49 protein-coding genes (2 of these 49 only partly in view) are annotated in these 57043 nt (G+C 66.4%); 22 read left to right on the forward strand and 27 right to left on the reverse strand.

All coding sequences use genetic code 11. The features are described from left to right. Positions 1 to 740, reverse strand: the 5' portion of a protein-coding gene (locus I4484_RS04245) for a M48 family metalloprotease (protein ID WP_197449775.1). It extends 715 nt beyond the left edge of the window; 740 of the gene's 1455 nt are visible here — the first part of the coding sequence; its start codon is at positions 738 to 740; its stop codon lies beyond the left edge, outside the window. Between the two features lie 147 nt (positions 741 to 887). Here I4484_RS04245 and I4484_RS04250 point away from each other — a divergent pair, with 147 nt between their 5' ends. Next, a complete protein-coding gene (locus I4484_RS04250) occupies positions 888 to 1136 on the forward strand; it encodes a sulfurtransferase TusA family protein (protein WP_197449776.1) in 249 nt (82 codons plus the stop codon). After that, positions 1133 to 2242 (forward strand): AI-2E family transporter, encoded by a 1110-nt coding sequence (locus I4484_RS04255; RefSeq protein ID WP_197449777.1) that lies wholly within the window; start codon positions 1133 to 1135, stop codon positions 2240 to 2242. Before I4484_RS04250 ends, I4484_RS04255 begins: the two co-directional genes overlap by 4 nt. Positions 2243 to 2290: 48 nt before the next feature. Here the strand turns inward: I4484_RS04255 and I4484_RS04260 are convergent, their stop codons facing one another. Next, on the reverse strand, positions 2291 to 2767 hold the full coding sequence (locus I4484_RS04260) for a peroxiredoxin (RefSeq protein WP_197449778.1): 477 nt from the start codon (positions 2765 to 2767) through the stop codon (positions 2291 to 2293). A gap of 196 nt (positions 2768 to 2963) precedes the next feature. Here I4484_RS04260 and dapA point away from each other — a divergent pair, with 196 nt between their 5' ends. From dapA to purC, 4 genes are read left to right on the forward strand one after another with little or no spacing between them, the layout of a single operon-like run. Beyond that, positions 2964 to 3848: a 4-hydroxy-tetrahydrodipicolinate synthase gene (gene dapA, locus I4484_RS04265; protein WP_197449779.1), complete on the forward strand. Its 885-nt coding sequence runs from the start codon at positions 2964 to 2966 to the stop codon at positions 3846 to 3848. 52 nt (positions 3849 to 3900) lie between these two features. Continuing rightward, the gene (locus I4484_RS04270) at positions 3901 to 4872 is read left to right on the forward strand and encodes a lipoprotein, NlpB (protein WP_234283593.1); all 972 of its coding nucleotides are present in this window, start codon (positions 3901 to 3903) and stop codon (positions 4870 to 4872) included. Next, positions 4872 to 5678 (forward strand): MBL fold metallo-hydrolase, encoded by an 807-nt coding sequence (locus I4484_RS04275; RefSeq protein WP_197449780.1) that lies wholly within the window; start codon positions 4872 to 4874, stop codon positions 5676 to 5678. The genes I4484_RS04270 and I4484_RS04275 overlap by 1 nt, the downstream gene beginning before the upstream one ends. 45 nt (positions 5679 to 5723) lie before the next feature. Continuing rightward, positions 5724 to 6437 carry a phosphoribosylaminoimidazolesuccinocarboxamide synthase gene (purC, locus tag I4484_RS04280; RefSeq protein ID WP_197449781.1) on the forward strand — a complete coding sequence of 238 codons (714 nt, stop codon included), beginning with the start codon at positions 5724 to 5726 and terminating at the stop codon, positions 6435 to 6437. A gap of 61 nt (positions 6438 to 6498) precedes the next feature. Here the strand turns inward: purC and tsaA are convergent, their stop codons facing one another. Further along, positions 6499 to 7224, reverse strand: coding sequence for a tRNA (N6-threonylcarbamoyladenosine(37)-N6)-methyltransferase TrmO (gene tsaA / locus I4484_RS04285; RefSeq protein WP_234283591.1), 726 nt, complete (start codon positions 7222 to 7224; stop codon positions 6499 to 6501). 88 nt (positions 7225 to 7312) lie between these two features. Here tsaA and I4484_RS04290 point away from each other — a divergent pair, with 88 nt between their 5' ends. Then, positions 7313 to 7849 (forward strand): GNAT family N-acetyltransferase, encoded by a 537-nt coding sequence (locus I4484_RS04290; protein ID WP_197449782.1) that lies wholly within the window; start codon positions 7313 to 7315, stop codon positions 7847 to 7849. A gap of 9 nt (positions 7850 to 7858) precedes the next feature. Here I4484_RS04290 and nadC read toward each other — a convergent pair whose 3' ends face one another. Continuing rightward, positions 7859 to 8713: a carboxylating nicotinate-nucleotide diphosphorylase gene (gene nadC, locus I4484_RS04295; RefSeq protein ID WP_217626098.1), complete on the reverse strand. Its 855-nt coding sequence runs from the start codon at positions 8711 to 8713 to the stop codon at positions 7859 to 7861. Positions 8714 to 8790: 77 nt separating this feature from the next. Between nadC and ampD the strand changes: the two genes are divergently transcribed. From ampD to I4484_RS04325, 6 genes are all read left to right on the forward strand, one after another. After that, positions 8791 to 9360, forward strand: coding sequence for a 1,6-anhydro-N-acetylmuramyl-L-alanine amidase AmpD (gene ampD / locus I4484_RS04300; protein WP_197449783.1), 570 nt, complete (start codon positions 8791 to 8793; stop codon positions 9358 to 9360). A 322-nt stretch (positions 9361 to 9682) separates the two neighbouring features. Continuing rightward, on the forward strand, positions 9683 to 12355 hold the full coding sequence (gene aceE, locus I4484_RS04305) for a pyruvate dehydrogenase (acetyl-transferring), homodimeric type (protein ID WP_197449784.1): 2673 nt from the start codon (positions 9683 to 9685) through the stop codon (positions 12353 to 12355). Between the two features lie 61 nt (positions 12356 to 12416). Next, complete coding sequence (gene aceF, locus I4484_RS04310) at positions 12417 to 14420, forward strand: pyruvate dehydrogenase complex dihydrolipoyllysine-residue acetyltransferase (protein WP_197449785.1); 2004 nt, start codon at positions 12417 to 12419, stop codon at positions 14418 to 14420. Between the two features lie 239 nt (positions 14421 to 14659). Then, positions 14660 to 15316, forward strand: coding sequence for an adenylate kinase (adk, locus tag I4484_RS04315; protein WP_197449786.1), 657 nt, complete (start codon positions 14660 to 14662; stop codon positions 15314 to 15316). Between the two features lie 122 nt (positions 15317 to 15438). Further along, the gene (tsaB, locus tag I4484_RS04320; protein ID WP_197449787.1) at positions 15439 to 16143 is read left to right on the forward strand and encodes a tRNA (adenosine(37)-N6)-threonylcarbamoyltransferase complex dimerization subunit type 1 TsaB; all 705 of its coding nucleotides are present in this window, start codon (positions 15439 to 15441) and stop codon (positions 16141 to 16143) included. Further along, positions 16140 to 16874 (forward strand): class I SAM-dependent methyltransferase, encoded by a 735-nt coding sequence (locus I4484_RS04325; RefSeq protein ID WP_197449788.1) that lies wholly within the window; start codon positions 16140 to 16142, stop codon positions 16872 to 16874. Before tsaB ends, I4484_RS04325 begins: the two co-directional genes overlap by 4 nt. Here I4484_RS04325 and plsB read toward each other — a convergent pair. After that, positions 16861 to 19302, reverse strand: coding sequence for a glycerol-3-phosphate 1-O-acyltransferase PlsB (gene plsB, locus I4484_RS04330; protein ID WP_197449789.1), 2442 nt, complete (start codon positions 19300 to 19302; stop codon positions 16861 to 16863). The genes I4484_RS04325 and plsB overlap by 14 nt on opposite strands. 123 nt (positions 19303 to 19425) lie before the next feature. On the opposite strand from plsB, the gene I4484_RS04335 reads away from it, so the two are divergent. After that, positions 19426 to 20547, forward strand: coding sequence for a phosphatidylserine/phosphatidylglycerophosphate/cardiolipin synthase family protein (locus I4484_RS04335; RefSeq protein ID WP_197449790.1), 1122 nt, complete (start codon positions 19426 to 19428; stop codon positions 20545 to 20547). A gap of 217 nt (positions 20548 to 20764) precedes the next feature. Here the strand turns inward: I4484_RS04335 and I4484_RS04340 are convergent, their stop codons facing one another. Further along, the gene (locus tag I4484_RS04340; RefSeq protein ID WP_197449791.1) at positions 20765 to 21409 is read right to left on the reverse strand and encodes a YecA family protein; all 645 of its coding nucleotides are present in this window, start codon (positions 21407 to 21409) and stop codon (positions 20765 to 20767) included. Between the two features lie 84 nt (positions 21410 to 21493). Between I4484_RS04340 and I4484_RS04345 the strand changes: the two genes are divergently transcribed. Continuing rightward, positions 21494 to 22063: a SprT-like domain-containing protein gene (locus I4484_RS04345; RefSeq protein WP_197449792.1), complete on the forward strand. Its 570-nt coding sequence runs from the start codon at positions 21494 to 21496 to the stop codon at positions 22061 to 22063. A 151-nt stretch (positions 22064 to 22214) separates the two neighbouring features. After that, positions 22215 to 24161, forward strand: a complete 1947-nt coding sequence (gene acs / locus I4484_RS04350; protein ID WP_197449793.1) for an acetate--CoA ligase — start codon at positions 22215 to 22217, stop codon at positions 24159 to 24161. Positions 24162 to 24221: 60 nt separating this feature from the next. Here acs and I4484_RS04355 read toward each other — a convergent pair whose 3' ends face one another. The 4 genes from I4484_RS04355 to ligD are packed head-to-tail and all read right to left on the reverse strand — an operon-like array spanning position 24222 to position 28981. After that, positions 24222 to 25424, reverse strand: a complete 1203-nt coding sequence (locus tag I4484_RS04355; protein ID WP_197449794.1) for a Ku protein — start codon at positions 25422 to 25424, stop codon at positions 24222 to 24224. Next, positions 25417 to 26196 (reverse strand): Ku protein, encoded by a 780-nt coding sequence (locus tag I4484_RS04360; protein WP_234283588.1) that lies wholly within the window; start codon positions 26194 to 26196, stop codon positions 25417 to 25419. The genes I4484_RS04355 and I4484_RS04360 overlap by 8 nt, the downstream gene beginning before the upstream one ends. Beyond that, positions 26193 to 26396, reverse strand: a complete 204-nt coding sequence (locus tag I4484_RS04365; protein ID WP_197449795.1) for a hypothetical protein — start codon at positions 26394 to 26396, stop codon at positions 26193 to 26195. Before I4484_RS04365 ends, I4484_RS04360 begins: the two co-directional genes overlap by 4 nt. A 32-nt stretch (positions 26397 to 26428) precedes the next feature. After that, positions 26429 to 28981, reverse strand: a complete 2553-nt coding sequence (ligD, locus tag I4484_RS04370) for a DNA ligase D (RefSeq protein WP_197449796.1) — start codon at positions 28979 to 28981, stop codon at positions 26429 to 26431. 316 nt (positions 28982 to 29297) lie between these two features. Between ligD and I4484_RS04375 the strand changes: the two genes are divergently transcribed. Together I4484_RS04375 and I4484_RS04380 are read left to right on the forward strand one after the other, a co-directional pair. Beyond that, on the forward strand, positions 29298 to 30566 hold the full coding sequence (locus I4484_RS04375; RefSeq protein ID WP_234283586.1) for an ATP-grasp domain-containing protein: 1269 nt from the start codon (positions 29298 to 29300) through the stop codon (positions 30564 to 30566). A gap of 17 nt (positions 30567 to 30583) precedes the next feature. Beyond that, entirely contained in the window at positions 30584 to 32626 is a 2043-nt protein-coding gene (locus I4484_RS04380; RefSeq protein ID WP_197449798.1) for a CocE/NonD family hydrolase, read from the forward strand. 200 nt (positions 32627 to 32826) lie between these two features. Here the strand turns inward: I4484_RS04380 and I4484_RS04385 are convergent, their stop codons facing one another. After that, positions 32827 to 33345, reverse strand: coding sequence for a ferritin-like domain-containing protein (locus I4484_RS04385; protein ID WP_197449799.1), 519 nt, complete (start codon positions 33343 to 33345; stop codon positions 32827 to 32829). A 195-nt stretch (positions 33346 to 33540) separates the two neighbouring features. Beyond that, entirely contained in the window at positions 33541 to 33828 is a 288-nt protein-coding gene (locus I4484_RS21025; protein WP_197449800.1) for a general stress protein, read from the reverse strand. 322 nt (positions 33829 to 34150) lie between these two features. On the opposite strand from I4484_RS21025, the gene I4484_RS04395 reads away from it, so the two are divergent. Then, positions 34151 to 34813: a response regulator transcription factor gene (locus I4484_RS04395; RefSeq protein WP_197449801.1), complete on the forward strand. Its 663-nt coding sequence runs from the start codon at positions 34151 to 34153 to the stop codon at positions 34811 to 34813. Positions 34814 to 34925: 112 nt separating this feature from the next. Here the strand turns inward: I4484_RS04395 and I4484_RS04400 are convergent, their stop codons facing one another. From I4484_RS04400 to I4484_RS04415, 4 genes are all read right to left on the reverse strand, one after another. Further along, the gene (locus tag I4484_RS04400) at positions 34926 to 38873 is read right to left on the reverse strand and encodes a NahK/ErcS family hybrid sensor histidine kinase/response regulator (protein WP_197449802.1); all 3948 of its coding nucleotides are present in this window, start codon (positions 38871 to 38873) and stop codon (positions 34926 to 34928) included. Positions 38874 to 38965: 92 nt separating this feature from the next. Then, positions 38966 to 39481, reverse strand: a complete 516-nt coding sequence (locus I4484_RS04405; RefSeq protein ID WP_197449803.1) for a hypothetical protein — start codon at positions 39479 to 39481, stop codon at positions 38966 to 38968. A 94-nt stretch (positions 39482 to 39575) separates the two neighbouring features. Continuing rightward, positions 39576 to 41357, reverse strand: coding sequence for a sodium:solute symporter family protein (locus I4484_RS04410; protein ID WP_197449804.1), 1782 nt, complete (start codon positions 41355 to 41357; stop codon positions 39576 to 39578). A gap of 6 nt (positions 41358 to 41363) precedes the next feature. Continuing rightward, on the reverse strand, positions 41364 to 41624 hold the full coding sequence (locus I4484_RS04415) for a DUF4212 domain-containing protein (RefSeq protein ID WP_197449805.1): 261 nt from the start codon (positions 41622 to 41624) through the stop codon (positions 41364 to 41366). A 695-nt stretch (positions 41625 to 42319) separates the two neighbouring features. Here I4484_RS04415 and I4484_RS04420 point away from each other — a divergent pair. The 3 genes from I4484_RS04420 (at position 42320) to ttcA (ending at position 45828) form a co-directional block, all read left to right on the forward strand. Then, complete coding sequence (locus I4484_RS04420; protein ID WP_197449806.1) at positions 42320 to 44140, forward strand: putative nucleotidyltransferase substrate binding domain-containing protein; 1821 nt, start codon at positions 42320 to 42322, stop codon at positions 44138 to 44140. A gap of 41 nt (positions 44141 to 44181) precedes the next feature. Beyond that, positions 44182 to 44811, forward strand: a complete 630-nt coding sequence (locus I4484_RS04425; protein WP_197449807.1) for a 3'-5' exonuclease — start codon at positions 44182 to 44184, stop codon at positions 44809 to 44811. Positions 44812 to 44895: 84 nt separating this feature from the next. After that, positions 44896 to 45828 carry a tRNA 2-thiocytidine(32) synthetase TtcA gene (ttcA, locus tag I4484_RS04430; RefSeq protein ID WP_197449808.1) on the forward strand — a complete coding sequence of 311 codons (933 nt, stop codon included), beginning with the start codon at positions 44896 to 44898 and terminating at the stop codon, positions 45826 to 45828. A 91-nt stretch (positions 45829 to 45919) separates the two neighbouring features. Here the strand turns inward: ttcA and fnr are convergent, their stop codons facing one another. From fnr to ccoN, 11 genes are all read right to left on the reverse strand, one after another. Next, entirely contained in the window at positions 45920 to 46666 is a 747-nt protein-coding gene (fnr, locus tag I4484_RS04435; RefSeq protein ID WP_197449809.1) for a fumarate/nitrate reduction transcriptional regulator Fnr, read from the reverse strand. 119 nt (positions 46667 to 46785) lie between these two features. Continuing rightward, complete coding sequence (hemN, locus tag I4484_RS04440; protein WP_234283585.1) at positions 46786 to 48201, reverse strand: oxygen-independent coproporphyrinogen III oxidase; 1416 nt, start codon at positions 48199 to 48201, stop codon at positions 46786 to 46788. A gap of 103 nt (positions 48202 to 48304) precedes the next feature. Then, complete coding sequence (locus I4484_RS04445; protein WP_197449810.1) at positions 48305 to 49006, reverse strand: sulfite exporter TauE/SafE family protein; 702 nt, start codon at positions 49004 to 49006, stop codon at positions 48305 to 48307. Beyond that, positions 49006 to 49239, reverse strand: a complete 234-nt coding sequence (gene ccoS / locus I4484_RS04450; RefSeq protein ID WP_197449811.1) for a cbb3-type cytochrome oxidase assembly protein CcoS — start codon at positions 49237 to 49239, stop codon at positions 49006 to 49008. The genes I4484_RS04445 and ccoS overlap by 1 nt, the downstream gene beginning before the upstream one ends. Beyond that, on the reverse strand, positions 49236 to 51725 hold the full coding sequence (locus tag I4484_RS04455; protein WP_197449812.1) for a heavy metal translocating P-type ATPase: 2490 nt from the start codon (positions 51723 to 51725) through the stop codon (positions 49236 to 49238). Before I4484_RS04455 ends, ccoS begins: the two co-directional genes overlap by 4 nt. 20 nt (positions 51726 to 51745) lie before the next feature. Next, positions 51746 to 52264 carry a FixH family protein gene (locus I4484_RS04460; protein ID WP_197449813.1) on the reverse strand — a complete coding sequence of 173 codons (519 nt, stop codon included), beginning with the start codon at positions 52262 to 52264 and terminating at the stop codon, positions 51746 to 51748. After that, a complete protein-coding gene (gene ccoG, locus I4484_RS04465; protein WP_197449814.1) occupies positions 52261 to 53700 on the reverse strand; it encodes a cytochrome c oxidase accessory protein CcoG in 1440 nt (479 codons plus the stop codon). Before ccoG ends, I4484_RS04460 begins: the two co-directional genes overlap by 4 nt. A 129-nt stretch (positions 53701 to 53829) precedes the next feature. Next, positions 53830 to 54759: a cytochrome-c oxidase, cbb3-type subunit III gene (gene ccoP, locus I4484_RS04470; RefSeq protein ID WP_197449815.1), complete on the reverse strand. Its 930-nt coding sequence runs from the start codon at positions 54757 to 54759 to the stop codon at positions 53830 to 53832. Continuing rightward, positions 54756 to 54995 carry a cbb3-type cytochrome c oxidase subunit 3 gene (locus tag I4484_RS04475; protein ID WP_197449816.1) on the reverse strand — a complete coding sequence of 80 codons (240 nt, stop codon included), beginning with the start codon at positions 54993 to 54995 and terminating at the stop codon, positions 54756 to 54758. Before I4484_RS04475 ends, ccoP begins: the two co-directional genes overlap by 4 nt. A 2-nt stretch (positions 54996 to 54997) precedes the next feature. Then, positions 54998 to 55606 (reverse strand): cytochrome-c oxidase, cbb3-type subunit II, encoded by a 609-nt coding sequence (ccoO, locus tag I4484_RS04480; protein ID WP_197449817.1) that lies wholly within the window; start codon positions 55604 to 55606, stop codon positions 54998 to 55000. 22 nt (positions 55607 to 55628) lie between these two features. After that, a protein-coding gene (gene ccoN / locus I4484_RS04485; protein WP_197449818.1) for a cytochrome-c oxidase, cbb3-type subunit I crosses the window boundary here: on the reverse strand, positions 55629 to 57043 show its 3' portion. The gene runs 13 nt beyond the window's last position; only the last 1415 of its 1428 coding nucleotides appear in the window; its start codon lies beyond the right edge, outside the window — the gene reads right to left on this strand; it ends in the stop codon at positions 55629 to 55631.

Raw genomic sequence — 57043 nt, forward strand, 5'->3', positions numbered from 1 at the left:
TGGGTGAGCAGGAACTCCGGCGGGTTGCCGCCCTGCAGGCTCACCTGGCGCTGCATGGCGCGGAACATCCTGACCATGGCGTCGGGGTCGAAGCCCGCCTGGGCCATGGTCTGCAGGCCGAGGCGGTCGGCCTCCTGCTCGAAGCGCCGCGAATAGGCCAGTTGATCCTGGACGAAGGCGGCCTGGGAGCCCATGGCGGCGGCGATGCCGGCGTCGCCGCCGCCGCTGGCGGCGATCAGCATGCCTGCCAGCATCGCCGCCATGGCGGGCAGCTGGGTCTGCTCGGCGCGTGCCTGGCCGCGTGAATAGTGGCGCTGGGCGAGGTGGCCCAGCTCGTGGGCCAGTACCGAAGCGACGGCATCCTCCTCGCTGGCGAAAGCGAACAGGCCGGCATTGACGCCAATGACGCCGCCCGGCACGGCAAAGGCATTGAGGGCGCGGTTGTCCACCAGCGTCACCACGGTATTGGCGTCGGTAAGCCCGCTGTGGGGGAGCAGGCGGGACACCAGCGATTCGACGTAGTCTTGCGCAATCGGGTCCTGCCAGGCGGTGACCCGAGCGCGGAACTGGCGCAGCCAGGCCCGGCCCAGGCGGAACTCCTCGCCGGTGATGGCCTGGCTGCTGCCGGTCAGGCTGGGCAGCCCATAGTCTTGCGTGGCGTTCGCCGGCGCCGCTGAGCTCAGGCCCAGGGTCAGCGCGATGGCGCCGGTGGTCAGGCAGGTTCGGGTCTTGCGCAGCATGTGCCAGTCTCGTTCGAAGCGGCGGTCGGTTCTCTATCCGACATTGATTCGGCCCGCAAAGTGCCTTTAAATCTCAAGGGTTTTGCGCTTTGCTGCAAGGGTATGTGCCCGTGCTCGGGTGCGCTCGCTATTTTCCCGGGAGACGACATGGCTGTGCAACCAGATGATGTGCTCGATGCCTGCGGCCTGCCTTGCCCGCTGCCCCTGCTCAAGGCGAAGCAGGCGCTGGCGCGGCTCGCGCCCGGCCAGGTGCTCGAGATCCTGGCGACCGATGCCGGCTCCTGGCGCGACTTCGAGACCTTCGCCGAGCACAGCATCCACGAGCTGATTGCTCGCGAGGAGCGCGGCGAGGTCTACCACTACTGGCTGCGCAAGGGCGAGGAGCCAGCCACATGACCCTGCGTGAGGTCTTCAAGGGCTGGGTCGAGCACTATTTCTCCGACGAGGAAGCCGTCATCCTGCTGGTGCTGCTGGTGCTGGGCTTCGCCGCGGTGATCCTGTTCGGCCGCATGCTGGCGCCTTTCCTCACCGCCCTGGTGATTGCCTTTCTGCTGCAGGGCGGGGTCACGGCCCTGACCCGGCGCGGCGTGCCTCACCTGCTGGCCGTGATGGTGATCTTCCTCGCCTTCATTGGCGTGCTGCTGGCGCTGGCCTTCATCCTGATGCCGTTGATATGGAACCAGCTGGTGAGCCTGGTTCAGGAGACGCCACGCATCGTCGCCAGCGGCCAGCGCTGGCTGGACGACCTGCAGGCGCGCTACCCCAACTTCGTCACGCCGGACCAGGTGCAGGAGTGGATCGCCGTGGCCGGACGTGAACTGACCCAGTTCGGCCAGCGTGCGCTGACGCTCTCGCTGGCGTCGCTGGGCAACATGCTGGCGCTGATCATCTACCTGGTGCTGGTGCCGATCCTGGTCTTCTTCCTGCTCAAGGATCGCGAACAGCTGGTCGCGTTCACGCTGTCGTTGTTGCCCCAGCAGCGTTCCCTGATGACGCGCATCTGGCAGGAGATGGATGCCCAGATCGCCAACTACGTACGCGGCAAGTTCATCGAGATCATCATCGTCGGCACCGTCGCGTTCTTCACCTTCGCCTTCTTCGGCCTGCCCTATTCGGCGCTGCTGGCGGTGTTGGTGGGCTGTTCGGTGCTGGTGCCCTACATCGGGGCCGCCGTGGCGACCCTGCCGGTGGCCGCCGTGGCGGGCTTTCATTTCGGCATGAGCGATCAGTTCCTCTACGTGCTCGTCGCCTACGGCGTGATCCAGGCGCTGGACGGCAACGTGCTGGTGCCGATCCTGTTCTCCGAGGCGGTCAACCTGCATCCGGTGTCGATCATCCTGGCGGTACTGTTCTTCGGCGGGGTCTGGGGCTTCTGGGGGGTCTTCTTCGCCATCCCGCTGGCAACGCTGCTCAAGGCGTTGGTCTACGCCTGGCCAAGGGGCATCCGGCAGTACCATGACTCACGCCATCCCGCCGAGCTGGAACGGCAGGTCGAGGAGTGAGGGAATCGCCCGGCGGGTGTGCCGGGCAGTGCGTGGCTCCGTTGGGGCTCAGCGGCCGGCGTGCAGCGCCTGGGCGGCTTCGAGCACCTCCTGGGCGTGCCCCTTGACCTTGACGCCACGCCACTCTCGGGCAAGCTTGCCCTCGGCGTCGATCAGGAAGGTGCTGCGCTCGATGCCGAGATGCTCCTTGCCGTACAACTTCTTCAGCTTGATGACGTCGAACAGCCGGCAGACTTCTTCCTCCTTGTCGGAGATCAGCTCGAAGTTGAAGGCCTGCTTGGCCTTGAAGTTCTCCTGGGCACGCAGGCCGTCGCGGGAGACGCCGAGGATGACCGTGTTGGCCGCGTCGAAGGCGGCCTTGCGGTCGCGGAAATCGCCACCTTCGGTGGTGCAGCCGGGGGTGCTGGCCTTGGGGTAGAAGTAGACCACCACCTGGCGGCCCTTGAGGTCGGCGAGCGAGACGGTGGTATCGCCGGTGGCGGTGGCGCTGAAGTCGGGTACCGGTTGGCCGATGGCAAGGGTCATGCGAGGCTCCTTGGCTGGGTCGAAGGCGTATCATTACACGCAGGCCGGGGCGCGCTGTCAAAGCGGGCAGCAAGAGCGTGTCGGCCGTGCTGTACAGGCTTGTGCGGCCTGAGTACCATTTACCCTTTGCTCGCGGCCCTGTCGAGGTATGACGCCCGAGCGCGGCATGAGCGGATATGGCGTAGAGGACAAGAGGATGATCACTGGCAGTATCGTCGCCCTGGCGACGCCGATGAAGGCCAATGGCGATATCGACTGGGAGGCGTTGCGCCGCTTGGTGAACTTCCACCTGGAGAACGGCACCGACGGCATCGTGGCCGCCGGCACCACCGGCGAGCCGACCACCATGTCCTTCGCCGAGCACTTCGACGTGATTCGCGCGGTGGTGGAGGAGGTCGACGGGCGCATTCCGGTGATCGCCGGCACCGGGGCCAATGCCACCTCGGAGGCCGTGGAGCTGGCGCGCTACGCCAGCGAAGTGGGCGCCGACTACTGCCTGTCGGTATGCCCCTACTACAACAAGCCCACCCAGGAAGGGCTCTACCGCCACTTCAAGGCGGTAGCCGAGGGCAGCCGCCTGCCGGTGATCCTCTACAACGTGCCCGGCCGCACCTGCTCCGATCTCTACAACGAGACCGTGCTGCGCCTTGCCGAGGTCGACAACATCGTCGGGCTCAAGGATGCCACCGGCAACCTGGAGCGCGCCGAGGACCTCATCGCTCGGCTCGAGGGCAGCGGCTTCATGCTCTACTCCGGTGACGACGGCACCGCCTGCGAGTTCATGCTGATGGGCGGCAACGGCGACATCTCGGTCACCGCCAACGTGGCGCCCAAGGCCATGCACGAACTATGTGTCGCCGCGGTTGCCGGTGACGCCGACCGCGCGCACCAGATCAATACCCGGCTGATGCCGCTGCATACCAATCTGGGCATCGAATCCAACCCGATTCCGGTCAAGTGGGCGCTGCACCGCATGGGCATGATCGAGCAGGGCATTCGCCTGCCGCTCACCTGGCTGTCCAGCAAGTACCATGCGACGGTGGACGAGGCCCTGCAACTGGCCGGCGTAATCGACGATTGAGGCGGCGTGGAATGTTCCCGCCGCCCCGATACTCTGACTGCAAGGTGAATGCATGAACTCTGCGCTGAAATGGATGCCGCTGGTGGCTCTCGCCGCCCTGGCCACTGCTGGCTGCGCCCGCGAAGGCTTCTATGACGATCGCAACATCGATTACGTGAAGGCCCAGCGCAGCGCGCCCCTGGTGCTGCCGCAAGGGCGCAACGAGCAGCGCTATCGCGATGCCATGCCGGTGCCGGAGGCGCAGGGCCGCCTGCACACCGACGGCGAGCGTTTCCGCGCGCCGAGCCCGGAGCGCCTGCCGGCGAGCCGCGAAGTGGAGCGCGACTTCGTCGAACGGCGCGAGGTCGGCAGCGACCGCTGGCTGGTGGTCGGCGCCGACCCGGGCATGGTGTGGCCGCAACTGCAGGATTTCGCCCGGGCTCGCGGCCTGCAGGTGCAGGCCAGCGACGATGCCCGCGGCGTGCTGGAGACCGCCCAGGGCAGGCTGAGCGTGCGCCAGGGACTGCGCGCCGGCGACAGTGAGGTGCGCTGCGACCAGAATGGGCGTCCGGTGGCGGCCTGTCTCGATGCGCTGGAGCAGCACTTCAGCGCGCGCAGCGAGAGCGCCAGCGCCGCCTCATTGGCGGGGCAGCAGATCTCCCGCGAGGACCGCCTGCGCTTCGAGCAGCTTGCCAGCGGTGAATGGGTCGTGCGCATTCCGCTCGACATCGACCGCGTCTGGGCCGAGCTGAACCATCAGCTCGAGGCCGACTTCAGCGTGGAGAACCGGCGCGAACTGCTTGAGCAGAACCCCGAGCAGCACGACTTCCTGGTCAGCTACATGACCGCCTCCGAGCGTGGCCGTGGCATGCTGCAGATCATCCTCAGCCCCGACGTGCGCCAGATGCCCCAGGAGATCCGCCTGGTGCTCGAGTCCGACGGCCCCGAGCGCACCACGCTGCGTGCCGTCAACGAGAGCGAGCGGCGCTTCACCGAAGGAGACGCCCGCGAGCTGCTCGAGCGGGTGTCGAGCCTGCTGCGCTGATGCCGCTGGGGCCGGCCATCCAGCCGCTGCCGGACGCGGGCAAGCTTCGCTTTGCCTCGCTCGGCAGCGGCAGCAAGGGCAACGCCACCCTGGTCAGCGACGGCGAGACCACGGTGCTGGTCGATTGCGGCTTCGGCCTGCGCGAGACCGAGCGGCGGCTGGCGCGTCTTGGCCTGCACCCGCGCCAGCTCGACGCCGTGCTGGTCACCCACGAGCACGGCGATCACCTGAGCGGCGTGGGCCCCCTGGCGCGGCGCCACGCGGTGCCGGTCTATCTCACGCCGGGCACCTGGCTCTCCGGGCGCCTGGGCGAGGTCCCCCAACGCCATTGGATCACACCGCAGTCGCGCTTCGCGGTGAAGAGCCTCATGATCGATCCGTTCACGGTCCCCCACGACGCCCGCGAGCCGGTCCAGTTCCGCTTCGAATCCCGCGGCTGTCGGTTGGGGGTGCTGACCGACCTTGGCCACCCCACCGACCACATCGTCGAGGCGTTTCACGGCTGCGATGCGCTGATCCTCGAGTGCAACCATGATCGCCACATGCTCGAGGTCGGGCCCTACCCGCCACGGCTAAAGCGCCGGGTGGGCGGCAACTGGGGGCACCTTGCCAACGTTCAGGCGGCAGCGCTGCTCCAGCGCCTGGGCCTCGACCGGCTGCAACGCATCGTCTGCTCCCATCTTTCGGAACACAACAACCGCCCCGAGCTCGCCCTCGAGGCATTGGCGCCGCTGCTCGACGGGGACGCCTCGCGCCTGACCATCGCCGCCCAGGACAGCGGGCTGCAGTGGCAGGCGATCGTCTGAATTGCCATCCTCAGGTCATGCCTTCACCCCTCTCTGGAGACTCCCATGGAAAAGCGCCAAGAACTCTACGCCGGCAAGGCCAAGTCGGTCTACGCCACCGACGACCCCGATCTGCTCGTCCTGCATTTCCGTGACGACACCAGCGCCTTCGACGGCGAGCGCATGGAGTCGCTGGCGCGCAAGGGCATGGTCAACAACTGCTTCAACGCCTTCATCATGGAAAAGCTGACGGCGGCGGGCATTCCCACCCACTTCGAGCGGCGCCTCTCGGACACCGAGAGCCTGGTCAAGAAGCTCGAGATGATTCCGGTGGAGTGCGTGGTGCGCAACATCGCCGCCGGGGGGCTGGTCAAGCGCCTGGGCGTGGAGGAAGGGCGCGAACTCACGCCGCCCACCTTCGAGCTGTTCCTCAAGAACGACGCGCTGCACGACCCGATGATCAACGAGTCGCTGGCCGAGACCTTCGGCTGGGCCACGCCGGAACAGCTCGCCGAGATGAAGGCGCTGACCTTCCGCGTCAACGAGGTGCTCAAACAGTTGTTTGCTGATGGTGACCTGCTGCTGGTGGACTACAAGCTGGAGTTCGGCCTGTTCAAGGGGCGGATCGTGCTGGGCGATGAGTTCTCGCCGGACGGCTGCCGCCTGTGGGACGCCAAGACCCGCGACAAGATGGACAAGGACCGCTTCCGCCAAGGGCTCGGCGGTGTGATCGAGGCCTACGAGGAAGTGGGCCGGCGCATCGGGGTAGAGTTCGCCTGAACAGGCCGAGCGCTCCGGAATCGTTGCCCTCGACGCCCTCCTCGCGAGGGCGTCGCCGTGTTCAGGCCGGGACGATCTCCACCACCTCCAGCCGCGTGACCTGCGCCTCCTCGAGGACCCGAAAGCGCACGTCGACATCGCGCAGGCGTACGCCATATAGTCTCTCTTCCGCCCCTTGGCGATAGGCCGGGCGCGGATCCTGGGCCAGCACCTGGCGGATCAGTTCGCGCAGCGAGGCGGCGTCGTCGCGTGCGGCCAGCGCCGCCTCGGCCTCGGCGCTGAAGCGCACCTCCAACTGCGGTGGCGCCTCGGGGGCGTAGCCGGCGCGTGCCTCGGGCCGCGCCTCGACCCAGGGCAGGTAGGGCTTGATGTCGAGCACCGGGGTACCGCTGACCAGGTCGCAGCCGCCCAGCACCAGGCGCACCCCCCGGCGGGTGTCGATCTCGAGGAGTTCCACCAAGGACAGCCCCAGGCGGTTGGGGCGGTGCGTGCTGCGGCTGGCGAACACCCCGACCCTGGCGTTGCCGCCGAGTCGCGGAGGGCGCACCAGCGGCGTCCAGCGCTCGGGGCTGTGGTGGAAGACGAAGGTCAGCCACAGGTGGCCGAAGGCGTCGAGACCGCGCACCGTCAGGGGGTCGTCGTAGGGAGGAAGAAGTATCAGCTCAGCGTGGGCAGCCGAGGCCAGCCCGGGCTGGCGCGGCACGCCGAACTTGTCGGGAAAGTCGCTCTCGATGCGGCCGATCGGGTGCATCGGATAGCTGGCGGCGGGGAGCGATGGGCTGGTCATGGGGTGGGATTATGCCTGCCATTGGCCCCGGCGGCGAGCTTGTGTAACCTGCACGCCGAGTCAGATCACGCGAGGTATGGCAGGGAAGATGGAAACGATGACGACGAACGACGCGCCGACGATGAGGAGCGGTTCGCCGCGGATCCTCTACCGGCAGGCCAAGGCACGTGACGCTGCCGATCAGGCTGAGGTCTTCCATCACGCCGTGATGCAGGGCGCGGCCGCACACTACAGCGTGGCGGAGCGTGAGGCGTGGGCCGCGACGATGCCGCGTGAGGGCAGCGTATGGGCCGCGCGACAAGCCCTCTACACCACGCTGATGGCCACCTGCGACGGGCGCTGTGTCGGCTTCCTCGAGCTGGACCTTCCCAAGGGACATGTCCAGACCCTCTACGTCTGGCCGTCGCTGGCGCGACGCGGCATCGGCTCGACCCTGCTGGTACATGCCGAGCGCATGCTGCTCGAGCATGGCCATGGCCACGTCACCCTCGATGCTAGCCGCATGCTGGCCGAGAGCCTGCTGCGCCGCGGCTGGCAGGATCTCGGCGTCGAGTGGGTCACGCGGGGCGGAGTGCAGCTCGAGCGAAGGCGCCTGGAGAAGCGCCTCACGGCGATCGAGACCTAGAAAAACGGATCAGGCGTGGCGTAGCTCGGTGATGCGCATCGACAGGTCGATTGCCTTGACGTCCTTGGTCAGGGCGCCGCTGGAGATGCAGTCGACGCCGGTCTCGGCAATCTGGCGCAGGGTGGTCTCGTCGACGTTGCCGGAGGCCTCCAGCGTGGCCCGGCCGGCGCTGCGTTTCACCGCCTCGCGCATGTCGTCGAGGCTGAAGTTGTCGAGCATGACGATGTCGGCGCCCGCCGCCAGCGCTTGGTCGAGTTCCTCGAAGCTCTCCACCTCCACCTCCACCAACAGGTCGCGGGCGATGCTGCGCGCCTCTTTCACGGCGGCGGCGATGCTGCCGCAGGCGGCGATGTGGTTCTCCTTGATCAGGAAGGCATCAAAGAGGCCGATGCGGTGGTTGTGGCCGCCGCCGCAGGTGACCGCGTACTTCTGCGCCAGGCGCAGGCCGGGCAGGGTCTTGCGGGTGTCGAGCAGGCGTACCCCGGTACCCTCGAGCAGGTCGACGTAGTGCCGCGTGCGGGTGGCGGTGGCGGAGAGCGTCTGCAGCAGGTTGAGGGCGGCGCGCTCCCCCGTGAGCAGGACCCTGGCGGGCCCCTCGAGTTCGAGGAAGCACTGGTCGGCTTCCAGGCGGTCGCCGTCGGCGGCGCCCCAGCGCAGACGCACGCTGGGGTCGAGGCGTCGATAGATCTCCTCGACCCAGGCCACGCCGCACAGGACCGCCGGCTCGCGTGTGATGACCCGGGCCGTGGCCCACTGCGTTTCCGGAATCAGCTGCGCGGTGATGTCACCCGGACCGACATCCTCGGACAGCAGGTGGGCGGCGGCTTCGCGGATCGCTTCGACAAGGGCGTCCTGATAATGCATGGCGTGCCTTTTCATGTTCATGGGGCGTCGGGACCGTCATTATAGGGAATCCAGCTCCAGGACGTCAGGGGAACGAGATGAGAATCGAGGAAGGCTGGCTAGAGGGGGTCCGGCGCGTGCCGTCGCCCAACCAAGATGCGCGCCCGGAGGGCGAGGTCTCGGCGGTGGTGCTGCACTCGATCAGCCTGCCGCCCGGCCAATTCGGCGGCGAGCACATCGAGCGACTGTTCACCAACACCCTGGATGCCTCGGCGCATCCCTTCTTCTCCGGCATCGCCCAGCTGCGGGTCTCGGCCCATCTGCTGATCCGGCGCGACGGCGAATGCGTGCAGTTCGTGTCGTTCGACCGACGTGCCTGGCATGCCGGTCGTTCCTGTTGGATCGATGGGGGGCGGGCACGGCGGGCGCTGAACGACTTCACTGTCGGCATCGAACTGGAGGGTGACGAGATCCATGCCTATCGCGACGCCCAGTACCGCGCCCTGGCCGCGGTCACGAAGACTCTCAACGTCAACTATCCTGACATGAACTTCGCGCGTATCACCAGCCATGCGCGCGTGGCGCCGTTGCGCAAGAGCGATCCCGGCCCGGCCTTCGACTGGGCTTATTTTCGCCAGTGTCTCAAGGCGTTAAAAAACGGCGAATGAGACGTGTGCCAGGGTAAGGGTGCAATCATACGGTAGTTTTATTACATTTCGTCCCGGCCCGGCCGTAGGCGTAAATGGTTGTCGTAACATCTTGTGTTGCAATGCAATGCTCAACTTATGGAAAAAAATTCCATTTCTCTGAGATTGGCAGGAAGGCCACTTTACGGTATGTTCTACGCCATTCGTTGTATGCGCTTCTGTAAAATGACTACAACAGCCGCGTCGCGGCCTGACATTCCCCTGATCGTCAGTAGCATCGACCTGCCCTTCGTCCGCGCACGGGGGGCAACCTGACATCACATTGTCACTCGGAGAGACGTCTATGAGTCTGGAGGCAAGAGAAGATTTCGATCCGGTCGAAACCACGGAATGGCTGGATTCCCTGGAATCGGTCCTGGATCGTGAGGGCGAGGAACGCGCCCGGTACCTGCTGACGCGCCTGGCCGACCGGCTGCGCCGCGACGGCATGCAGGCACCCTTCTCGGTGACGACGCCGCATCGCAACACCATCCCGGTGCATCGTGAAGCCCCGATGCCGGGCGACCTGTTCATGGAGCGGCGTATCCGCTCACTGATTCGCTATAACGCCATCGCCCAGGTCATCCGCAACAATCGCGCCAACCCGGGGCTCGGCGGCCACATCGCCAGCTTCATGTCCGCCGCCACGCTCTACGACGTCGGCTTCAATCACTTCTTCCGAGCGCCCAACGGCGACTTCGAGGGCGACCTGGTCTACATCCAGGGCCACGTGGCGCCGGGCGTGTACGCGCGCGCCTACCTGGAAGGACGCCTCACCGAGGCGCAGATGGACAAGTATCGCCAGGAAGTCGACGGTGACGGCCTCTCCTCCTATCCGCATCCCTGGCTGATGCCGGACTTCTGGCAGTTCCCCACTGTCTCCATGGGCCTCGGGCCGATCCAGGCGATCTACCAGGCCCACGTGATGAAGTACCTCGATTCGCGCGAGCTCAGGAGCATGCACGATCGCAAGATCTGGTGCTTCATGGGCGACGGCGAGTGCGACGAGCCGGAATCGCTGGGCGCCATTCACCTGGCCAGCCGCGAGAAGCTCGACAACCTGATCTTCGTCATCAACTGCAACCTGCAGCGCCTGGACGGCCCGGTGCGCGGCAACGGCCGCATCATCGACGAACTCGAAGGGGTCTTCCGCGGTGCCGGCTGGAACGTGCTCAAGGTGGTCTGGGGCCGGCTGTGGGACCCACTGTTCGAGAAGGACAAGAAGGGCATCCTGCAGAAGCGCATGGACGAGGCGGTCGACGGCGAGTACCAGAACTACAAGGCCATCGACGGCGGCTACACCCGCGAGCACTTCTTCGGCAAGTACCCGGAAACCGCCGAGATGGTCAAGGACATGTCCGACGAGGACATCTGGCGCCTGAACCGCGGCGGCCACGATCCGTTCAAGGTCTACGCCGCCTATCACGAGGCAGTGAACAACGCCAACGGCCGCCCCACCGTGATCCTGGCGCACACCGTCAAGGGCTACGGCATGGGCAGCGGCGAGGGCGAGGCTTCGATGGAAGCCCATCAGGTCAAGACCATGGAGTACGAGGCGCTGCGCAAGTTCCGCGACCGCTTCGGTATCCCGCTGACCGACGAGCAGCTCAAGGAGGTGCCGTACTATAAGCCGGACGACGACTCGCCCGAACTCAAGTACATGCACCTGCAGCGCGAGCGCCTGGGCGGCTACCTGCCGCAGCGCCGCAGCGACTTCGAGGCGCTGACGATCCCCAGCCTCGAGGACAAGACCTTCGCCACCCAGCTGGCCGGTTCCAAGGGGCGCGAGATCTCCACTACCATGGCCTTCGTGCGTATCCTCAACGGCCTGGTGAAGGACAAGAAGATCGGCCAGCAGGTGGTGCCGATCGTGCCCGACGAGGCGCGCACCTTCGGCATGGAGGGCATGTTCCGCCAGCTCGGCATCTACACCTCCGAAGGCCAGAAGTACGAGCCCGTCGACAAGGGCCAGATCATGTTCTACCGCGAGGACAAGAAGGGCCAGATCCTCGAGGAGGGCATCACCGAGGCCGGCGCGATGTCGGCGTGGATCGCCGCGGCCACCTCGTACAGCAACCACAACCTGCCGCTGCTGCCGTTCTACATCTACTACTCGATGTTCGGCTTCCAGCGCATCGGCGACCTGGCCTGGGCCGCCGGCGACCTGCAGGCGCGGGGCTTCCTGGTCGGCGGCACCGCCGGGCGCACCACGCTCAACGGCGAGGGCCTGCAGCACCAGGACGGCCACAGCCACCTGCAGGCGGCGACCATCCCCAACTGCCGCAGCTACGACCCGACCTACGCCCACGAGGTCGCGGTGATCGTCCAGGATGGCCTGAAGCGCATGTTCGCCGACAAGGAGAACTGCTTCTACTACCTGACGGTGATGAACGAGAACTACGAGCACCCCGAGCTCGAGAACGTGCCGGCCGATGACATCATCAAGGGCATGTACCTGCTGCGCGAGCACCGAGGCGACAAGGGCCACGTGCAACTGCTCGGCTCCGGCACCATCCTGCGCGAGGTGGAAGCCGCCGCCAAGATGCTCGCCGAGGAGTGGGGCGTGGGCGCCGACGTGTGGAGCGTGACCAGCTTCAACGAGCTGCGCCGCGAGGCCCTGCTGCTCGAACGCGAGGCGTTCGTCAACGCCGCCGACGAGCCGGTCAAGCCCCACGTCACCCGCTGCCTGGAAGGGCGCGAGGGGCCGGTCATCGCCTCCACCGACTACATGCGGCTGTTCGCCGATCAGGTCCGCGCCTGGGTGCCGACCGACTACCATGTACTGGGAACCGACGGCTACGGCCGCTCCGACACCCGCGAGAAGCTGCGCCACTTCTTCGAGGTCGATCGCTACTTCGTGACCGTGGCGGCGCTCAAGGCCCTGGCCGATCGCGGCGAGCTGGATCGCAAGGTCGTCGCCGAGGCGATCAAGAAGTACGGCATCGACCCCAACAAGCCCAATCCGCTGACGAGCTGATCCGGTGGCCAGGCGGGCCCGGGCCCGCCTGTTCCAGGCACGATTTGGAAGGAGCGCGACCTTGAGTAGCGAAATCATCAAAGTTCCCGACATCGGCGGCAGCGAAGATGTCGAAATCATCGAAATCGCCGTATCCGAAGGCGACGTCATCGAGCCCGAGGACACCCTGATCACGCTGGAGTCGGACAAGGCCAGCATGGACGTGCCCTCGCCCAAGGGCGGCAAGGTCGTTCGTGTGCTGGTGAAGGAGGGCGACACCGTCTCCGAGGGCGACGACATCGTCGAGCTCGAGGTGGAAGGCGGCGGCAGCGATGACGCCGGCGGCGGCGAGAAGGCCGAGGCCAAGCGAGAAGAGGCGCCCAAGCAATCCCCGGCCGCCGAAGAGAAGCCGGCGGCGAAGAAATCCTCCGGCGGCGGCAAGCGTACCGTCGAGATCAAGGTGCCGGACCTGGGCGGTTCCGAGAACGTCGAGGTCATCGAAGTGGCGGTCGCCGAGGGCGATGAGGTGAGCGAGGAGGACCCGCTCATCACCCTGGAGTCGGACAAGGCCTCCATGGACGTGCCCAGCCCCCATAGCGGTAAGCTGGTGTCCCTCACCGTCAAGGAGGGCGATACCGTTTCCGAGGGCGACGTGATCGGCACCATGGAGATCGCCGGCGAAGGCGGCGAAGAGGCCGAGCCGGAAGCCGTCGAGACCACCGCGGAGCCCGCCGAGCAGGCCGAGGCCCCGGCCGAGGAGGAGGCGACGAGCGGCGAGCCCGAGCGCAAGGAGATCCGCGTGCCGGATCTCTCCGGCTCGAGCGACGTGCCGATCATCGAGATCGCCGTCAGCGCCGGTGACGAGGTGAACGAGGAGGACCCGCTGATCACCCTGGAGTCCGACAAGGCCTCCATGGACGTGCCGAGCCCCTACAAGGGCAAGCTGATCGAACTCACCGTCAAGGAGGGCGACACCGTCTCCGAGGGCGACCTGATCGGCTATATCGAGGTGGTTGGGGCCAAGCCGCGGGCGGCCACGCCCAAGGCCAGCAAGGCGCCGAGCGAGCCCAGCGAAAAGCCGGCTTCGCCCACCCAGGCCAAGCCGACCCCGGCCGGTACGCCGAGCCCCGAGGCGCAGATGGCGGCCCACAAACCGCGCGACGGCAAGCTGGTCCACGCCGGCCCCGCGGTGCGCATGCTGGCCCGCGAACTCGGCGTCGACCTGGGCCTGGTCAAGCCGAGCGGGCCCAAGGAGCGAGTGCTCAAGGAGGACGTCCACGCCTACGTCAAGCAGGTGATGGCAGGCCAGGCCAAGGCGCCTGCTGCCGCGCCGGCGGCGAGTGGCGGCGCGGGCATCCCGCCGGTACCGGATCAGGACTTCAGCCAGTTCGGTGAAATCGAAGAGAAGCCGATGGGGCGTCTGCTCAAGATGGGCGCCACCAACCTGCACCGCAGCTGGCTCAACGTGCCTCACGTTACCCAGTTCGACGAGGCCGACATCACCGAGCTGGAAGCCTTCCGCAAGTCGATGAAGGCCGAGGCCGAGGCCCAGGGCGCCAAGCTCACCCCGCTGCCGTTCCTGATCAAGGCGTGTGCCTTCGCCCTGCGCAAGTTCCCCCAGTTCAACGTCAGCCTGAAGAGCGACGGCGAGACCCTGGTGTGGAAGAAGTACGTCCACATCGGCGTTGCCGTGGATACCCCGGACGGCCTGATGGTGCCGGTGATTCGCGACGCCGACAAGAAGTCGCTGATCGACCTGGCCAAGGAGAGCGTCGAGCTGGCCGGCAAGGCGCAGTCTAAGAAGCTCAAGCGCGAGGAGATGACCGGCGGCTGCTTCACCATCTCGAGCCTGGGCTCCATCGGCGGTACCGCCTTCACGCCGATCGTCAACGCCCCGGAGGTGGCCATCCTCGGCGTCTCCAAGGCGCAGATGAAGCCGGTGTGGAACGGTGCCGACTTCGAACCGCGGCTGATGATGCCGCTGTCGCTCTCCTACGACCACCGGGCGGTGAACGGGGCCGATGCCGCGCGCTTCACCGCCTTCCTGGCGGCGGCGCTGAGTGACATCCGGCGACTGCTGATGTAATCATTGCCGAAAGCGGTACCGACGGCGCCCTGCGGGGCGCCGTCGGTCTTTGGAGCCTCCACTTTCGGGAGGGGAGACCAAAGTGCAACCCGGCCATAATTGGCTGAAAATGCAGTGGCTTTGGCCAGGCGCGAGAGGCCTGGGCCGCGGCGTAGAGTTGTCTGGCGACGCCGCCGCGGTTATCGTTCATGACATTCCCTTTACCCACAAGAATTTCCACTCTCTCAAGGAGCAGCTAGATGCGTTTGATCCTGTTGGGCGCGCCGGGTGCCGGCAAAGGTACCCAGGCCCAGTTCATCTGCGAGCGCTACAAGATCCCGCAGATTTCCACCGGCGACATGCTGCGTGCGGCGGTCAAGGAGGGCAGCGAGCTGGGGCTGAAGGTCAAGGAGATCATGACCAGCGGGGGCCTGGTGTCCGACGATCTCATCATCTCGCTGGTCAAGGAGCGCATCGCCCAGCCCGATTGCGAGAACGGCTTCCTGTTCGACGGCTTTCCGCGCACCATTCCCCAGGCGGATGCCATGAAGCAGGCGGGAGTCAAGATCGATCACGTCCTCGAGATCGCCGTGGAGGACGAGGAGATCGTCAAGCGCCTGGCCGGTCGCCGGGTACACCCGGGCTCGGGCCGGGTCTACCACGTCGAGTACAACCCGCCCAAGGAAGAGGGCAAGGACGACGTCACCGGCGAGCCGCTGATCCAGCGTGATGACGACCGCGAATCCACCGTGCGCAACCGCCTGGCGGTCTACCACGAGCAGACCGCGCCGCTGGTCGACTACTACCAGCAGTGGGCACAGGAGGAGCCTGACGCTGCGCCTGCCTATCACCGCGTGGAGGGCGTCGGCAGCGTCGACGAGATTACGCGCAAGGTGACCGAGGCGCTGGACGGATAACGTCTGGCTACAGGTCGTTTCTGAATGGCCCGCCTCGGCGGGCCATCGTCGTCATGGGCCATCGTCCCGCGTCACGCGGCGGCGTATAATGATCCGCCCATGCCCTGACCCGACGCTTCCCTATGCCGAACCTGCTGGCTCTCGATGCCTCCTCCAGCGCCTGCTCCGCCGCCCTGCTGATCCAGCGTGGTGGCGGCGAACCGAGGCTGGTGTCCCGTTTTGCCCTGACCCCCCGCGAACATACCCGCCGGCTGCTACCGATGGTCGACGAGGTGCTGGCCGAGGCGGGCCTGACCGTCGCCGAGCTGGACGCTGTGTCCTATGGGCGTGGCCCCGGCTCCTTCACCGGGCTGCGCATCGCCGCCGGCACGGCACAGGGGCTGGCCTACGGCCTGGACCTGCCGCTGCTCGGCGTGTCGACCCTCGAGGCGCTGGCCCTCGCGGCTCATCGTCGTCACGGTGTCGCGAATGTGGTCACCGCCATGGATGCGCGCATGGGCGAGATCTACGTCGCCGCCTGGCGCTGTCGTGACGGTGCGACCGAGCCACTGCTCGCGGAGGCCGTGATGCCGCCCGAGCAGCTGCAGCTGCCCCCGGCCGACGGCCGCGAGGGCTGGTACGCCATCGGCTCGGGTTGGTCGCTGTGGGAGGCGATGCCGGCCGAGGTGCAGGCAGCCATCAGCCGGCGCGACGCCGAAGCCGAGCCGGCGGCCGAGGAAATGGTACTGCTGGCCGCCCGAGACTATGCCCAGGGGGCTCGTCCTGCCGCCCATGAGACCCAGCCGATCTACCTGCGCGACCAGGTGGCGTGGCAGAAGGGCAAATGAACCGTCGCGACCGGCCGCGAGACACTGAGTCAGAAAGTGGCGAGCTGACGTTGCGCCGCGAAGGGGATGCCCTGGTGCTGGCCGGCGACCCGGCCCGCTACGGCAAGCCGCTCAGGGTCGATTTTGCCGAAGGCCGTGCCGCCCATCGGCGCCGCTTCGGCGGTGGACGGGGGCAGCTCATCGCCCGTGCTTGCGGTCTGGCGGCCGGCGTGACCCCTAGCGTAATCGATGCCACCGCCGGCCTGGGGCGCGACGCCTTCGTGCTGGCGAGCCTCGGCGCCGAGGTGCTGCTGATCGAGCGCGTGGCGGCGATCCACGCCCTGCTGGAGGATGGCCTGGCGCGCGCCGCCGCCGACCCCGAGGCGGCGGCGATCGTCGCCCGCATGCACCTGGTGCATGGCGACGCCGTTCGCGACCTCGCCGCGCTGGTCGCCGCCGGCCCGGTGGCGCCCCAGGTGATTCACCTCGACCCCATGTTCCCCCACCGCGAGAAGTCGGCGCTGGTGAAGAAGGAGATGCGTCTGTTCCGCGAGCTCGCCGGCGACGATGCCGACGCGCCGCGGCTGCTCGAAGCGGCGCTGGACGTGGCCAGCCACCGCGTGGTGGTCAAGCGGCCACGCAAGGCACCGCCCATTGAGGGCCCGGCGCCGCAGCACGCCATCGAAGGCAAGACCAGCCGCTACGACCTCTATGTCCATCGCTCCTTGAAGGCTTCTCCTAGCCGTGGCTGATGAGCTGTAGCCGATGCCTCAGCGCCGGGTCATACAGCTCACCGGTGCGCTGCGCGGCGCTGCGCAGCCGCTCGTCATACCAAAGCCGCTCTTCCCGCTCCCAGATCCAGCCCTCGGCCTCCAGGCTGTCGATCAGGCTGGCGAACAGCTTGCGATCGAAGAATTCCGGTGCGTCGCGTCCGGTGAGCAGGGCCAGGCGCTCGGTCAACTGCTGGCTGCGTTCCGCCAGGGCTTCGCGCCCCAGTGTGCCGGCCGGCTGGCTGAGCAGGATCGTCAGCAGCAGGTAGCCGCGCTCCAGCGAGGGCTGCATCAGCCTCGCCAGCAGGCGTAGCTGCTCGCCGGCCTCCAGCGTGCCGGGCCGTTGCCAGCCATCGGCATGGGGCTGCAGCAGGCCCTCCTGGCACAGCACCTCCAGCATGGCGGGTAGCGCCTGGGGCAGGGCGGCCGGCTCGAGGAACAGCTCTCGGGCCAGGATCGGCCAGGGGGGGCCGAGCTGCGCCTGGAGGCTGTCGAGGTCGTGGCGTGGGGCATGGCGGAAGGCGAAGGCGGCGAGGCCGGGCAGGGCGAAGAGGTGCAGCACGTTGTTGCGATACCACACCAGCAGGCTGGCCTGTTCCGCCGTCGCCGTGAGAATGTCGCCCAGCGCATGGGGGCGGCGCTCGATCATGCCCAGCGCCACGACTTCGTCGATCCAGGCGTCGGGCTCGCCCCGAGGCAGGCTGACGTGCTGCCCCCCGGGCCCGTGGCGCTGCAGGGCGGCCAGCAGGGCGAGCTGGCGTGCCATCAGGCTGGCCTCGATGGCGTGATGCGGCGTGGCCAGCAGTACCAGCGCCACCAGGTTGACCGGGTTGAGCGCCGCCGCGGCGTTGATGCGCCGGGCCAGCTCGTCGCCGAGCCGCGGCACGGCCTGGTTGAGCCAGGCCGGCTTGGCCGGGCCGAGATCGTCGCGCCAGCCCGGCGTGGTGTCATCGAGCCAGGGGCCGAGCGCCAGCGGCTCGCCGACGTTGACCGTGACCTTGCCGAACGGCTGGCGCAACTGGCCGAGCACACGCAGCAGGGCCAAGGGCGTCTCCTTGCGCTTCTTGCCGCCGCGCAGCTCGCGCTGGTAGCTGGCGTTCTCGATGATGCGCTCGTAGCCGACGTAGACGGGAACGAAGGCGAGCCGGGGCGGGCTGGTGCCCGCGGCGCTGCGGCAGAACGAGCGCAGCGTCATCGACAGCATGCCGGGGCGTGGCGCGAGCATGCGCCCGCTGCGCGAGCGGCCGCCCTCGATGAAGTACTCCAGCGGATGGCCGCGCTCCAGCAGGCGGTGCAGGTACTCATTGAAGACCGCGGCGTAGAGCGGTTTGTCGCGGAAGCTGCGGCGCAGGAAGAAGGCCCCGCCGCGGCGCAGCAGCGGGCCGATCAGCGGCATGTTCAGGTTGCGCCCGGCGGCGATGTGCGGCGGCATCAGGCCGTCGCGATAGAGCACGTAGGAGAGCAGCAGGTAATCGATGTGGCTGCGATGGCAGGGCACGTAGACCAGCGTATGATCGCCGGCCAGCGCCTTGACCCGTTCGAGCCCGCGTACCTCGACGCCATCGTAGAGCCGGTTCCACAGCCGGCGCAGCAGGCCGTCCATGAAGCGCAGCACCGGATAGGTCATGTTCGAGGCGATCTCGCGGCCGTAGCGCAGGGCGCGCCGCTGGAGCCGCTGCGGGGAGCGCTTCTCGGCCGGCGCCAGCTCGCCGATCACCCGACGCACCTCGGGGCTCGCCGCCACGCCCTCGATCAAGGTACGGCGGTGCGAGAGGTCGGGGCCAAGCACGCGCGTGCGCATGCGCCGGAAATGAACGCGCAGCAGGCGTGCGCTCTTGCGATTGGCCACGGCGGGGCCTCGCGCGTCCAGCAGGTCGCGAAGCTTGAGCGGCGCGCCGAAGTGCACCTCCACGCTCTTGCCATTGACCAGCACCGACAGCGCTCGGCGCAGGCGCCCGGTCAACTGCCAGCTGTCGGCCGCCAGCAGATGCCAGAAGCCGAAGCGCTTGCCCGGCGCGCGCCCCCAGAACACGCTCACCGGAACGAGCTGGATATCGGCCTCGGGGTGCTCGGCGAGGTACTCCAGCGCCTGGCGGAAGGGCGCCTCCAGGGCGCGCCTGTGCTGCCATAGCCGGCGCTGCCTGGCGGGCAGTGCGACACTGGCCGGCAGCTCGCGATCCTCCAGGCGGATTCTGCCGCGTGCCGGCGGCAGCCCATGGCGCTGGCACAGCACGTCGAGCAACAGGGCGTCGGAGAGCGCCGGGTGGGGCAGCACGTAGAGGGTGGGGTGGGCAGGGTCGAGGTGCAGGTCGCCGGGGTCGGGTTCGATGAGGCGGGTCTCGACCCAGGCCTTGATCAAGCCCTTCCAAGGGGCGTGAAGTGCAGCGAGCAGAGTCTGGGCTAGGGCCATCCGATTGCCTCGAGGTCGAATCGAGGGGCCAGTATAGCCATGGCGCCAGGCTCGGGTCAGGTGCTTTCCCTCGACGGGCAAACGTGCGTCAATCACGGCAGGCAAGGAGACGGGAGGCGTGCCATGCATGGCATGTGGCGGGACGGCAATCGGTTCGAGCTGCTGGCGGAGTCGTCGTGCTTCCTGCCGGCGATGTTCACGGCCATGGAGCGGGCGCGCCGTTCGATCCTCGTCGAACTCTACCTGATGGAGTCGGGAGAGCTGGCCACGACGCTGATCGATACGCTGTGCCGTGCCGCGGCGCGCGGCGTGACGGTCGCGCTGATGCTGGATGCCTATGGCTCCATGGGGCTGGGCGGCGAGGATCGACGCCGCCTGGAGCAGGCCGGCGTGGCGCTGCGGCTGTTCAACCCGCTGGGGCTGCACTCGCTGGCACGCAACCTGACCCGTGACCATCGCAAGCTGGTGGTGGTCGACGGCGCCATCGCCTTCACCGGCGGCTTCGGCGCGGTCGATGAGTTCCTGAAAGCCTGGTACGAGGTGGCGGTGCGTATCGAGGGGCCGGTCGTTGCCGATTGGGTAAGGCTGTTCTCGCGGGTATGGGATTCGCCGATGACGCGTGGCGCCGGCGATGCGGCTCTGGTACGCCACCTCCAGCTCGAGTTCCACCCACACGAGGACTACCACGCCATGCGTGGCCGCGTGGTGTGGGGGCAGGGCTATCGCTACCAGGCCATCCGCCACTCGCTGTATGGCCGGGTGTCGTCGGCCCAGCGTCGCATCTGGCTGTGCACGCCCTATTTCGTGCCCACCTTCAGCCTGCGCATGCGGTTGGCCCGTGCGGCTCGCCGCGGCGTCGACGTACGCCTGCTGCTGCCCGGCCAAGGCCACGACCACCCCTGGGTGCGCTATGCCGGCCAGCGCTTCTACCGGCGCCTGCTGCGCGCCGGCGTGCGCATCTTCGAGTTCCAGCCCACCTTCATTCACGCCAAGTTCTCGCTGGTCGACCAGTGGTCGAGCCTGGGCTCGTGCAACTTCGACCACTGGAGCCTGCACTGGAACCTGGAAGCCAACCAGGAGGTGGAGGATACCCGCTTCGCCGGCGAGGTGGCGGCGCTGTTCGAGCGCAACTTCACCGCCAGCCACGAGATCACCTACCAGGCCTGGGTGCGGCGCCCGCGCTGGCAGCGCTTCAAGGAGTGGCTGTTCGGCAGCTTCGATGCCTGGCTGACGCGGCTGCGCTAGCCACGAGCCACGAGCTAAACTTCTGCCCGAAGCCCGAAGCCCGAAGCCCGAAGCCCGAAGCCCGAAGCCCGAAGCCCGAAGCCCGAAGCCCGAAGCCCGAAGCCCGAAGCCCGAAGCCCGAAGCCCGAAGCCCGAAGCCCGAAGCCCGAAGCCCGAAGCCCGAAGCCCGAAGCCCGAAGCCCCAAGCCCCAAGCCCCAAGCCCGAAGCCGGGAACGCTTACCGCTTGCCCTTGCCTCGGCCCGCGGGTTTCTTCTTGCGCGGCACCGGCTTGGGTGTCTCGGGCGGTACCCGGTAGTGCAGGTAGAGGTCCAGCACCAGGTCGGGCAGCTGGGCGGCCAGCGACTCCAGGCGCGCGGTGTCCGCCGTCATGTCGGCCATGTCCGGCTCGTCGTCGAACAGGCCGGAGAGCGCCATGAACGGCAGCAGCAGGGTGGCGACCGTCTCCTCGTCCTGCTCGAACCAGGCGGCCTCGTCGAGGAACACCCCCTCCATGAAGCCGGCGCACCAGTCGCCGATGGGCGTCTCCTCCGGGACCGAGCCGTCCAGGGTGAGTTCGAAGGGCAGCTCGGGCAGGCCGCCCTGCTCTAGGGTGTCGATGGCGTTGCCGCGAAGTTTCTCCAGCAGGCCCAGGATCTCGCTGCGCTCGGCGTCGTCGGTAAAGCTCGGCTCGCCGTGGAACAGCTCGGCCACCCAGGCTGCGGCCTCGATCTCGCGTGGCGCCACGGCCAGGGCGACGAGAAAACCATGGGCCGAGATCAGGTCCAGAGCATCGGGATCGACGCGCTCGGAGTCGAGAAACTCATCGAGGCGCTCGAGTTCGTCGTCCTCGAGCAGGGGCTGGGGCAGGGGCGTATCGGACATCGGGCCTCTCGCATGGCATCGTGAAGGCGGAACGTGGCCGCGCTGGGCTGGACAGCGCCGTGGCGGGACGTCATTTTAGCACCCATGAAACGACCTGCGCTCTCCGATCCCTGCCCCGAGTGGCTGGCAAGTCTCGACGATGCCGCGCTACACCACGCCCTGCTGGAGCGGGTGGAGGTGGCCTGGCAGCTGTGTCGCGACTACCATCCCAGGCTGCCCCGGCCCGGGGTCTGGTGCGACCTGCGTGGCAAGTGCGCCGGCCAGGCCCACTACGGCCGTGGCGGGCTGCGCTTCAACCCGGTGCTGTACCGCGAGAACCGCCATGCCTTTCTCAGCGAGGTGGTGCCCCACGAGATGGCTCACTGGCTGGTCCGGCACCTGAGCGATGGTCATCGGGCCAAGCCCCACGGGCGCGAGTGGCGCACCGTGATGACACGGCTGTTCGGGCTCGAGCCGCGGGTGACCCATCGCTTCGATGTCGAACGCGCGAGCCCCACGCCTTATCGCTATCATTGTGGCTGCCAGGAGCACTTCTTCACTTCACGTCGTCACTCGCTGGCGCGCAATGGACGCCGCTACCGCTGTTTGTCGTGTGCTCAGACCTTGGTCTATCAGCCCTTTGTAGAGCATGGAAAAGTTACTACAAATGTATGATTCATAAAGAAAAAATCGTGATACCAAGGTCTAAGAGTTAGGCCCGCTTCGACGGTATATGCTGAAGGGCGAATCTGATGCCGGCGCAATCCATAACAAGGCAGCCGGTAACATCCACCGAGAGGGTGCATCTCCTGGAAGAGGCTAGCCAATGACCGATCAGAAAGTCTATCCGGTACGCGACGACATCGCCGCCAATGCCTGGATCGATCGTGACAAGTATCAGGCCCTGTACAAGCAGTCCGTCGACGACCCCGAGGGGTTCTGGGCCGAGCAGGCCAAGCGCATCGACTGGTTCAAGGCGCCGACGAAGATCAAGCATACCTCCTACGATCCGCATAACGTCGACATTCGCTGGTTCGAGGACGGCACCCTGAACGCCAGCGTGAGCTGCCTCGACAGGCACCTGGAGACACGCGGCGACCAGACCGCGATCATCTGGGAAGGCGACGATCCCAAGGATTCCAAGCACGTCAGCTACCGCGAGCTGTATACCAAGACCTGCCAGCTGGCCAACGCACTCAAGGAGCTCGGCGTTCGCAAGGGCGACGTGGTCACCCTCTACATGCCGATGATCCCAGAGGCGGCGGTGGCCATGCTGGCCTGCGCCCGCATCGGCGCCGTGCACTCGGTGGTGTTCGGCGGCTTCTCCCCCGATGCCCTGGCCCAGCGCATCATCGGCGCCGACTCCAAGCTCGTCATCACCGCCGACGAGTCGGTGCGCGGTGGCAAGCAGGTGCCGCTCAAGGACAACGTCGATGCCGCCCTGACCCGCAAGGGCACCGAGGTGTGCGAGAACGTGCTGGTGGTCAAGCGCACCGGTGGCGAGATCGAGTGGAGGGAGGGCCGCGACCTCTGGTACCACGACCTGGTCGACAAGCAGGCGACCGACTGCCCGGCCGAGGAGATGAACGCCGAGGATCCGCTGTTCATCCTCTACACCTCCGGCTCCACCGGCGCGCCCAAGGGGCTCAAGCACACCACCGGCGGCTACCTGGTCTACGCCAGCCTGACCCACCAGTATATCTTCGACTATCAGGACGGCGAGGTGTACTGGTGCACCGCCGACGTGGGCTGGGTCACCGGCCACAGCTACATCGTCTACGGCCCGCTGGCCAACGGCGCCGTCACGCTGATGTTCGAGGGCGTGCCGAGCTACCCGACCCACGGCCGCATGGGCGAGATCGTCGACAAGCACAAGGTCAACATCCTCTACACCGCACCGACCGCCATCCGCGCACTGATGGCGCACGGCGACGACGTGATGAACTCGAGCAAGCGCGACACGCTGCGCGTGATGGGCTCGGTGGGCGAGCCGATCAACCCCGAGGCGTGGGAGTGGTACTACCGCGTGATCGGCAACTCCCAGTGTCCGATCGTCGACACCTGGTGGCAGACCGAGACCGGCGGCATCATGATTTCGCCGCTGCCGGGCGCCATCGACCTCAAGCCGGGCTCGGCCACGCTGCCGTTCTTCGGCGTACAGCCGGCACTGCTCGACAGCGAGGGCAACGAGCTGAAAGGCGCCGTGGACGGCAACCTGGTGATCAGCGACTCCTGGCCCGGTCAGGCGCGTTCGATCTGGGGCGACCACGAGCGTTTCGTGCAGACCTACTTCTCCACCTACAAGGGCTACTACTTCACCGGTGACGGCTGCCGCCGCGACGAGGACGGCTACTACTGGATCACCGGCCGCGTCGACGACGTGCTCAACGTCTCCGGCCACCGCATGGGCACCGCCGAGATCGAGTCCTCGCTGGTGGCCCACGAAGCCGTGGCCGAGGCCGCCGTGGTGGGCTTCCCACACGACATCAAGGGCCAGGGCATCTACATCTACGTGACCCTGACCGATGGCGTCGAGCCCAGCGACGAGCTCAAGAAGGAGCTGACCCAGTGGGTGCGCAAGGACATCGGGCCGATCGCCTCGCCGGACGTCATCCAGTGGGCGCCGGGTCTGCCCAAGACCCGCTCGGGCAAGATCATGCGCCGTATCCTGCGCAAGATCGCCGCCAACGAGACCGATGGGCTGGGCGATACCAGCACCCTGGCCGATCCGAGCGTGGTGGATGACCTCATCGAGAATCGCGCCAACCGCTGATTTGTCCAGCGTCCCATTGCTAGAAACGACCTCGCCGGCCTTCGGGCCGGCTTTTTCGTCTCAGCCTGCGCTGGCGATGGCCTTGGCCAGCTCGGCCTTGCTCATGCGGCTGCGGCCGGGCACGTCGAGCTGCTGGGCGCGCTCGTAGAGCTCGTCGCGGGAGAGGTTTTCCAACTCGGCCAGCTCGGCGGGCCGACGCTTGCCGCGTGGTGCCGCCTTGCCGTCGCTCTCTCCGGCGGCCCTCTTGCCCGCGCCGCGCTGGCCTGAGGGGCGCTTCTTGGTCTCGCTGCGCTTGGCCGCCGGCTTGCCGCGCCCATCCGGCTGGCCCTTGCCGGTGTCTTCGCGCCTATCCTGGCCGGGCGGGCGCCCTTCGGCGAGGCTCTGCTTGAGCACCTGCATCAGGTCGATCACTTCGCCGCCCTGTTCCGGCTCGACATCGGGCGCGTCCTCCTCGCCCAGGGCGATCACGTCCTCGCCGCGCTCGAGCTTCTCTTCGGCACGCGCGACGATGCGCTGGCTCTGCCGGTCCTGTAGCGCTTCGCGTTCGAGATCCTCCTCGCTCAGCGCCTCGATGGCCTGTTGCATCGCCTTCACTCTGCTCTTGTCGACCTTGGAAGGCTCGGGCAGGTCGATGTCGTCCGGGGTGCGCAGCTCTTCGGCGAAGCGCAGCGTCTCGGCGCGCAGGATGCCTTTCTCGGCAATGATCGCCACCAGATACTCCTTGCCGCGCATGACGAAGGTGGCGATACCGGCGCGCCCGGTGGCCTCCATGCTTTGCGCCAGCAGACGGTAGGCCTTGGTCACGCCCTTGTCGGGGGTCATGAAATAGGCGCGTTCGAAGTACATCGGGTCGATCTCGTCGAGGCCGACGAAGCGCTTGAGATCGATCTCCTGGGACTTCTCCGGCGCCAGCGAATCGAGCTCGCGATCCTCCACCACCACGAATTCGTTCTTCTCGACCTCGTAGCCGCGGATCAGCTCGTCGTAGTCGAGCACGCGCTCCTCCTTCTCGCAGAAGTAGCGCCGCGCCAGCGGTGTGCCGTCGCGGTCGACCATGCGCAGCGACACCGGCTTGGGGCGGTTGGCCGGGTAGAGGTTGACCGGCAGGCTGACCAGACCGAAGGTGATGGTGCCCGACCACAGCGGGCGCGGGCCGCTGGCGTGGAAGCGTTTGTTCTCCTCGCCCTGGGCCGATTCGTCCTTTTCCTTCGTGCGGCGCTTGTCCTTCGGCGTGGGCTTGGTTTTCGATTTCGGGCTAGGCACGCTTGCGCTCCTTCTTGAGGCTGGCCTCGAGCGCCTTGGAGAGATCGTCGGAAGCTTCGCGCCGGCGAATCGGGGTGACCTTGACGCGCTTGCCGCGCCGCTTGGCCTCGATCAGCTCCAGCACCCGCTCGCGATACTCGTCGTGGTATGCCTCGGGGTCGAACTCAGCCTCCAGCATGCCGATCAGCTGGCGTGCCATGTCGAGTTCCTTGGCGTCGAGTGCCTTGCCCTTGGGGGGCTCCAGTGCGTCGACCGGTACCACCTGCTCCTCGTGGCGCAGCGACATCAGCATCGGTACGCCGCGATGCAGACGCAGGGCGCCGACATAGCTCTTCTTGCGCATGACCCAGCGTGCCAGGCCCTCCCTGCCGCTGTTGCCCAGCGCCTCGGCCAGGGCGAAATAGAGCGACTCGCTGCCATCCGGGCCGAGGAAGTAGGGCCGGTCGTACCAGCGGTGGTCGATCACCTGCGGCGGCATGAAGCGGATCACCTCGATATCGCGGCCCGAGTCCGGCTCCAGCGCCTCGAGCTCCTGCTTGTCGAACACCACCAGGCTGCCCTCGTCGGTGCGATAGGCGCGGCGGGTCTCGGCGTGAGGCACGATCTCCTCGGTGTCGGGATTGACCATGGCCTGCTTGACCGGTGAGCGGTCCTTCTCGTGCAGCAGACGGAAGTGCACGCTGCGATCCTGCACCGCGGAGTAGAGCTTGACCGGTACCTCCACGTCACCGAAGCGGATCACGCCTTTCCACATCGCCCGTGCCGCCATCATCGCTTCTCCTTCTGGTAGGCATCTTCCTCATGACATTCGGGGCACAGCGTCTCGCGGCTCTCGTAGCGTGTCTCGACGCAGACCGGACAGATCGGCCGGTCGCAGTAGATGCAGTGGTAACCCGCCTCATAGTGAAAGGTGCGCAGGCAGAACTGACAGGTCTCGGGGCCGGACTCCATCCACCACGGCGCATCGCTCATCTCGTTCCTCCGGGTCGTGATCCAGGCCGTCGTCACTTCACGCCCACGGCCTTGAGCAGCTGGGTATCCAGCGGGCGCGCCGCCTCGTCGAACCCCGCCCAGGGGTCCTCGCCCAGCGCCGAGAGCCGCCGCCGCAGGTTCCCGACGTTGTAGCGGTCGGCGCGTAGCGCGGCGTTGAGCTCGTCCCAGCGGATCGGTACCGCCACCGGGGCGTTCCTGCGTGCGCGCACGGTATAGGAGGCCACCGCCGTGGCGCCGCGGCCGTTGCGCAGGTAGTCGATGAAAATACGCCCTTCGCGCTTGGCCTTGGACATGTTGGTGGTCAGCCGCTTGGGGTCGTCCTTGGCATGCGCTTCGGCCACTCCCTTGGCGAAGGCCTTGGCTTGCTCCCACTCGGCGCTGGGTTCGAGCGGCACCACCAGGTGCAAGCCCTTGCCGCCGGTGGTGCGCAGGAAGGGCGTCAGCCCCAGCGACTCGAGGCGCTCCCGCAGGGTGCCGGCGACGCGCAGGATCTCCTTCCAGGCGATGCCTTCGTCGGGGTCGAGGTCGAATACCAGCCCGTCGGGCTGTTCCAGGTGATCGATGCGGCTGCCCCAGGGGTGGATCTCCAGCGCACCGGCCTGCACCAGGCCGATCAGGTCGGCGGCCGTTTCGACGTAGACGTACTCGGCGCTGCCCTGCTTTTCGGGCACGTCGATACGCGGCACGCTGGCGGGAATGGCGCGGCGCGGGTGCTTCTGGAAGAAGCATTCGTCGTTGCGCCCTTGGGGGCAGCGCACCAATGACAGCGGCCGACGGGCCAGGTGGGGCAGCACCCACTCGTGGATCTGCTCGTAGAAACGCGCCAGGTCGAGCTTGGTCAGGCCCTGCTCGGGAAACAGCACCCGCTCGGGGTGGGTGAGGCGTACGCCGAGCAGTGAGGTCTCGTCCCTGCGCTTGCGGGTGGCTGGCTTGCCCGGGCTGTCGTGCTCTTCCGGCGTGCCTTGGGCGGCCATCTCCTTGGTCGGGGTCATGCGGATCTCCTCCGGGTTGCGATCCTCGCGCAGGCCGCGAAAGGCCGGGTGGCGCAGGCGGCCGTCGCGGGTGCGTTCGGTGAACTCCACCTCGATCACCAGTTCGGGGCGTACCCAGTGCACCGAGCGACCGTCCGGCACGCTGCCGTGGAAGGGCGAACGCTTCACCTCGAGTGCCTGCAGGGTGGCGCTCAGCCGCTCCAGCAGGCGGTTGTTGAAGCCGGTGCCGACGCGGCCGGCGTAGACCAGTCCCTGCCTGCCGTAGGCGCCCATCAGCAGCGAGCCGAAGCCGCTACGCGAGCCGCCGGGGTCGGTATAGCCGCCGACGACGAACTCCTCGTGGCTGACGCACTTGACCTTCAACCAGTTGCGGCTGCGCTTCTGCTGGTAGCGGCTGTCGGCGCGCTTGCAGATGATGCCCTCGAGACCCATCTGACAGGCGCGTTCGTGGAAGGCCCTGCCGTGGGTCTCGAGATGGTCGGAGTAGCGAATCGTGCCGTTTTCCATGTCGGCGGCGTCGAGCAGTGCCGCCAGGGTGCGCTTGCGCTCGAGCAGCGGCACGCCGGCCAGGTCGTAGCCTGACAGATAGGGCAGGTCGAACACCTGATAGGCCAGGGCAGCGGTGCGGCCGCTGGACAGCGCCTCCTGCAGGTCGCCGAAGCGGCTGACCCCGTCCTTGCCCATGGCCACCACCTCGCCGTCGAGCAGCGCCGAATCCACCGGCAGCGGCTCTAGCACCCGGGCGATCTCGGGGAAGCGGTGGGTCCAGTCCTTGCCGTTGCGGGTGATCAGGCGCACCTCGCCCTGGTCGATACGCGCGAGCAGACGATAGCCGTCGAGCTTGATCTCGTGGATCCACTCGCCCTGAGCCGGCACCTCGCGGGCCAGGGTGGCAAGCTGCGGTTTCACCTCGCGCGGCAGCTTCGCCCGCCGGGCACCGTCGAGGCCGCTGGGGTCGGGTGGGGCAAGCGTGGCCTCACCCGCATCGTCGGCCGAGCCCCAGGTGTTATCGCGATCCTCGGCGATCTCGCGCATGCTGCGCCCGCTGGCGACGCTCGCGTCAAGTTCCACCGTGAGCGAATCCTCCATGCGCGCCTTGTCGTCGTGGCGCTTGATCATCAGCCAGTTGCGCCCGTGCTTGTCCTGGCGCTTGCCGCTCATGCGGGTCAGCGTCCAACTGCCCTTGAGCCGCTCACCGTCCAGTTCGATGTCGATTCGATCCGGCTTGGGCTTGCCCTTGAGCTGCCAGGTGCCGCGGTCCCATAGCATAACGGTGCCGCCGCCGTAGGCCTTCTGGGGGATGACCCCCTCGAACTCGCCATACTCCAGCGGGTGGTCCTCCACCTCGACGGCCAGGCGCTTCTCGCCGGGCTCGAGGCTCGGCCCCTTGGGCAGGGCCCAGCTCCTGAGCACGCCCTCCTGCTCCAGGCGCAGGTCGAAGTGGTCGTGGCTCGCCGCATGCTTGTGCATCACGTAGAGATTGCCCGCGGCGGCTTCGCTTCGCGCCTCGCCGGCGGGCTCGCGCGTCCGCGTGAAGTCGCGCTTGCGGCGGTACTCCTCGAGTCGTTCCATCGGCTCCATCCTTGGCCGCTGACGCTCAGGCAAAAGGCCTCGCCTCTCAGCCTAGCCCCGCTTGGCGCGGGGGCCAAATCCGTGGCACGCCGCCGCGGCGTTTCCCGGTCTCACCGGCCCGATTCGCCAGCAAGTCATTGGCCTTTGCGTGCCGTTTTGTTTCCCGGGGTTTGGAAGGGTAAAGAATCGTCTTCCTCATGGAACCTTGGGCGGAGGCTACTTATCTTGAGAAGTGTATGGAACACAGGAAAGCCACTGACTGGCTCTCCCTCGCAACTGTCATGGAGATAGACGGATGAAGCGGAATATCTTTGTCGTGGCGCTGGAAGACCAGCAGCGCCAGGAGCTGGAAACTCTACGGCATTCGGAAAAGGTCAAGGTGCACAGCCTGTTGTCGGTCAAGGAGGCTGTCGAGTCGCCCAACTTTTCGTTCAATGCCCTGTTGGATGAGGCACGTAGCAAGCTCGAGTCGTTTTATGGCTCCGTAGACGCCATTGTGGCCCAGTGGGACTTTCCCACGAGTGTGATGGTCCCGATCCTGTGCCGGGAGTACGACATCCCCTCGCCTTCGGTTGAGAGCGTGCTCAAGTGCGAACACAAGTACTGGAGCCGGCTCGAGCAGCAGAAAGTCGTTCCCGAAGTGGTACCGGAATTCTGTGGCGTCGATCCCTTTGCGGAGGACCCGCTCTCTCAGGTCTCTCTGAAGTACCCATTCTGGATCAAGCCGGTCAAGGCGTTCTCCTCGCATCTGGGCTTCAAGATCGAGAACGACGAGCAGTTTCATGCAGCCATCAAGGAGATTCGCGAAGGCATCCGTCAGCTGGGCGACCCCTTCAACGAGGCGCTGAATCATGCCGAGTTGCCCCCGGAAATCCAGCACATGGACGGCAATTCCTGTATCGCCGAGCAACTCGTCGCAGGCGTGCAGGGCGCTCCGGAGGGGACCGTTTATCGCGGTGAATTCAACGTGCACGGCATCATTTCCCAGCCCAGCACGGAGATGAGCGATGCGCCTTACGACCGTATCGAATACCCCAGCCACCTGCCGGAGCCCGTCCACCGTCAGATGATCGAGGTCTCCAGGAAGTTTCTCGAGCATATCGGCTACGACAATGGCTGCTTCAACGCCGAGTTCCTCTGGGATGAGTCGCAAGACAAGCTGTGGCTGATCGAGGTCAACACGCGTATCTCCCAGTCCCACAGCGAGATATTCATCATGGTCGACGGCATGTCGAACCATGAGGTGGCCGTCGATATCGCGCTGGGTGAGCGGCCCTCCCTGGCCAACCGCCTGGGCGAGCATGCCGTCGCCGCCAAGTGCTTCATCCCCTACAAGCACGAGGATGGTATCGTCCGGCGAGTTCCGAGCCGTGAGGAGATCGAGGCGCTTGCCGATCGCTTTCCCGGGACCAAGGTGCGGATCGATGTGCAGCCGGGCGATCGATTGGGCGAGCTGATGCACCAGGACAGCTTTAGCTACCGCCTGGGAACCCTCTATGTTGCGGGTGAGGATCACGAACAGGTCGATCAGCGCTACAAGGCTTGCCTGGAGGCGCTCCAGTTCGAGATCGAACCCATTCAATGAACCCGAAAGGAGGAACCGTGAGTGTCGTAGACTCGTTTCCCTACCAGGTTCGCGAGATAGAGAACGTCTTCATCCCGATGCGTGACGGGGCTCAGCTGGCAGCCAGGATCTGGCTGCCGGAGGAGGCCGAGCGCACGCCGCTGCCGGCAATCATGGAGTACATCCCCTACCGCAAGCGCGATATCACCCGCGGGCGGGATGCCGCCAACCATGCCTACCTGGCCGGACACGGCTATGTCTGTGTCCGGGTCGACATGCGCGGCAGCGGCGATTCGGACGGCGTGCTCACCGACGAGTACACCCAGCAGGAACAGGAGGATGGCGTCGATGCCATCGCCTGGCTCGCCGAGCAGCCCTGGTGCGACGGCAATGTCGGCATGATGGGTATCTCCTGGGGTGGCTTCAACAGCCTGCAGGTGGCGGCCAAGCAGCCGCCGGCGCTCAAGGCGATCATCAGCATCTGCTCGAGCGACGATCTCTATGCCGACAACATGCACTACATGGGCGGCTGCCTGCTCGGCGACAACCTGTCCGAGGCGACCGTGATGTTCGCCTTCAATACCCTGCCGCCAGACCCTCAGATCGTCGGCAACCGCTGGCGCGACATGTGGTTCGACCGCATGGAGAACAGCGGGCTGTGGCTCGAGCAGTGGATCGAGCACCAGCGTCGCAGCGCCTATTGGTCCACCAGCTCGGTCAACGAGTACTACTCGGCGATCCAGTGTCCGGTCTATGCCATTGGCGGCTGGGCAGACGGCTTCACCAATACCGTGCTGCGCCTAATGCAGCATCTGGAAGTGCCGCGCAAAGGATTGATCGGGCCCTGGGGCCACAAGTACCCCCATCAGGGTATCCCCGGGCCGGCCATCGGCTTTCTACAGGAATCGCTGCGCTGGTGGGATTACTGGCTCAAGGGCAAGGACACCGGCATCATGGACGAACCCATGCTGCGTGCCTGGGAGCAACACAGCGTGCCGCCGGACACCTCGTACGACGAGCGTCCCGGCCGCTGGATAGGTGAGGCGAGCTGGCCGTCCGACAATATCAGCATGCGGCGCTACGGCCTGGGTCCCTATACCATCGCCATGGGCGAGGGGCATGGCGGCCCCCATCAGCAGGAAGGGCATGAAAGCGCGCTGGCGCTGCAGTCTCCCATCAGCGTGGGGCAGTCGGCGGGCAAATGGTGCTCCTATGCCGCCACGCCGGACCTGCCTGGCGACCAGCGCGAGGAGGATGGCGGTTCGTTGATTTTCAGCAGCCGCCAGCTGGCCGAGCCGCTCGAGATCTTCGGCATGCCGATGGTGGAGTTCGAGCTCTCCTGCGACAAGCCGCAGGCGATGCTGGCCGTGCGTCTCTCCGACGTGGCGCCGGATGGCAAGTCGACCCGCGTCACCTATGGCCTGCTCAACCTGTCGCATCGTGACAGCGACGCCGATCCCGAGCCGCTGGTGCCGCATCGGCGCTATCGGGTGCGCATCCCGATGAACGGCATCGCCCAGTGCTTTCCGGTTGGTCACCAGCTGCGCCTGTCGGTCTCGACCTCCTACTGGCCGCTGGCCTGGCTGCCGCCGGAGCCGGCCCAGGTGGACATCTACCCGGACAGCTGCGCGCTGGTGTTGCCGGAGCGAACGCCGGGCGAGGAGGATACGCGGCTGCCCGGCTTCGACGAGCCCGAGGAGGCCCCGCCGCTGGAGACCCATACCTTCTCCGCCAGCGAGCACAACTGGTTGCTGCATCGCGACCTGGCGACCAAGGAGTCGACCCTGGAAGTCATCAACGACCAGGGGCACTTCCGCATCGAGGACATCGGTACCGAGGTGCGCCGCAGTACTCGGGAGTGGTACAGCACCGTCAACGACGACTTCACCTCGGCGCGCGGCGAGACCTATACCGAGCGCTCCTTCAAGCGCGACGACTGGAACGTGGAAATCTACACGCGCAGCATCCTGAGCTGCGACGAGAGCAATTTCTTCGTCCACGCTCAGCTCGATGCCTATGAAGACGACTACCGGGTCTTTTCCAAGAACTGGGAGAAGGTGATTCCCCGCGATCACATGTAGGGCCATGGCCTGCGAATAGCGCCGTCCCCTCGCGGGGCGGCGCTGTTGGCGTGGCGCTGCTGCTGCGACCGCCACGCTGGTCTCGAGTCCCTCACTGGCGCCAGGCGCGCTTGCGACAAATGCCACAAAAAACCCCGGCGGAGCGCCGGGGAAGCGAGGGGCCTACGGAGGGGCATTCGCGATGTGTCGGGAAACGGTGCTCAGGTCTTGGCGCGCAGGTCGCCGTCCTCCGAGCGCTCCAGGAACTGGCGCGTGGTCGCGTCGAGATGCTGGCCGAGCCATTCGGCCATGGCTTCCTCTTCCCTGAGGATATCCTCGCAGATGCGGGCAATTTCCGGCTTGGAGGCCTTCTCCGCCGCCTGGATCAAAGCCTTGTAGCTGGCGATTTCGAAATGCTCGAAGGCGTAGCTGGCGAGGCCGCCCTTGACCACTTCGTCACTGGCCATCATGCCGCCCATGGCCTGGCCGAAGGCTGCCAGCTTGCCGCCGAGGTCCTTCACGGTGGACAGGTCGCTACCGAGCAGCGAGATGCACTGTTCGATCTTCTCCGCCTGGCCGCGTGTCTCGCTCAGGTGTTGCTCGATGCGTGCCTTGAGCTGTGGGTAGTGCTCCAGGCGGCTGGCCTGGGCTTCCAGCATCTTCTCCGCCTGCTTCTCCATGGCATGTGCATCGCGCAGCCAGTCTTCCAGGTGCTTGGGAGTCTGCGGTTCGGTGCCCATGGGCTGTCTCCTTGCGGTTGCGATCGGTGAGGTAGCCGAGCACTTGTACGGGCCGAATCGGCTCCGGATCGCCGGAACCAGGCCCGACGTGACCCGGGCCGATGCCTGTCGGCGACCGTTCAGTGAGTGAGAAGAAGCTGCCGGAGAACACGCTCCGGCAGCTTGGGTGGGTCAAGGCGTTCGCGAGAACGGCATTCAGCTGTTCTTGCCGCCCTTGCGCCCCGCCTCGGAGGCCTTCTGACGATCGTTGGCGAAGTTGCCACCGCTGTGCTGGCCGCCTTTCTGGCCGGCCTGGGAGGCCTTCTGCGGGTCATTGGCGAAGTTGCCACCGCTGTGCTGGCCGCCTTTCTGGCCGGCCTGGGAGGCCTTCTGCGGGTCGTTGGCGAAGTTGCCGCTACTACGCTGGCCACCCTTGTGGCCGGCTTCTGAGGCCTTCTTGGGATCGTTGGCGAAGTTTCCGGGATTCTGGTTGCGCTGTGCCATGGTAATCTCCTTGAATCCTTTCCGCATGAGCATTCATGCATGTACTTCCATTTACCGGGAATCCGGCACTGCTGGCGTTTGCCATCGTCTTTGAAGATAGAAGCCGCTTTTAACGCTCATCAAGGGGGTTGCTGTTTCCAAGTGAAAAGAAAGTTGTCCCGGTTCGCTTGCGGTTCCCTCGCCGCCGGCGTTGGCCAAAGCGTTGTCGACAACATGCTTCATTCGCTTGGGAAGCGCCTTGGCATGGGGTAACATGCGGTGAACAGTTAAGAGCCCAAGTGGCGGCCCCAGGCCCCGAGCTCGAGGAACCGGAGGAGAATCCATGGCCTTTGCCCAGAAATTCATCGTTGCCGATGACCATCCGCTGTTCCGTGCAGCGCTGACGCAGGCACTGCGCCAGCTGGCGCCCCAGGCCGAGATCGTCGAGTCCGACACCATGGAGGCCACCTGCGAGGTCGTCACGCGCCACCCCGATGCCGACCTGATCCTGCTCGACCTGCATATGCCGGGTGCCCATGGTTTTTCGGGCCTGATCCAGCTGCGTGGCCAGACCCCCGACATTCCGGTGGCGGTGGTGTCCGGCAGCGACGAACCCCATGTGGTGCGTCGTGCCATCGATTACGGGGCCTCGGGCTTCATCCCCAAGTCCTCTTCGTTGCAGCTGATCGCCGAGGCGGTGGGCGAGATCCTCGACGGCGAGGTGTGGCTGCCCCAGGAGCTGGCCGATGCCCTGGGCGATGCCAACGAGGAGGAGACCCGCTTCGCCGAGGCCATCGCCTCGCTGACGCCGCAGCAGTTCCGTGTGCTCAACATGCTCACCGAAGGCCTGCTCAACAAGCAGATCGCCTACGAGCTGAACGTCTCCGAGGCCACCATCAAGGCCCATGTCACCGCTATTCTGCGCAAGCTGGGCGTGCACTCACGCACCCAGGCGGTCATCGCGGCGCAGAAGCTCGAGGTGGAGCCGCCCAAGGTCGAATCCTAGCTTCGAGCTTCGAGCTTCGAGCGAGGGGCCCACGATCATGTCGTGGGCCCCTCGTGTTTTGCATGCTGCCCGTGGCCCGTGGCCCGTTGCCCGTTGCCCGTTGCCCGTTGCGTTAGGCGCTAGGCGCCCGGCTGGCCTGCAGCGTACGGGTCAGCAGGGCACGCAGCGCGGCGGGGCGCACCGGCTTCTGCAGCAGGTGGTAGCCGCTGCGGCGAATCTCCTCGGCGACCTCCTCGGTGCGATCGGCGGTGATCACGATGCCCGGCACCGCGCCCTGCAGCCGTTCGCTGAGCGCCTCCAGCGCCATCAGGCCGGTGACCTCGTTGTCGAGGTGGTAGTCGGCGAGTATCGCATCCGGCTCGCCGTCGAGGTTGCGCAGCACCGACTTGGCCCCGCCGATGGTGGTGGCGGTGTAGACCTCGCAGCCCCACCCCGACAGCATGGCGCGCATGCCCTCGAGGATCAGCGTCTCGTTGTCGATGCACAGGATGCGGGTCCCCGCCAGCTTGTTGCCCACGCGGCGCGGCGAGGCGGCTTCCTCGGCACGCTCGGCGGCGCTGCGCGGCGCCACGACCGGCACGCTGACCGAGAACATGGTGCCGACGCCTTCCCGCGAGAAGACCTTGATCGGATGGTCGAGCACGCGACTCATGCGATCGGCGATCGACAGCCCCAGGCCCAGGCCCTTCTCGCTCTCCTTGTGCCGTGTGGCCTGGTCCAGACGGCGGAACTCCTGGAAGATCTCGGCCTGCTTGGACTCGGGAATGCCCGGGCCCGAGTCCCACACCTCGATGGTCAGCCGCGAGCTGCGGCGACGGCAGCCCAGCAGCACCCGGCCCTCCTGGGTGTAGCGCAGCGCATTGGAGAGGAAGTTCTGCACGATTCGGCGCAGCATCTGCGGGTCGCTGTCGACCCATTGCCGGGTCGGCACCACCACCAGGTCGAGGCCGCGATCCTCGGCCATCACCTCGAACTCGGCGCGCAGCGGCTGGAAGATGTCGGCCAGGGCGAAATGACTGCGTCGCGGGGTGAGGGCGCCGGCATCGAGCTTGGAAATGTCGAGCAGGGTGCCGAGCAGTTCCTCGGCCGCCTGCAGCGAATTGTCGATGTGGCCGATGGTGCGCTTCATGTCGTCGGCGTCCATCTCGTGAGACAGCGCCGAGGTGAACAAACGGGCGGCGTTCAACGGCTGCAGCAGGTCGTGGCTGGCGGCGGCGAGGAAGCGCGTCTTGGAGGCGTTGGCGTCCTCCGCCACCTGCTTGGCCTGGCGCAGGGCCTGCTCGGCCTCGGCGCGCACGCGGTTCTCCTGGCGCAGGGCGGTGTTGGCCTCGGATAGCGCCTGGGTGCGCTCGCGCACGCGCTCCTCCAGGGTCTCGTTGGTCTCCTTCAAGGCGATCTCCGCCAGGCGCCGCTCGGTGATGTCCTGGTAGAGCGCAAAGAAGCCGAGGATGGCGCCGCTGTCGCCGAAGTGCGGGGTGTAGGTCACCAGCATGTAGCGCAGGTCGTCGGCGATACGCATCGACACTTCGAAGCTGACCCGCTCGCCGGCCAGGGCGCGGCGGATCCAAGGGTCGCGCTCGCGGGCCATCTCCTCGCTGATGACGGTCTCGAGGGGCTTGCCGATGACCTCGTTGCGGTCGATGCCGAAGGCCTGCTCGTAGGCGCGGTTGGTGAAGAGGTAGCGGCACTCCTTGTCGAAGTAGGCGATCAGTGCCGGCACGTTGTCGGTGTAGATGCGGATATTGTTCTCCGAGCGGATCAACGCCTCTTCGATGCGCTTCTGCTGGGTGATGTCCTGGTAGGTGTAGACGAAGCCGCCTCCCGGCATGGGGTTGCCCTGGACCTCCAGCACGCTGCCATCCTGGCGGTAGCGCACGTAGCGGTGGGGCTGGCCGTCGCGGATATTGTCGATCAGCAGTTGGACGTGTTCCTCGGGGTCGCCGGGACCGTACTCGCCGTTATGGGCGTTGTAGCGGAAGATCTTGTCCATCGGCGCGCCCACCCGGATCAGGTGATCGGGAAAGCGGAACAGCTCCAGGTAGCGCTGGTTCCACACCACCAGGCGCATGTTCTGGTCGACCACGCTGATGCCCTGGTTGATGTTCTCGATGGTGGCCTGCAGCAGGGCGCGGTTGAACTCCAGCACCTGGGAGGCCTCGTCGACGATTGAGATCACGTCCGAGATGCCGATGCCGCGCCCCTGCAGCGCCGAGTTGACCACGATGCGCGCCGAGGAGGCACCGAGCACCGAGGCCAGGAAGCGTTCGGTGAACTGGATCACGTCGATGGAGGCGCGGTTGCCGTCCTCCAGCGGCTTGCCGGTGCGCCGCGCGTAGTCGTCGAAGGCGCGAGTCACCTGGCCGGCGGCGAGGAACCGCTCGCACAGTACCTTGAGATCGCCGACGGTGGTGGCGCCGGTCCAGGGGCGGTTGACCGAGGTCTGGCGGGTCTCGACGCTGTCGACGAACAGCGAGGCCTGGATGCGCTCGACCACCCGCTGCGAGGTGATCTGCGAGACGAAGATGTAGCAGAACAGGTTGACCCCGAGCGAGAGCATCACCCCATGGGTGAAGGAGTCGCCGAAATTGAGCCCGAACAGCGCGGTCGGGGTCAGCCAGGGATGGTCGAAGGGGCCGCCAACGAGCCACTCGGCCGGTAGCACGCCGGCCTGGATCATGCCCGGCATCAGCAGGCTGTAAGCCCAGATGGCGAACCCGGCGTTCATGCCCACCACCACGCCGAGGCGGTTGCCGCGCTTCCAGTAGAGCCCACCGAGCAGGGCCGGGGCGAACTGGGCCGCCGCGGCGAAGGAGAGCATGCCGATCGAGGCCAGCGAGGTGAACTCGCCGATCAGGCGGTAGAAGCCGTAGGCCAGCGCCAGGATCACCCCGATGGTGATGCGCCGTGCCTGGAGCACCAGGCGACCGTAATCGCGCGGACGGGCATCCAGCCAGCGCAGGCGGAACAGCAGCGGGATCACGATCTCGTTGGAGATCATGATCGAGACCGCCACCGTGGCCACGATCACCATGCCGGTGGCGGCGGAGAAGCCGCCGATGTAGGTGAGCAGGGTCAGCCACTGCTGGCCGGCGGCCATCGGCAGCGCCAGCACGAAGGTGTCGGGTTCCACCGAGCCGTCGGGGAACAGGGCCAGGCCGGCGGCGGCGATGGGCAGGATGAAGAAGGCGAAGGCCACCAGATAGAGCGGGAACAGCCAGCGCGCCTTGGCAGCATCATTGGGGTGGGTGTTCTCCACCACGGCGACGTGGAACTGGCGTGGCAGGCAGAAGATCGCCAGCATCGCCAGCAGCGTCTGGGCCCAGAAGCCGCGGCCGAAATCCTGGTCGGCGAGCTGACGCTGCAGCTCCATCTGGGTGTCGGCGATGGCCATCAGCTCGCCGAGGCCATCGAACATGCCCCAGGTGACGTAGGCGCCCAGGATCAGGAAGGCCAGCAGCTTGACCATCGACTCGAAGGCGACGGCGTGGATCAGCCCCTCGTGGTGCTCGGTGGCGTCGGTGTGGCGGGTACCGAACAGAATGGCGAAGGCGGCCATCACGATGGCCACGAAGAAGGCCGTATCGCCGAAGAGCGGGGTGTGGGTGATGTCCGCTGCTTCCGTCAGCACGGCGAACGAGGTCGACACGGCCTTCAACTGCAGGGCGATGTAGGGCAGCGTGCCGATCAGCGCGACCAGGCTGGCGAAGGCGGCCAGGGACTGCGCCTTGCCGTAGCGCGAGGCGATGAAGTCGGCAATCGAGGTGACGTTCTGCCGCTTGGCCACGCGGATCATCTTGGCCAGTATCGGCCAGAACAGCAGGAAGGTGAGGATCGGGCCGACGTAGATGCTGGCGAAGGACCAGCCCGCGGTGGCGGCTTGGCCGACCGCACCGTAGAAGCTCCAGGAGGTACAGTAGATGGCCAGCGCCAGGATGTAGATGACCGGGCGCTGACGGCTGGCGCCGCGCCGACGCGCGTTGCGGTCTCCCAGCCAGGCGATGCCGAACAGGATGGCGATGTAGAGCAGTGAAACGGCGATCAGCAGCCAACCGGCAAACATGTTTCCTCCCCCCGGCATGTGCCGACCATTCTAAAGGGATATCGGCCCGAGGACACTCGGGCCGAGGGGTGGCGTTGGCCGGCTGCGGCGATTCACTCGGCGGCGCAGACTGCCCGATAGAGGCCGGACTCACGGTCCAGCTCGCGCAGGGCATCGATCTGCGGCTGGCGGCTACCGTTGATGAGCGGCACCAGTTCGGCCGAGGAGCAGTTCATCAGGTACGGCTGGTGCTCCAGGCGGTCCACATAGTCTTTCTCGAAGCGATACAGAATGAACTCGACCAACGGGTGGTCGTCGGTCTGGCGTCGCTCCATGCTGCTGTGATCGACCACGCTGAAGCCGACCGTCAGGGGGACGGCGTAGGTCCACGGGCGCCAGAACATCCGGTCCTGCTCGGTTTCGACCACCTGCGCCGTCGCCGGCAGCTGATCGCGCTTGTGCTCATACCAGCTGTACTCATGGTTGATCTGATAGCCAAGGATGCCGAGGCCGGCAAAGACCGGGACGATCCAGCGGGGCAGCCGCTTGCCGCTCAGGGTGCGCAGCAGAAGTCCGATGCCCGCGGCGCCCAGTCCGGCGAAGACCGCCGCGATCAAGTGCCAAATCATGTTGGGAGCTTCCTGACAGCCATCGGGCTTCCCGAAGGAAGCCCGATGGGGGATGGGTTCCGGCGCCGGGACGACGCCGGGGTAGGATTATGACTCAGTGGTCGACCGCCATGCCAGCTCCCTTGGGATAGCGAACGCTCTCCACCAGGTCCTGGATCTCCTGGGGCGGCTCCTGGGTGGCCTTGGAGAGGGCGAAGGCCACGGCGAAGTTGATCATTGCGCCCACCGCACCGATGGAGAGCGGCGAGATACCCAGCACCCAGTTGTCCGGGGTGTCCGGCAGGTTGTTGGTGCCGGGGATGAAGAACCAGCCCTTGTAGATGAAGATGTAGACCACGGTGAAGATCAGACCGGCCAGCATGCCGCCGATGGCACCGACGTTGTTCACCCGCTTGGAGAAGATGCCCATCATCAGCGCCGGGAACAGCGAGGCGGCGGCGATACCGAAGGCCAGTGCCACCACCTGGGCGGCGAAACCTGGCGGGTTGGCCCCGAGGTAGGTGGCCACCACGATGGCAACGGACATGGAGATTCGCGCCGCCAGCAGCTCGCCCTTCTCGGAGATGTTGGGATTGATCGAGCCCTTGATCAGGTCGTGACTGATCGCCGAGGAGATGGCCAGCAGCAGACCCGCGGCCGTCGACAGGGCAGCCGCCAGACCGCCCGCGGCGATCAAGCCGATGACCCAGCCGGGCAGGTTGGCGATCTCCGGGTTGGCCAGTACCAGGATGTCGTTGTTGACGGTCAGCTCGTTGCCTTCCCAACCGCGGTCGGCGAAGTCGGCGCTGCCGTTGTAGAACTGGATGCGACCATCGTCGTTCCTGTCCTCGAAGGAGATCAGGCCGGTCTCCTCCCAGGTGCGGATCCAGTCGGGACGATCCTCATAGAGGATGGGGTTGGTAGCGGCTTCCTCCATGTTCCCGACCTGTCCGGCCATTTCCGGGTAGATGGTGGTGGCGAGGTTCAGTCGCGCCATGGAGGCCACGGCGGGAGCGGTCAGGTAGAGAAGGCCGATGAAGACCAGGGCCCAGCCGGCGGACCAGCGAGCGTCGGCTACCTTCGGCACGGTGAAGAAGCGGATGATGACGTGGGGCAGACCGGCGGTACCGATCATCAGCGTCAGGGTGAACAGCACCATGTTGAGCTTGTTGTCCACGTCCGCCGTGTACTCGTTGAAGCCCAGTGCGGTGACCACCTCGTTGAGCTTGGTCAGCAGCGGTACGCCGGATTCGGCATGACTGGAGAACAGGCCCAGCGGCGGGATCGGGTTGTTGGTCAGCTCCAGGGAGATGAACACCGCCGGAATGGTGTAGGCGACGATGAGCACGATGTACTGTGCCACCTGGGTGTAGGTGATGCCCTTCATGCCGCCGAGTACCGCGTAGAAGAAGACCACTACCGCCGCGATGATCAGGCCGGTGGTGGCGTCGACCTCCAGGAAGCGCGAGAAGGCCACGCCGGCCCCCGCCATCTGGCCGATGACGTAGGTCACCGAGGCCACGATCAGGCAGATGACCGCGACCAGTCGGGCCTGCTTGCTGTAGAAGCGGTCACCGATGAATTCGGGCACGGTGAACTTGCCGAACTTGCGCAGGTAGGGCGCGAGCAGCATGGCCAGCAGTACGTAACCACCGGTCCAGCCCATCAGGAACGTCGAGTTGGCGTAGCCGCCGGCGGCGATGAGGCCCGCCATGGAAATGAACGAAGCGGCCGACATCCAATCGGCGCCGATCGCCATGCCGTTGGTGACGGGGTGAACCCCGCCCCCGGCAACATAGAAGTCTTTGGTCGAGCCCGCCTTCGCCCATATCGCGATGCCGATGTAGATCGCAAACGAGCCTCCGACGAAGAGGACGTTGATGGCAAATTGACTCATGCTGGCTTACTCCCCGAGGCCGAACTGCTGGTCGAGCCGATTCATCTTCCAGGCATAGAAGAAGATCAGCACGATGAAGGTCAGGATGGATCCCTGTTGGGCAAACCAGAAGCCCAGGTCGGTACCGCCGACAGGAATACCTGACAGCAGGGGGCGAAACAGGATGGCGCAGCCGTAGGAGACGAATGCCCAGACGATCATACAGCCGGTTATCAGGCGTAGGTTCGCCTTCCAATATGCAGTCGCGTTGGATTTGTCATCTGCCATAGTGATGCTCTCCACTTGTTGTTAAGGTTGGGAAGTCGCCAAGAGAGTTGTTACCAAGGTCATCAGGGGGAGGCACCAAGCGAGTCGAGCGGTTAGTCGATGACGCCAGCCAGCGCCTGTTGATCCCATGATCCCTGCGGACGAGCCGCACTTCCCACCACGTCTGGTCATCTATCACCGAGCCGCGTTAATTAGGCGCTTTTTCCCCGATGGCTCATTGGCAATAGTGGTCAATAAAACAGAAAAATAAAATCCCAGACTTTCGTATCATGAGCAAACTATAATGCTCTTATCTTCATTTTAATTCTTTAATATCAACGGGTTGGTTTCTTGTTGCATGGCGGGTGCGGTGGTGCTCCCTTTGGTGATAGGACGATTGTCTAGCCTTGGACTTTTGTCTATGCCTCTCACCTGTAAGACCAATGTCTAGTTCTAGTGGCAAGCTTTCGAAAGCCGTTCTCTTTGACGTTGGTCTAGGTTATGTCTGGAAAGTCGGGACTGTTATTCTGCCTCGGTAAGACCGGTTCGATGCGAATGGCGTTGAGCGGGGCGAGGTGTTTCTACAAGTTCGGGCGACAGGGACGTACATGCCCAGGATGGGTGCTCCCTTGGTACCGCGACCTGCCAGCCAGGCCTCACTTTCCGACTCGTTCGAGCGCTGACGGCGATGACGGCCGCACCACGAGGGTTACCACATGGTCGATGTCGATCTTACTCAGCCCCCGTTCTCCTTTTTGAATGAAGAGGGGCGTGAGCGTGTGCGTCATGGCATTGACCTGGCCTACTTCGATCGCGACGAGATCATTCTGGAGACCGGCCAGCCCGGGGAGTATGTGTTCCTCATCCACAAGGGCGAGGTGGCCGAGCTGGATACCACCCAGCCGGGAGCCCGCGAGCGGATCGGCCATTACACGGCAGGCGACCTGTTCGGCGCCATCAGTATTCTCAACGGCAAGAGTCGCTATCGCTTCCGTGCCGAGCAGGAGTGCCTCTGTTACCTGATGCCGAAGGCGCTGTTCCTGCAGCTATGCGACGATTACCCCGCCTTCGCCGAGTTCTTTCGTCAGACCCTGGCCCACAAGACGCGCCTGCTGACCGAGCAGCGCGCCGAGGGCGGGGTGACCATGGCCGGCTTCATGCTGGCCAAGGTCAGCGAGTGCATGCGGCCGCCGCTGTGCATGGGGGCGGAGGCGACCATTGCAGAAGCGGTGGCCAGGCTGCACGAGAGCCACGCCGACAGTCTGCTGGTGGAGAGCGAGCAGGGCGCAGGCATGGTCACCAAGACCGACCTGCTCGAAGCGCTGGTGCTGCAGGGGCGCGAGAAGCAGAGCCCGCTGCGGGACATCGCGCATTTCGCGCTGGTCACGGTGCGCCCCGATCAATACCTGTTCGAGGTGCTGGTGACGATGACCCGCCACAAGGTGGAGCGAGTGGTTGTCCTTGAGCGGGAATCTCCTGTCGGCGTGGTCGAGCTGACCGATGTGCTGAGCTATTTCTCCAGCCGCAGTTATGTCGTCAGCCTGCAGGTGGAGCATGCCGATAGTCTCGATGCCCTGTTTCGTGCCAGCCGTCGGACCCCCGAACTGGTCAAGGCGCTCATGGCGCAAGGCGTCAAGCTGCGCTTCGCCATGGGCCTGCTGGCGGCACTCAACGGGCGCATCATGTCCAAGGCGTGGGGTTTCTTGATCGACGAGCGCTATCACCAGGAGAGCTGCCTGATGGTGATGGGCAGCGAAGGGCGTGGCGAGCAGATCCTCAAGACCGACCAGGACAATGGCCTGATCCTGGCCGATGGTCTCGAATGGCCCGAGGTGGGCGAGCAGATGCAGCGCCTCACCGAGACGCTGATCGAGCTGGGCTACCCGCCTTGTCCGGGCAACATCATGGTCAACAATCCCGAGTGGGTGGGCTCCGTCAGCCAGTGGCGCGAGCGCATTGCCCGCTGGGCTCGGAGACGCGATGGCGATAGCCTGATGAAGCTCGCCATCATGCTCGACTCCCATGCGGTAGCCGGCAACCCGGCGCTGCTCGAGCGGGTTCGCGAAGCGCTGTTCGAGGAGTGCTCGCGTGACGAACTCCTGCTCTCCTATTTCGCCCGCACGGCGCTGCGCTTCTCCACGCCGCTGACCCTGTTTGGCTCACTCAAGAAGCCCCAGCACGGCATCGACATCAAGAAAGGCGGCATATTTCCCATCGTGCATGGGGTGCGCACCATGGCGCTGGAGCGGCGTATCAAGCCCACCTCCACGCTGGAGCGCCTCGAGGCCTTGGCGGCGGATGGCAGGCTGGAGGAGCGCGTCGCCGAAGATCTGGCCGAGGCGCTGTCGCTATTCACCGAGCTGCGCTTGAAACAGCAGCTCGAACGTCTCGATGGTGACGGCGACGGCAAGAGCCCGGACCGCGTCGTGGTCCAGCAGCTGTCATCGCTGGAGCGCGACCTGCTGCGCGAAGCGCTGCATATCGTCAAGGACTTCAAACAGAGCCTGTCGCAACGCTATCACCTCGAGTATTCCTGAGGGCGCTAGCGGCTGGGCAGGTAGGTACAGAGGAGGTAGGCATGTTTCGAGCGCTGCGCCGGGCCCACGATCGTCGGCGTCATGCGGGTGGCGAGTATGGCTGGCTGTTCCGCCCCTACACCGGGGATGAACTCGTCGCCATCGACTGTGAGACCACCGGGGTCGATACGCGTACTGCCGAGCCCGTCTCCATCGGTGCGGTCAAGGTCCGCGGCGACAGGGTGCTGACCAGCGAGTCGCTCGACCTGCGCCTCCGGCGCCCCGCCACGCTGACCGGCGATTCCATCCGCGTGCATGGCCTGCGCGGCGTCGACCTGGACGACGGCATCGGCCTGGATGAGGCCCTGGCAACCCTGCTCGACTTCATCGGCAACCGCCCGCTGCTGGGCTGGCGCCTCGACTTCGACCTGGCCATTCTCAACCGCCAGCTACGGCCGCGCTTCGGCTTCGACCTGCCCAACAGCGGCATCGACGTGGCGCAGTTGTATCACCGCCAGCAGCGGCGCAGCGTGATGGAGCCCGAGCCGCGTGCGCAGCGCTTCGAGGCGGTGGCCGAGGCGCTCGGCGTGCCGGTCATGGGGCGTCACACCGCGCTGGGCGATGCCGTGACCACGGCGCTGATGTACCTGCGCCTGGAGCGGGCGGGGATGCAGGACCGCCGCGAGGCGTGAGTCGCTCCACGGCGTCGCCTCCGGGCGGCGTCGATGGTAGGATGTGCGGCCTCACCCACCGTTCGCTCTGGCAGTGCCCCGACCATGCAAGACGCCGTCACCTTCGACCCCCGTGCCGTTGCCGATCTCGATACTCCTCAGCAGCAGAGAGAGGCGGAGCCCCCGCTGGAGCAGCTCGACGCCAAAGGGCGGCGTGAGTTCAACAAGTTGCAGAAGCGCCTGCGTCGCCAGGTGGGCAACGCCATCATCGACTACGGCATGATCCACGAGGGCGATCGGGTCATGGTCTGCCTGTCGGGCGGCAAGGATAGCTATACCCTGCTCGAGATCCTGCGCAACCTGCAGCGCAATGCGCCGGTAAACTTCTCGCTGGTGGCAGTCAACCTCGACCAGAAGCAGCCGGGCTTTCCCGAGCATGTGCTGCCCGAGTATCTCGAGACCACCGGCGTCGAGTACTACATTCTCGAGCGCGACACCTACTCGGTGGTGAAGGAGAAGACGCCGGAGGGCAAGACCACCTGCGCGCTCTGCTCACGCCTGCGGCGCGGCTCGCTCTACGGCTTCGCCGAGGAGATCGGTGCCACCAAGGTGGCCCTGGGACACCACCGCGAGGACATCCTCGAGACGCTGTTCCTCAACATGTTCTATGGCGGCAGCCTCAAGGCGATGCCGCCCAAGCTGCTCTCCGACGACGGCAAGAACATCGTCATTCGACCGCTGGCCTACTGCCGCGAGGCCGATATCGCCGAGTTCGCAAGGCTGATGGCTTTCCCCATCATTCCCTGCAACCTGTGCGGCTCCCAGCCGAACCTGCAGCGCCAGGTGGTCAAGGAGATGCTGGCCGAGTGGGAGCGCAAGCACCCGGGACGCATCGAATCGATGTTCAAGGCGGTGAGCAATGTGGCGCCGTCGCAGCTCGCCGACCGCGAGCTGTTCGACTTCGAGGGGCTCGAGGCCAAGCAGGTCCGGCTGCGCGAGCGGCGCATCGATGCCCTGAACGTTTCCAACGATAGCTGAGTCGCGTCCGGTGGCGAATCGAAGAGGCCCGCCTGGCTAGCCAGGCGGGCCTCTTCTCGTTTCGGGGTCAGCGCGCGTGGGATCGACCGCTTCAGTGGTCGTCGTGGGCCTGGGCCACCAGCGCCTCGAGGTTGAGGATGTTGACCTCGCGACCGGAGACCTCGACCAGCCCCTGCTGCTGGAAACGCCCGAGAATGCGGCTGACCGTTTCCACGGCCAGGCCCAGGTAGTTGCCGATATCGGCCCGCGACATGGAGAGGCGGAAGCTGTAGGGCGAGTAGCCGCGGCGGCGGAAGCGATCCGACAGGCTCGAGAAGAAGCTGGCCAGGCGCTGATCAGCGGTCTTGCGCGACAGCAGGCGCATCATCTTGCGGTCGTCGCGCAGCTCCTTGCTCATGCTGCGGTAGAGCTGGCCGCGCAGCTCCGGCAGCTGCTCGGAGAGCTGGTCGAGCCGGTCGAAGGGGATCTCGCACACGGTGGTGGTCTCGAGCGCGATCACGCTACCGGGGTAGAGCTGCTCGTCGATCCCGTCGAGGCCGACCAGTTCGCTGGGCAGGTAGAAGTTGGTGACCTGGTCCTCGCCCGAGCCCTCGGTGGTGACCTGCTTGAGGCTGCCGGAGCGCACCGCGAAGACGCTGCTGAAGGCACTGCCCTGGCGGAACAGCGATTCGCCCTTCTTCAGCGGCGAGCGGCGCCGGATGATGGCGTCGAACTGTTCCATGTCCTCGAGTTCCAGAGCGAGGGGCAGGCACAGCGAACTCAGGCTGCAGTTCTGGCAACGGGTTTCATGCAGCAGCGAACGCCGCTTGCCGAGCGCATTGGCTGCGTTGACCGGCATGCTCCACCTCCTTGATCGTCGTCATGGAGGCATTATGGAACATTAATGAAGCAGGTGAAATGCCCCTTGCGACCTTTGGCCGCAATTCGATTAGGCCGCCTCGAGCGATTGCGCCCCGCTCAGACGATGCGCGAGAACTCCGGACCAGGCTGCGGCGGCAGCCGGGCATCGAAGGCCATGGCGAGGTGCCGGATCAACAGCCGGCCGATGGGGGTGGCAATGAGCCGGTGCCCCTCCAGGGAGACCAGACCGTCACGCTGGAGCGCTTCCAGGCGCGACAGGGCGCCGGCCAGGTAGCGCGGCGCCTCGATGCCGAAGGTCTCGCTCAGCTCGTCGAGGTCGAGCGCCATGTCACACATCAGGCGCTCGATCGCATGCCGCCTGACCCGGTCATCGAAGGTCAGCCGGATACCCCGCGCGGTAGGCAGACGGCTGGCATCGAGGGCCGCTTCGTAGTCGGCGAGGCGGGTATGGTTCTGGGCATAGACGTCATCGATGCAGGAGATGGCCGAGACCCCGAGGCCCACCAGATCGCACTGGGCATGGCTCGAGTAGCCCTGGAAGTTGCGCTGCAGGGTACCCTCGCGTTGGGCAATCACCAGGCTGTCGCTGGTGCGGGCAAAGTGATCCATGCCGATGTGCACGTAGCCGGCGCCGGTCAGCATGGCGATGGTGGTGCGCAGTATCGCCAGCTTCTCCTCGGGCCCGGGGAGGTCTTCGGCGCGAATGCGGCGCTGCGCCGTGAAGCGCTCGGGCATGTGGGCATAGTTGAAGACCGAGATTCGCGCCGGCGCCATGGCGATGACCTGCTCCAGCGTGGCGGCGAAGCTGTCCCGGGTCTGCAGCGGTAGCCCGTAGATCAAGTCCAGGTTGAGCGAGCGAAAGCCGAGCCGGTCGGCCTCGTCGAGCAGCGCCTCGGTGAGGATGCGCGGCTGGATGCGGTTGATGGCCCGCTGCACCCGCGGGTCGAGGTCCTGAACGCCGAGGCTCAGGCGATTGAAGCCCAGCGCCTGCAGGTGGCGCAGGGTGAAGACGTCGGCCTCGCGCGGGTCGATCTCGATGGCGTAGTCGCGGTCGCGGGCGCTGGAGAGGCCGAAGCGGGCGTCGAGGCGATCGATCAGGTCGCTCATCTGGTCGAGGCTGAGAAAGCTCGGCGTGCCGCCGCCCCAGTGCAGCTGGGCGACTTCGCGACGCGTATCGAGGTATGGCCTGAGCAGCACCATTTCCCGGTCCAGTCGCGAGATGTAGGGCTCCGCGACCCTGGCGTTCTTGGTGGCGATCTTGTGGCAGGAGCAGTAGTGGCAGGCCTTGCGACAGAAGGGAATGTGCACGTAGAGCGACAGCGGCCTGCCGTCGGCGTTGCTGCGAGCCAGGGCCGCCTGATAGGCCTGTTCGCCGAAGTCGTCACGGAACGAATAGAGGGTGGGATACGACGAATAGCGCGGGCCGTGGGTATCGTAGCGCCTCAGCAGGGCCTCGTCCCAGGCGAAAGGATCGGCCATCGCTCGATGCACGGACATCGCGGGAACGGACATGATGGCACTCCGAAAGGCTAACATGGACACAATGTAGCGGTACGCTGGCCCAAGCGGATTGAGCTGCGTCAAACGAAGTGAAGGTCGTGTCTCGGCCGCGCGTTCAGTGGCCTGGCGCGCCATGCGGCAACAGGTTCGCCACCTGCCACAGGGCGAAGGCGATGATCGCGAGGGCGGCCAGGGTGCGGGTCGCCGGGTGGCGGATCAGCGTGCCGAGCTGACGCGCAGCGAAGCCGGTGACCAGCAGCGCGGGCAGGGTGCCGAGGCCGAAGGCCGCCATCAGCGCCGCCCCGCGCCAAGGGTCGGCCGTGGCCAGGCTCCAGGCCAGCATCGAGTAGACCAGCCCGCAGGGCAGCCAGCCCCATACCGCGCCGAGGCCAATGGCCTGGGGGATCCTGACCACCGGCATCAGCCGCTTGCCGACCGGCTCCAGATGGCGCCACAGGTGGCGGCCCAGGGCCTCCACCTTGAGCAGCCCCTTCCACCAGTTGGCGATATACAGCGCCATCAGGATCAGCATGACGGCGGCGAGCAGCTGCAGGCCGATGCGTGCCCCCGGGGTCAGCGCCACCAGGGTGCCGAGCGAGGCGACCAGGGCGCCGGCGGCCGTGTAGCTGGCGATGCGACCCAGGTTGTAGCCGAGCAGCAGCCCCGAGAGCCGGGCCGGACTGCGCATGCTGGGCGGCACGGCGAAGGTCAGCGCGCTCATGATGCCGCCGCACATGCCGATGCAGTGGGCGCCGCCGAGCAAGCCGAAGACGAAGGCCGCCAGCAGCGGCGGCAGGCCGAGTCCGGTGGGGTCCATCAGCGCTCCGCCGGGCCGTCGTCACCCTCGCTGGCCGGCTTGCGCCGGCCGGCCTGGCGCCGCCGTTCGCGCTCTTCCGGCGTCAGGTCGTTCTCGTCCTCGTCGAACAGGATGCGGTGGGCCGGCCCTTCGAGATCCTCGAACTGATCGTTCTTCACCGCCCAGAAGAAGGCCCATACGGCCAGGCCGAGCAGGATCAGCGAGAGCGGGATGAGCAGGTAGAGAATGGTCATGCATTCACCATTTGGGCGTCGCGGTCTGGGGGCTGGCTGGGGCGCAGGCGGAAGCGGTTGAGGCGCAGTGCGTTGCCCACCACCACCAGCGAGCTGCCGGACATGCCCAGCGCCGCGACCCAGGGCGGTACGACGCCGATGGCGGCCAGCGGCAGCGCCGAGAAGTTGTAGCACACCGACCAGATCATGTTCTGGCGCATGATCCGGCGGGTGGCACAGGCGATCTCGATCGCCTCGACGATACGCATCAGGCGCGGGCTCAGCAATACCGCATCGGCGCTGGTGCGGGCCAGGTCGGTGGCGCCGTTCATGGCGATAGACACGTCGGCGCCGGCGAGCACCGGCACGTCGTTGATGCCGTCGCCGATCATCGCGACCTTCTCGCCGGCCGCCTGGCACGCCCGGATGCGCTCGAGCTTGCCCTCGGGGCTGACGCCGGCGTGCCAGGTCTCGAGTCCCAACTGGCCGGCCAGGCGGCGTACCGCCTCGCGGGTATCGCCGGAGAGCAGTTCGACGCGTATGCCACGCGCCATCAGCTCGGCGATGGCCTGCTCGGCATCGTCGCGCAGTCGGTCGCGCAGGGCGAACCAGGCGCGCGGCTCGCCGCCCTCGCTGAGCAGCAGCCACTGGCCGTCATCCGGCGCCGTGAGGGCGTGGCCGGGGGCGGCGAAGTCGGCGCGCCCCAAGCGCCAGCGCTGGCCGTCGAGCGTGCCCTCGACGCCCTGGCCGGTACGGCTGCTCCTGTCGCTCGCGTCCACCGTCGCCTCGCGCCAGGGGCGGAAGGCGCGGGCGATGGGATGCTCCGAGTGGGCCTCCAGCGCCGCGCCGATCACCCTGGCGCGCCCGGCCGAAAGCCCGCCGAGCGGGCGGGTGTCGACCAACTGCATCTCGCCGCAGGTCAGGGTGCCGGTCTTGTCGAAGATCACCCGGTCGACCTGGGACAGCGACTCGATGGCGTCGGCGCGGGTGATCAGCACCCCGCGCCGGCGCAGCTGGCCGTGGCCCGCGGTGAGCGCGGTGGGTGTGGCCAGCGCCAGGGCGCAGGGACAGGTCACCACCAGCACCGAGAGCGTCACCCACAGCATGCGGCTGGGGTCGATGAACCACCAGGCGGCTGACACGCAGGCGGTCACCACCAGCAGGCGCAGCACGAACAGGTGCGACATGCGCGCGGCCATCTGGGCCAGCCGCGGGCGGCTGGCGAAGGCGCGGTCGGTGAGATCGACGATGCCGGCCACCCGCGCCTCCTTGCCGGCGTGGGTGACGCGCACCACCAGCGGACTCTCGATGTTCTGGCTGCCGCCGGTGACGCTGTCGCCGATGCGCCGGGTCACCGGCAGGTACTCGCCGGTGAGCATCGACTCGTCGAGGCTCGACTCGCCCTCCTCGATCACGCCGTCAGCGGGCACGCCGTGGCCCGGCTTGACCACGACGCGGTCGCCGGCGGCGAGTTCGCTGGCAGGCAGGATGCGCTCCTCGCCGTCGGCCTCGAGGCGCACCGCGGAGAGCGGCAGGGCGCCGGTCAGGGCGTTGCCGGTATGCCCGCTGCGCCGCCGTGCGCGGGCCTCGACGTAGCGGCCGAAGAGCAGGAAGAAGGTGAACATCGCGACCGAGTCGAAATAGACCTCGCCGCTGCCCGAGAGCACGGCATAGCCGCTGGCCAGGTAGGCGCCGCCGATGGCGATCGAGACCGGCACGTCCATGCCCAGCACACGCGCACGCAGGTCGCGCGCGGCGTTGCGGAAGAAGGGCACCGCGGAGAAGAACACCACCGGCGTGGCCAGGGCGAACGACAGCCAGTGGAACAGTGCGAGGAAGTCCTCGCTGATCTCGCCGGGGCCGGCTGCGTAGATGGGAATCGAGAACATCATCACCTGGGCCATGCCCACCGCGGCCACGATCAGCCGGCGGATGTTCATGCGCTCCTCGAACTGCAGCCGCTGCTGGGCGGCATCCGGTTCGTAGGGCTGGGCAGCGTAGCCGATGGCGGCCATCTCGGCGAGGAGCCGCGACAGCTTGAGCCGCGCCGGGTCCCAGGCTACTCGCACGCGATGATGGGTAAGGTTGACGGCGCTGGCGGTCACGCCCTCCAGGGCGTTGAGGCGATGCTCGATCAACCAGGCGCAGGCGGCGCAGGTGATGCCGTCCACCGCCAGCGTCGCATGGACCTCACCGTCGTCGCCCTCGGCATGCACGAACTGGCGCTGCAGGCCCGGGTCGTCGAACACCGCCCAGGTCTCGGCCTTGACCGCCTGGCGCTCGTCGGGGCGCTCCGGCAGCTCGGTGCGGAATCGGTAGTAGCTGGCGAGCCCGCCGTCGACGATGGCGTGGGCCACCGCCTCGCAGCCGGGGCAGCACAGGGGGTGGGTCGCCTCGTCGAGGGTGATCGACCAGGGGGCCTGGGCGGGCACCTGGCTACCGCAGTGGTAGCAGCTCTGGCTCGGTTCCGCCTGGCCGGCGGTCGGGCTCGTGTCGTTATGCGTCAAGGGTTGTCACTACGCTCGTGTCAGCTGCGCCGCTCGACGCCGGGCGTGAGGCTGAAGCTCTCCTCGCTGGGAAAGCGAGCCTCGCCCACCAGGCGCCACTCGGGCGATTCGGTGCTGGGCTGCAGCTGCAGGTACCAGCGATGGCGCAGGTTGTCGGGCGCCTGGCCCAGGTAGCGGCCGTCGCGCACGTGCTCCAGCGTCAGGTCCTGGTCGCGGTCGTCCTGGGTGGGGAAGATCAAACGCAGGTGGAGCCGCTCGGGGCGGTCGTCGCCGTCGAGCTGGACGATGATGTCGCTGGTCAGCGGGTCGATGCGCAACTCGGCGTCGAGGTTCAGCTCGTTGGCGCGTTGCTGCTTGGCCAGCACCATGTTGATGGCGCGACCGTGCTCGTAGTAATCCTCCTGGACCATGCCGTCGAAGGAACGTACCGAGAGCACGGCGAAGGTCGAGCTGACGCCGATCGCCGAGAACAGCAGGCCGAGCAGGAACCACGGCCAGAACTGCTTGTACCAGGGGGTGGGGGAGGTCATGTCGGTCATCTCCGGATATTGCCGATGAAGCGGGCCTCGCGCTCGAGCGCGATGCGCTCGTCGTGCTGCGATTGCAGCAGCAGCTCGATCGGGTGGCTGGGCAGCTCCAGCACGGCGGGGTCGGCGGTGACCTGCACGGCGAACAGCCGCGAGCTGCCGGCCGGTACCTGTAGCGTCTCGGTGTCGAGTTCGAGGCCGGGCAGGCCGCGAGCGGCGAGCCGGTAGTCGTGGTCCCGGTCGTCGAGGTTGCGCACGGTCAAGGTATAGACGTTGCTGATACGCCCGTCACGGGTCATCTGGTAGAGCTGGCCGCGCTCGCGCTCCACTTCGAAGTTGAGCGGCGTGCGGTCGCCCAGCGTCCAGGCGAACAGGCCGATCATCACCACCAGGGCGGCGAAGTAGCCGAGCAGGCGGGGACGCAGGATATGGGACCGTTTTGCCTGCAGGGCGTTCTCGGTGGTGTAGCGGATCAGCCCGCGTGGATAGTTCATGCGATCCATCACGCTGTCGCAGGCATCGATGCAGGCGGCGCAGGTGATGCACTCGTACTGCAGGCCGTCGCGAATGTCGATGCCGGTGGGGCAGACCTGTACGCACAGGTCGCAGTCGATGCAGTCGCCGTGGCCGGCTTCGCGGGCCTCGGCGTGGCTCAGGCTCCTCTTGCGCGACCCGCGGGGTTCGCCGCGGGCGGCGTCGTAGGAGACGATCAGGGTGTCGGCATCGAACATCACCGACTGGAAGCGCGCATAGGGACACATGTAGATGCACACCTGTTCGCGCAGCCAGCCGGCGTTGAGGTAGGTGAAGACCAGGAAGAAGCCGACCCAGAAGTAGGACCAGCCATGGGCCTCGAGGGTGGGCAGTTCGGCGACCAGCGCGCGAATCGGCGTGAAGTAGCCGACGAAGGTGACACCGGTGGCCAGCGCAATGGCCAGCCAGATGGCGTGCTTGGCCCCCTTGCGCCAGGCCTTGTCGAGGCTCATGGGTTCGCGGTCGAGCTTGATGCGGCGGTTGCGCGAACCCTCCAGGCGATGCTCCACCCAGATGTAGAGGAAGGTCCACACGCTCTGGGGGCAGGTGTAGCCGCACCAGACGCGTCCGGCGAACACGGTGATGAAGAACAGGCCGAAGGCGCAGATGATCAGCAGCCACGACAGCAGCACGAACTCCTGCGGGTAGAAGGTGGCGGCGAAGATATGGAACTCACGCCCGGGCAGGTCGAACCAGATCAGCGGGCGATCGCCCCAGGTCAGCCAGGGCAGGCCGAAGAAGGCCAGCATCAACAGCCAATTCGCCGCGCGGCGTACCCGCTGGAAGAACCCCTTGATCTCGCGCACGTAGATGTGACGCCGGCTGGCGTACATGTCGTGCTGGACCGTCGCCTGGGGCGTGTGGTGGCCCACGATTTCCGGGGTCACGTCTCGAGTGGGAATCTTGTCGCTCATGTCGGACTCGCGGCGGGCCGCGCTGGCCCGCAAGGGGAAGGCAATGAAGAGGGCTTCATTGTATCGGGAGCCCGTCGCGTGGCGGGGCAGTGCGACGGTGGGTCGCACTGCCCGCCCGGGCGGGAGCCGTCAGTCGCGTAGTCGCAGGCTGTAGATGTAAGCGGCGACCAGGTGGACGCGCTCTGCACCGATGTAGGCCTCCTGGGCCGGCATGTGGCCGTTGCGGCCGTTACGCAGGGTCTGGCGCACCGAGTCGGCAACGCTCTGACCGGGCGCCTGGTAGAGCCAGGTGTCGTTGGTCAGGTTGGGCGCGCCAAGGGCCTGGTTGCCGGTACCGTCGGGTCCGTGGCAGGCCGCGCACACCGAGGTGAAGACCGCCGAGCCCAGCTCGGCGCGCTCGGCGTCGTGCTCCAGGCCGGAGAGTGCCAGCACATGGTTGGCGACGTTCTCGATGTTCTCCTCGCCGAGCTGTTGCCAGGAGGGCATCAGGCCGTTGCGCCCGCGTACCAGGGTGGTCTGGATCTGCTCCGGCTCGCCGCCATACAGCCAGTCGTCGTCGGTCAGGTTGGGGAAGCCGTAGCCGCCCTGGGCGTTGGCGCCATGGCACACCGCGCAGTTGTTGAGGAAGATCCGCTCGGCGACCTGCATGGCCTCGGCATCCTGGGCCAGCTCGGGAATCGGGATCTCCTCGTACTGGGCGAAGATCGGCGTGAAGCGCTCTTCCGCCTGGGCGACCTCCTCCTCCCATTGCCCCTCCTGGGTCCAGCCGAGCAGGCCGGCGAAGTTGCCAAGCCCGGGGTAGAGCAGCAGATAGCCGAGCGAGAACACCACGGTGGCGACATACAGCTGGAACCACCAGCGCGGGAGCGGGTTGTCGTACTCCTCGATCTCGTCCGCGGCATGGCCGGTGGTTTCCACGTTGCCGTCGGCATCGGGCACCTTGTCGGTCTTGCGGTTGGCATACAGGATCCAGAAGGCGAAGGCGATGGAGCCCAGCGTTATCAAGATGATCCAGGCGCTCCAGAACCCGGAAAGGGAGTCATCCCATAGATTGCTCATGCGTTTTCGTCTCCCCTGTCTTTACGGGAATCGGCTTCGCCTGCCTGCTCGCGGAGCGAGCCCTGCTGCGAGGCGCTGCGGTCTCGGTTCGATTGTTCGTCTTCATCGGCGAAGGGCAGCTGGGCCGCTTCGTCGAAGTCCGGCTTGCGCCGCCGGGAATAGGCCCACCAGACGATGCCGAGGAAGGCGATGATCAGCAGACCGGTGATGATGCCGCGAAAGGTACCGGTATCCATGATCAGCGCGTGCCCTCGAGCACGGTCCCCAGCTGCTGCAGGTAGGCGACCAGGGCCGTGATCTCCTGCTGGCCGCGTACCTCGCGGGTGGCACCCTCGATCTCCTCGTCGGTGTAGGGCACGCCGAGGCTGCGCAGGACTTCCATCTTGCGCGGGGTGTCCTTGCCGTCGAGGGTGCGCTCGAACAGCCAGGGGTACGCCGGCATGACCGACTCCGGCACCACGTCGCGCGGGTTGTACATGTGGGCGCGATGCCAGTCGTCGCTGTAGCGGCCGCCGACGCGGGCCAGGTCCGGCCCGGTGCGCTTGGAGCCCCACAGGAAGTTGTGCTCGTAGACCGACTCGCCGGCCACGCTGTAGTGACCGTAACGCTCGGTCTCGGCACGGAACGGGCGCACCATCTGTGAGTGACAGCCCACGCAGCCCTCGCGACGATAGATGTCACGCCCCTCCAACTCCAGAGCGGAGAGGGGGCGCAGGCCATCGACCGGCTCCGTGGTCTGCTTCTGGAAGAACAGCGGAACGATCTCGGCCAGGCCGCCGAAGCTGATCACCACCAGAATCAGCACGGCAAGCAGGCCAACGTTCTTTTCGACGATCTCGTGTTTCATTGGTGTCGGTTTCCCCGGTTACTCAGGCAGACTGCGGAATCGGCTGCTGGCTGGCGGCTTCACTGCGCTTGACGGTCATGAAGACGTTGTAGGCCATGATCAGCATGCCGGTGACCCAGAACAGGCCGCCGATCAGGCGCACGATGTAGCCCGGTCCGCTGGCCTCGACGGCCTCGACGAAGGTGTACATCAGCGTGCCGTCCGGGTTGATGGCGCGCCACATCAGGCCCTGCAGGATGCCGTTGACCCACATCGAGGCGATGTAGAGGACGGTGCCGATGGTGGCCAGCCAGAAGTGCACGGCGATCAGCCCGACCGAGTGCATCTCGGTGCGGCCGAACAGGCGCGGAATCAGGTGGTACATGGAGCCGATGGTGATCATCGCCACCCAGCCCAGGGCGCCGGCGTGGACGTGGCCGATGGTCCAGTCGGTGTAGTGGGACAGCGCGTTGACCGTCTTCACCGCCATCATCGGCCCCTCGAAGGTCGACATGCCGTAGAACGACAGGGCCACGACCAGGAAGCGCAGGGTCGGGTCGGTGCGCAGCTTATGCCAGGCGCCGGAGAGGGTCATCATGCCGTTGATCATGCCGCCCCAGGAGGGCGCCAGCAGGATGATCGACATCACCATGCCCAGCGACTGCGCCCAGTTGGGCAGGGCGGTGTAGTGCAGGTGGTGTGGGCCGGCCCACATGTAGATCATGATCAGCGCCCAGAAGTGGACGATCGACAGGCGATAGGAGTAGACCGGGCGCTCGGCCTGCTTGGGCACGAAGTAGTACATCATGCCGAGGAAGCCGGCGGTCAGGAAGAAGCCCACCGCGTTGTGGCCGTACCACCACTGCACCATGGCGTCGATGGCGCCGGCGTAGATCGAGGTGGAGTACATCCACGACACCGGGATCGCCGCGTTGTTGACGATGTGCAGCACCGCCACGGTCAAGATGAAGGCGGCGAAGAACCAGTTGGCCACGTAGATGTGGGAGGTCTTGCGCTGCTTGATGGTCATCAGGAAGACGATGGCATAGCTGACCCAGACCACGGCGATCAGGATGTTGATCGGCCACTCGAGCTCGGCGTACTCCTTGGTGGTGGTATAGCCCAGCGGCAGCGTGACGACCGCCGACAGGATCACTGCCTGCCAGCCCCAGAAGGTGAAGGCGGCCAGGCGGTCACAGAACAGCCGCGTCTGGCAGGTGCGCTGCACCACGTAATAGGAGGTGGCCATCAGCGCGGAGCCGCCGAAGGCGAAGATGACTGCGTTGGTGTGCAGCGGGCGCAGGCGGCCGAAGCTCGTCCAGGGCAGATCGAGGTTGAGTTGCGGCCAGACCAGTTGTGCGGCAAGGATGACACCGAGGAGCATGCCCACGATGCCCCACACCACTGTCATGATCGCGAACTGCCGAACTACCTTGTAGTTGTAGGTCGGATGCTCTA

It is taken from the genome of Halomonas sp. SS10-MC5, assembly GCF_015992245.1.
GTDB classification, from domain to species: domain Bacteria; phylum Pseudomonadota; class Gammaproteobacteria; order Pseudomonadales; family Halomonadaceae; genus Halomonas; species Halomonas sulfidoxydans.

Coding starts and splice junctions, on each gene's coding strand:
- I4484_RS04460 (WP_197449813.1), bottom strand. CDS start 52,264: ATGACCGACATGACCTCCCCCACCCCCTGGTACAAGCAGTTCTGGCCG.
- I4484_RS04395 (WP_197449801.1), top strand. CDS start 34,151: ATGGCCTTTGCCCAGAAATTCATCGTTGCCGATGACCATCCGCTGTTC.
- purC (WP_197449781.1), top strand. CDS start 5,724: ATGGAAAAGCGCCAAGAACTCTACGCCGGCAAGGCCAAGTCGGTCTAC.
- I4484_RS04420 (WP_197449806.1), top strand. CDS start 42,320: ATGGTCGATGTCGATCTTACTCAGCCCCCGTTCTCCTTTTTGAATGAA.
- dapA (WP_197449779.1), top strand. CDS start 2,964: ATGATCACTGGCAGTATCGTCGCCCTGGCGACGCCGATGAAGGCCAAT.
- I4484_RS04475 (WP_197449816.1), bottom strand. CDS start 54,995: ATGGATACCGGTACCTTTCGCGGCATCATCACCGGTCTGCTGATCATC.
- I4484_RS04360 (WP_234283588.1), bottom strand. CDS start 26,196: ATGATGGCGGCACGGGCGATGTGGAAAGGCGTGATCCGCTTCGGTGAC.
- I4484_RS04365 (WP_197449795.1), bottom strand. CDS start 26,396: ATGAGCGATGCGCCGTGGTGGATGGAGTCCGGCCCCGAGACCTGTCAG.
- aceE (WP_197449784.1), top strand. CDS start 9,683: ATGAGTCTGGAGGCAAGAGAAGATTTCGATCCGGTCGAAACCACGGAA.
- I4484_RS04340 (WP_197449791.1), bottom strand. CDS start 21,409: ATGTCCGATACGCCCCTGCCCCAGCCCCTGCTCGAGGACGACGAACTC.
- I4484_RS04270 (WP_234283593.1), top strand. CDS start 3,901: ATGAACTCTGCGCTGAAATGGATGCCGCTGGTGGCTCTCGCCGCCCTG.
- hemN (WP_234283585.1), bottom strand. CDS start 48,201: ATGTCCGTTCCCGCGATGTCCGTGCATCGAGCGATGGCCGATCCTTTC.
- tsaB (WP_197449787.1), top strand. CDS start 15,439: ATGCCGAACCTGCTGGCTCTCGATGCCTCCTCCAGCGCCTGCTCCGCC.
- I4484_RS04345 (WP_197449792.1), top strand. CDS start 21,494: ATGAAACGACCTGCGCTCTCCGATCCCTGCCCCGAGTGGCTGGCAAGT.
- I4484_RS04405 (WP_197449803.1), bottom strand. CDS start 39,481: ATGATTTGGCACTTGATCGCGGCGGTCTTCGCCGGACTGGGCGCCGCG.
- ampD (WP_197449783.1), top strand. CDS start 8,791: ATGAGAATCGAGGAAGGCTGGCTAGAGGGGGTCCGGCGCGTGCCGTCG.
- ccoG (WP_197449814.1), bottom strand. CDS start 53,700: ATGAGCGACAAGATTCCCACTCGAGACGTGACCCCGGAAATCGTGGGC.
- ccoO (WP_197449817.1), bottom strand. CDS start 55,606: ATGAAACACGAGATCGTCGAAAAGAACGTTGGCCTGCTTGCCGTGCTG.
- tsaA (WP_234283591.1), bottom strand. CDS start 7,224: ATGACCAGCCCATCGCTCCCCGCCGCCAGCTATCCGATGCACCCGATC.
- I4484_RS04290 (WP_197449782.1), top strand. CDS start 7,313: ATGGAAACGATGACGACGAACGACGCGCCGACGATGAGGAGCGGTTCG.
- acs (WP_197449793.1), top strand. CDS start 22,215: ATGACCGATCAGAAAGTCTATCCGGTACGCGACGACATCGCCGCCAAT.
- plsB (WP_197449789.1), bottom strand. CDS start 19,302: ATGGCCCTAGCCCAGACTCTGCTCGCTGCACTTCACGCCCCTTGGAAG.
- I4484_RS04255 (WP_197449777.1), top strand. CDS start 1,133: ATGACCCTGCGTGAGGTCTTCAAGGGCTGGGTCGAGCACTATTTCTCC.
- ttcA (WP_197449808.1), top strand. CDS start 44,896: ATGCAAGACGCCGTCACCTTCGACCCCCGTGCCGTTGCCGATCTCGAT.
- I4484_RS04400 (WP_197449802.1), bottom strand. CDS start 38,873: ATGTTTGCCGGTTGGCTGCTGATCGCCGTTTCACTGCTCTACATCGCC.
- adk (WP_197449786.1), top strand. CDS start 14,660: ATGCGTTTGATCCTGTTGGGCGCGCCGGGTGCCGGCAAAGGTACCCAG.
- ligD (WP_197449796.1), bottom strand. CDS start 28,981: ATGGAACGACTCGAGGAGTACCGCCGCAAGCGCGACTTCACGCGGACG.
- I4484_RS04415 (WP_197449805.1), bottom strand. CDS start 41,624: ATGGCAGATGACAAATCCAACGCGACTGCATATTGGAAGGCGAACCTA.
- I4484_RS04250 (WP_197449776.1), top strand. CDS start 888: ATGGCTGTGCAACCAGATGATGTGCTCGATGCCTGCGGCCTGCCTTGC.
- fnr (WP_197449809.1), bottom strand. CDS start 46,666: ATGCCGGTCAACGCAGCCAATGCGCTCGGCAAGCGGCGTTCGCTGCTG.
- I4484_RS04410 (WP_197449804.1), bottom strand. CDS start 41,357: ATGAGTCAATTTGCCATCAACGTCCTCTTCGTCGGAGGCTCGTTTGCG.
- I4484_RS04325 (WP_197449788.1), top strand. CDS start 16,140: ATGAACCGTCGCGACCGGCCGCGAGACACTGAGTCAGAAAGTGGCGAG.
- I4484_RS04425 (WP_197449807.1), top strand. CDS start 44,182: ATGTTTCGAGCGCTGCGCCGGGCCCACGATCGTCGGCGTCATGCGGGT.
- ccoP (WP_197449815.1), bottom strand. CDS start 54,759: ATGAGCAATCTATGGGATGACTCCCTTTCCGGGTTCTGGAGCGCCTGG.
- I4484_RS04385 (WP_197449799.1), bottom strand. CDS start 33,345: ATGGGCACCGAACCGCAGACTCCCAAGCACCTGGAAGACTGGCTGCGC.
- ccoS (WP_197449811.1), bottom strand. CDS start 49,239: ATGACCATTCTCTACCTGCTCATCCCGCTCTCGCTGATCCTGCTCGGC.
- I4484_RS21025 (WP_197449800.1), bottom strand. CDS start 33,828: ATGGCACAGCGCAACCAGAATCCCGGAAACTTCGCCAACGATCCCAAG.
- nadC (WP_217626098.1), bottom strand. CDS start 8,713: ATGCATTATCAGGACGCCCTTGTCGAAGCGATCCGCGAAGCCGCCGCC.
- I4484_RS04260 (WP_197449778.1), bottom strand. CDS start 2,767: ATGACCCTTGCCATCGGCCAACCGGTACCCGACTTCAGCGCCACCGCC.
- I4484_RS04275 (WP_197449780.1), top strand. CDS start 4,872: ATGCCGCTGGGGCCGGCCATCCAGCCGCTGCCGGACGCGGGCAAGCTT.
- I4484_RS04445 (WP_197449810.1), bottom strand. CDS start 49,006: ATGGACCCCACCGGACTCGGCCTGCCGCCGCTGCTGGCGGCCTTCGTC.
- I4484_RS04335 (WP_197449790.1), top strand. CDS start 19,426: ATGCATGGCATGTGGCGGGACGGCAATCGGTTCGAGCTGCTGGCGGAG.